The 55767-nt window shown below is 61.6% G+C and carries 55 protein-coding genes and 3 pseudogenes (1 of these 58 only partly in view); 42 read left to right on the forward strand and 16 right to left on the reverse strand.

All coding sequences use genetic code 11. From position 1 onward, the window contains the following. Nucleotides 1-522, reverse strand: partial view of an SDR family oxidoreductase gene (locus tag FN835_RS14345; RefSeq protein WP_221930432.1) — the 5' portion only. 201 nt of this gene lie to the left of the window's left edge; 522 of the gene's 723 nt are visible here — the first part of the coding sequence; it begins with the start codon at nucleotides 520-522; the stop codon falls past the left edge of the window. Between the two features lie 97 nt (nucleotides 523-619). Here FN835_RS14345 and FN835_RS14350 point away from each other — a divergent pair, with 97 nt between their 5' ends. Next, nucleotides 620-1504 (forward strand): LysR family transcriptional regulator, encoded by an 885-nt coding sequence (locus FN835_RS14350; protein ID WP_142663921.1) that lies wholly within the window; start codon nucleotides 620-622, stop codon nucleotides 1502-1504. Nucleotides 1505-2377: 873 nt separating this feature from the next. Here the strand turns inward: FN835_RS14350 and FN835_RS14355 are convergent. Both FN835_RS14355 and FN835_RS14360 read right to left on the reverse strand, forming a co-directional pair. Then, nucleotides 2378-2623, reverse strand: coding sequence for a CsbD family protein (locus tag FN835_RS14355; RefSeq protein WP_142663922.1), 246 nt, complete (start codon nucleotides 2621-2623; stop codon nucleotides 2378-2380). Nucleotides 2624-2934: 311 nt separating this feature from the next. Then, complete coding sequence (locus tag FN835_RS14360; protein ID WP_142663923.1) at nucleotides 2935-3939, reverse strand: substrate-binding domain-containing protein; 1005 nt, start codon at nucleotides 3937-3939, stop codon at nucleotides 2935-2937. A 150-nt stretch (nucleotides 3940-4089) separates the two neighbouring features. Between FN835_RS14360 and FN835_RS14365 the strand changes: the two genes are divergently transcribed. From FN835_RS14365 to FN835_RS14380, 4 genes and pseudogenes are all read left to right on the forward strand, one after another. Beyond that, nucleotides 4090-5433 carry a uracil-xanthine permease family protein gene (locus FN835_RS14365; RefSeq protein ID WP_246098749.1) on the forward strand — a complete coding sequence of 448 codons (1344 nt, stop codon included), beginning with the start codon at nucleotides 4090-4092 and terminating at the stop codon, nucleotides 5431-5433. 86 nt (nucleotides 5434-5519) lie between these two features. Further along, on the forward strand, nucleotides 5520-6827 hold the full coding sequence (locus tag FN835_RS14370) for an amidohydrolase family protein (RefSeq protein WP_142663924.1): 1308 nt from the start codon (nucleotides 5520-5522) through the stop codon (nucleotides 6825-6827). Beyond that, nucleotides 6824-7534, forward strand: coding sequence for a sulfite exporter TauE/SafE family protein (locus FN835_RS14375; RefSeq protein WP_142663925.1), 711 nt, complete (start codon nucleotides 6824-6826; stop codon nucleotides 7532-7534). The genes FN835_RS14370 and FN835_RS14375 overlap by 4 nt, the downstream gene beginning before the upstream one ends. Before the next feature lie 97 nt (nucleotides 7535-7631). Then, a pseudogene (locus FN835_RS14380) lies at nucleotides 7632-7814 on the forward strand (IS5/IS1182 family transposase); the annotation flags it as partial. Nucleotides 7815-8227: 413 nt separating this feature from the next. Here the strand turns inward: FN835_RS14380 and FN835_RS21890 are convergent. Then, a complete protein-coding gene (locus tag FN835_RS21890) occupies nucleotides 8228-8467 on the reverse strand; it encodes a Ku protein (RefSeq protein ID WP_425467473.1) in 240 nt (79 codons plus the stop codon). Nucleotides 8468-8602: 135 nt separating this feature from the next. Here FN835_RS21890 and FN835_RS14385 point away from each other — a divergent pair, with 135 nt between their 5' ends. The 6 genes from FN835_RS14385 (at nucleotide 8603) to FN835_RS14405 (ending at nucleotide 12870) form a co-directional block, all read left to right on the forward strand. Next, nucleotides 8603-9004, forward strand: a complete 402-nt coding sequence (locus FN835_RS14385) for a hypothetical protein (protein WP_142663926.1) — start codon at nucleotides 8603-8605, stop codon at nucleotides 9002-9004. A 29-nt stretch (nucleotides 9005-9033) separates the two neighbouring features. Beyond that, the gene (locus FN835_RS21270; protein WP_185958683.1) at nucleotides 9034-9189 is read left to right on the forward strand and encodes a hypothetical protein; all 156 of its coding nucleotides are present in this window, start codon (nucleotides 9034-9036) and stop codon (nucleotides 9187-9189) included. Between the two features lie 157 nt (nucleotides 9190-9346). After that, entirely contained in the window at nucleotides 9347-9778 is a 432-nt protein-coding gene (locus FN835_RS14390) for a DUF2231 domain-containing protein (protein ID WP_142663927.1), read from the forward strand. Next, nucleotides 9778-11064 (forward strand): PQQ-dependent sugar dehydrogenase, encoded by a 1287-nt coding sequence (locus FN835_RS14395; protein WP_142663928.1) that lies wholly within the window; start codon nucleotides 9778-9780, stop codon nucleotides 11062-11064. Before FN835_RS14390 ends, FN835_RS14395 begins: the two co-directional genes overlap by 1 nt. Nucleotides 11065-11161: 97 nt before the next feature. Further along, the gene (locus FN835_RS21275) at nucleotides 11162-12514 is read left to right on the forward strand and encodes a sensor histidine kinase (protein WP_185958684.1); all 1353 of its coding nucleotides are present in this window, start codon (nucleotides 11162-11164) and stop codon (nucleotides 12512-12514) included. Next, on the forward strand, nucleotides 12511-12870 hold the full coding sequence (locus FN835_RS14405; RefSeq protein ID WP_221930434.1) for a response regulator: 360 nt from the start codon (nucleotides 12511-12513) through the stop codon (nucleotides 12868-12870). Before FN835_RS21275 ends, FN835_RS14405 begins: the two co-directional genes overlap by 4 nt. Here the strand turns inward: FN835_RS14405 and budC are convergent. Next, on the reverse strand, nucleotides 12867-13628 hold the full coding sequence (gene budC / locus FN835_RS14410; RefSeq protein WP_142663929.1) for a meso-2,3-butanediol dehydrogenase: 762 nt from the start codon (nucleotides 13626-13628) through the stop codon (nucleotides 12867-12869). The two genes, FN835_RS14405 and budC, sit on opposite strands and share 4 nt — an antisense overlap. A 134-nt stretch (nucleotides 13629-13762) precedes the next feature. On the opposite strand from budC, the gene FN835_RS14415 reads away from it, so the two are divergent. The 4 genes from FN835_RS14415 to FN835_RS14430 all read left to right on the forward strand — a co-directional run bounded on the left by FN835_RS14415 (nucleotide 13763) and on the right by FN835_RS14430 (nucleotide 17785). Beyond that, complete coding sequence (locus FN835_RS14415; RefSeq protein WP_142663930.1) at nucleotides 13763-14344, forward strand: response regulator; 582 nt, start codon at nucleotides 13763-13765, stop codon at nucleotides 14342-14344. Nucleotides 14345-14942: 598 nt separating this feature from the next. Beyond that, a complete protein-coding gene (locus tag FN835_RS14420) occupies nucleotides 14943-15587 on the forward strand; it encodes a hypothetical protein (RefSeq protein ID WP_142663931.1) in 645 nt (214 codons plus the stop codon). A gap of 10 nt (nucleotides 15588-15597) precedes the next feature. Next, nucleotides 15598-16455 carry a glucose 1-dehydrogenase gene (locus FN835_RS14425; protein WP_142663932.1) on the forward strand — a complete coding sequence of 286 codons (858 nt, stop codon included), beginning with the start codon at nucleotides 15598-15600 and terminating at the stop codon, nucleotides 16453-16455. 100 nt (nucleotides 16456-16555) lie between these two features. Next, complete coding sequence (locus FN835_RS14430) at nucleotides 16556-17785, forward strand: NAD(P)/FAD-dependent oxidoreductase (RefSeq protein WP_246098750.1); 1230 nt, start codon at nucleotides 16556-16558, stop codon at nucleotides 17783-17785. Between the two features lie 213 nt (nucleotides 17786-17998). On the opposite strand, the gene FN835_RS14435 is transcribed toward FN835_RS14430, so the two are convergent. The 3 genes from FN835_RS14435 to FN835_RS21895 form a co-directional block, all read right to left on the reverse strand. Then, complete coding sequence (locus tag FN835_RS14435; RefSeq protein WP_246098751.1) at nucleotides 17999-18253, reverse strand: PRC-barrel domain containing protein; 255 nt, start codon at nucleotides 18251-18253, stop codon at nucleotides 17999-18001. A 32-nt stretch (nucleotides 18254-18285) separates the two neighbouring features. Continuing rightward, nucleotides 18286-18453, reverse strand: a complete 168-nt coding sequence (locus FN835_RS21280) for a hypothetical protein (RefSeq protein WP_185958685.1) — start codon at nucleotides 18451-18453, stop codon at nucleotides 18286-18288. A gap of 452 nt (nucleotides 18454-18905) precedes the next feature. Next, a complete protein-coding gene (locus FN835_RS21895) occupies nucleotides 18906-19400 on the reverse strand; it encodes an autoinducer binding domain-containing protein (RefSeq protein ID WP_142663934.1) in 495 nt (164 codons plus the stop codon). Here FN835_RS21895 and FN835_RS14445 point away from each other — a divergent pair. The 3 genes from FN835_RS14445 to FN835_RS14455 all read left to right on the forward strand — a co-directional run bounded on the left by FN835_RS14445 (nucleotide 19371) and on the right by FN835_RS14455 (nucleotide 22158). Further along, nucleotides 19371-19715, forward strand: a complete 345-nt coding sequence (locus tag FN835_RS14445) for a helix-turn-helix domain-containing protein (protein WP_142663935.1) — start codon at nucleotides 19371-19373, stop codon at nucleotides 19713-19715. The two genes, FN835_RS21895 and FN835_RS14445, sit on opposite strands and share 30 nt — an antisense overlap. 439 nt (nucleotides 19716-20154) lie before the next feature. Further along, the gene (locus FN835_RS14450) at nucleotides 20155-21063 is read left to right on the forward strand and encodes a glycosyltransferase family 8 protein (RefSeq protein WP_185958687.1); all 909 of its coding nucleotides are present in this window, start codon (nucleotides 20155-20157) and stop codon (nucleotides 21061-21063) included. A gap of 60 nt (nucleotides 21064-21123) precedes the next feature. Then, nucleotides 21124-22158, forward strand: a complete 1035-nt coding sequence (locus tag FN835_RS14455) for a polysaccharide pyruvyl transferase family protein (RefSeq protein ID WP_185958688.1) — start codon at nucleotides 21124-21126, stop codon at nucleotides 22156-22158. A gap of 536 nt (nucleotides 22159-22694) precedes the next feature. Here the strand turns inward: FN835_RS14455 and FN835_RS14460 are convergent. After that, nucleotides 22695-23246, reverse strand: coding sequence for a type 1 glutamine amidotransferase domain-containing protein (locus tag FN835_RS14460; protein ID WP_142663938.1), 552 nt, complete (start codon nucleotides 23244-23246; stop codon nucleotides 22695-22697). Nucleotides 23247-23464: 218 nt separating this feature from the next. On the opposite strand from FN835_RS14460, the gene FN835_RS14465 reads away from it, so the two are divergent. From FN835_RS14465 to FN835_RS14480, 4 genes are read left to right on the forward strand one after another with little or no spacing between them, the layout of a single operon-like run. After that, nucleotides 23465-25471, forward strand: coding sequence for an HAD-IIB family hydrolase (locus tag FN835_RS14465; protein ID WP_142663939.1), 2007 nt, complete (start codon nucleotides 23465-23467; stop codon nucleotides 25469-25471). Beyond that, nucleotides 25464-26600: a glycosyltransferase gene (locus tag FN835_RS14470; RefSeq protein ID WP_142663940.1), complete on the forward strand. Its 1137-nt coding sequence runs from the start codon at nucleotides 25464-25466 to the stop codon at nucleotides 26598-26600. The genes FN835_RS14465 and FN835_RS14470 overlap by 8 nt, the downstream gene beginning before the upstream one ends. A 1-nt stretch (nucleotide 26601) precedes the next feature. Continuing rightward, nucleotides 26602-27576, forward strand: coding sequence for a glycosyltransferase family 2 protein (locus FN835_RS14475; RefSeq protein ID WP_142663941.1), 975 nt, complete (start codon nucleotides 26602-26604; stop codon nucleotides 27574-27576). Continuing rightward, nucleotides 27573-28676: a glycosyltransferase gene (locus FN835_RS14480; protein WP_221930435.1), complete on the forward strand. Its 1104-nt coding sequence runs from the start codon at nucleotides 27573-27575 to the stop codon at nucleotides 28674-28676. Before FN835_RS14475 ends, FN835_RS14480 begins: the two co-directional genes overlap by 4 nt. A gap of 42 nt (nucleotides 28677-28718) precedes the next feature. Here the strand turns inward: FN835_RS14480 and FN835_RS14485 are convergent, their stop codons facing one another. Continuing rightward, complete coding sequence (locus FN835_RS14485; protein WP_142663942.1) at nucleotides 28719-28922, reverse strand: hypothetical protein; 204 nt, start codon at nucleotides 28920-28922, stop codon at nucleotides 28719-28721. A gap of 177 nt (nucleotides 28923-29099) precedes the next feature. On the opposite strand from FN835_RS14485, the gene FN835_RS14490 reads away from it, so the two are divergent. The 3 genes and pseudogenes from FN835_RS14490 (at nucleotide 29100) to FN835_RS14500 (ending at nucleotide 32112) form a co-directional block, all read left to right on the forward strand. After that, complete coding sequence (locus FN835_RS14490) at nucleotides 29100-31151, forward strand: catalase (RefSeq protein WP_142663943.1); 2052 nt, start codon at nucleotides 29100-29102, stop codon at nucleotides 31149-31151. Nucleotides 31152-31195: 44 nt separating this feature from the next. Then, nucleotides 31196-31709: pseudogene (locus FN835_RS14495) on the forward strand (IS3 family transposase); the annotation flags it as partial. Continuing rightward, nucleotides 31660-32112: a YhjD/YihY/BrkB family envelope integrity protein gene (locus tag FN835_RS14500; RefSeq protein WP_142663944.1), complete on the forward strand. Its 453-nt coding sequence runs from the start codon at nucleotides 31660-31662 to the stop codon at nucleotides 32110-32112. The pseudogene FN835_RS14495 and the gene FN835_RS14500, both read left to right, overlap by 50 nt. Before the next feature lie 622 nt (nucleotides 32113-32734). Here FN835_RS14500 and FN835_RS14505 read toward each other — a convergent pair. From FN835_RS14505 to FN835_RS14515, 3 genes are read right to left on the reverse strand one after another with little or no spacing between them, the layout of a single operon-like run. Then, entirely contained in the window at nucleotides 32735-34546 is a 1812-nt protein-coding gene (locus FN835_RS14505; RefSeq protein ID WP_142663945.1) for a response regulator, read from the reverse strand. Beyond that, complete coding sequence (locus FN835_RS14510) at nucleotides 34536-35396, reverse strand: CheR family methyltransferase (RefSeq protein ID WP_142663946.1); 861 nt, start codon at nucleotides 35394-35396, stop codon at nucleotides 34536-34538. Before FN835_RS14510 ends, FN835_RS14505 begins: the two co-directional genes overlap by 11 nt. Next, entirely contained in the window at nucleotides 35393-38461 is a 3069-nt protein-coding gene (locus tag FN835_RS14515) for a hybrid sensor histidine kinase/response regulator (RefSeq protein ID WP_142663947.1), read from the reverse strand. Before FN835_RS14515 ends, FN835_RS14510 begins: the two co-directional genes overlap by 4 nt. A gap of 229 nt (nucleotides 38462-38690) precedes the next feature. Between FN835_RS14515 and FN835_RS14520 the strand changes: the two genes are divergently transcribed. From FN835_RS14520 to FN835_RS14530, 3 genes are all read left to right on the forward strand, one after another. Beyond that, complete coding sequence (locus FN835_RS14520) at nucleotides 38691-40274, forward strand: sensor histidine kinase (RefSeq protein WP_142663948.1); 1584 nt, start codon at nucleotides 38691-38693, stop codon at nucleotides 40272-40274. A gap of 232 nt (nucleotides 40275-40506) precedes the next feature. Then, nucleotides 40507-40734 (forward strand): AbrB/MazE/SpoVT family DNA-binding domain-containing protein, encoded by a 228-nt coding sequence (locus tag FN835_RS14525; RefSeq protein ID WP_142663949.1) that lies wholly within the window; start codon nucleotides 40507-40509, stop codon nucleotides 40732-40734. Continuing rightward, entirely contained in the window at nucleotides 40724-41125 is a 402-nt protein-coding gene (locus FN835_RS14530) for a PIN domain-containing protein (RefSeq protein WP_142663950.1), read from the forward strand. The genes FN835_RS14525 and FN835_RS14530 overlap by 11 nt, the downstream gene beginning before the upstream one ends. A 64-nt stretch (nucleotides 41126-41189) precedes the next feature. Here the strand turns inward: FN835_RS14530 and FN835_RS21625 are convergent. Continuing rightward, nucleotides 41190-41426: pseudogene (locus FN835_RS21625) on the reverse strand (tRNA 2-selenouridine(34) synthase MnmH); the annotation flags it as partial. Nucleotides 41427-42107: 681 nt separating this feature from the next. Here FN835_RS21625 and FN835_RS21285 point away from each other — a divergent pair. The 11 genes from FN835_RS21285 (at nucleotide 42108) to FN835_RS14580 (ending at nucleotide 52928) form a co-directional block, all read left to right on the forward strand. After that, on the forward strand, nucleotides 42108-42266 hold the full coding sequence (locus FN835_RS21285; RefSeq protein ID WP_185958689.1) for a hypothetical protein: 159 nt from the start codon (nucleotides 42108-42110) through the stop codon (nucleotides 42264-42266). A 56-nt stretch (nucleotides 42267-42322) separates the two neighbouring features. Further along, on the forward strand, nucleotides 42323-43273 hold the full coding sequence (locus FN835_RS14535) for a hypothetical protein (RefSeq protein WP_142663951.1): 951 nt from the start codon (nucleotides 42323-42325) through the stop codon (nucleotides 43271-43273). Then, the gene (locus FN835_RS14540) at nucleotides 43273-44577 is read left to right on the forward strand and encodes an HlyD family secretion protein (RefSeq protein ID WP_142663952.1); all 1305 of its coding nucleotides are present in this window, start codon (nucleotides 43273-43275) and stop codon (nucleotides 44575-44577) included. Before FN835_RS14535 ends, FN835_RS14540 begins: the two co-directional genes overlap by 1 nt. Further along, a complete protein-coding gene (locus tag FN835_RS14545; protein WP_142663953.1) occupies nucleotides 44574-46784 on the forward strand; it encodes a peptidase domain-containing ABC transporter in 2211 nt (736 codons plus the stop codon). The genes FN835_RS14540 and FN835_RS14545 overlap by 4 nt, the downstream gene beginning before the upstream one ends. Then, nucleotides 46696-48273 (forward strand): sensor histidine kinase, encoded by a 1578-nt coding sequence (locus FN835_RS14550; RefSeq protein ID WP_142663954.1) that lies wholly within the window; start codon nucleotides 46696-46698, stop codon nucleotides 48271-48273. The genes FN835_RS14545 and FN835_RS14550 overlap by 89 nt, the downstream gene beginning before the upstream one ends. Before the next feature lie 8 nt (nucleotides 48274-48281). Further along, nucleotides 48282-48956 carry a response regulator transcription factor gene (locus FN835_RS14555; RefSeq protein WP_221930436.1) on the forward strand — a complete coding sequence of 225 codons (675 nt, stop codon included), beginning with the start codon at nucleotides 48282-48284 and terminating at the stop codon, nucleotides 48954-48956. A gap of 76 nt (nucleotides 48957-49032) precedes the next feature. Beyond that, nucleotides 49033-49530, forward strand: a complete 498-nt coding sequence (locus FN835_RS14560) for an HTTM domain-containing protein (RefSeq protein ID WP_142663956.1) — start codon at nucleotides 49033-49035, stop codon at nucleotides 49528-49530. Nucleotides 49531-49861: 331 nt separating this feature from the next. Then, the gene (locus FN835_RS14565) at nucleotides 49862-50335 is read left to right on the forward strand and encodes a carboxymuconolactone decarboxylase family protein (RefSeq protein WP_142663957.1); all 474 of its coding nucleotides are present in this window, start codon (nucleotides 49862-49864) and stop codon (nucleotides 50333-50335) included. Next, nucleotides 50325-51176: a sigma-70 family RNA polymerase sigma factor gene (locus FN835_RS14570; RefSeq protein ID WP_142663958.1), complete on the forward strand. Its 852-nt coding sequence runs from the start codon at nucleotides 50325-50327 to the stop codon at nucleotides 51174-51176. The genes FN835_RS14565 and FN835_RS14570 overlap by 11 nt, the downstream gene beginning before the upstream one ends. A gap of 532 nt (nucleotides 51177-51708) precedes the next feature. Then, nucleotides 51709-52104, forward strand: a complete 396-nt coding sequence (locus tag FN835_RS21290) for a DUF3768 domain-containing protein (protein ID WP_185958690.1) — start codon at nucleotides 51709-51711, stop codon at nucleotides 52102-52104. Nucleotides 52105-52733: 629 nt separating this feature from the next. Continuing rightward, nucleotides 52734-52928 (forward strand): DUF1127 domain-containing protein, encoded by a 195-nt coding sequence (locus tag FN835_RS14580; RefSeq protein ID WP_142663960.1) that lies wholly within the window; start codon nucleotides 52734-52736, stop codon nucleotides 52926-52928. Nucleotides 52929-53272: 344 nt separating this feature from the next. Here FN835_RS14580 and FN835_RS21295 read toward each other — a convergent pair whose 3' ends face one another. Then, nucleotides 53273-53449 carry a hypothetical protein gene (locus tag FN835_RS21295; protein ID WP_185958691.1) on the reverse strand — a complete coding sequence of 59 codons (177 nt, stop codon included), beginning with the start codon at nucleotides 53447-53449 and terminating at the stop codon, nucleotides 53273-53275. Between the two features lie 626 nt (nucleotides 53450-54075). Here FN835_RS21295 and FN835_RS21845 point away from each other — a divergent pair. From FN835_RS21845 to FN835_RS14590, 3 genes are all read left to right on the forward strand, one after another. Beyond that, nucleotides 54076-54225: a hypothetical protein gene (locus FN835_RS21845; RefSeq protein WP_342778598.1), complete on the forward strand. Its 150-nt coding sequence runs from the start codon at nucleotides 54076-54078 to the stop codon at nucleotides 54223-54225. Nucleotides 54226-54230: 5 nt separating this feature from the next. Next, nucleotides 54231-54386, forward strand: a complete 156-nt coding sequence (locus tag FN835_RS21850) for an H-NS histone family protein (RefSeq protein ID WP_342778599.1) — start codon at nucleotides 54231-54233, stop codon at nucleotides 54384-54386. Nucleotides 54387-54539: 153 nt separating this feature from the next. Continuing rightward, nucleotides 54540-54746 (forward strand): cold-shock protein, encoded by a 207-nt coding sequence (locus FN835_RS14590; protein ID WP_142663961.1) that lies wholly within the window; start codon nucleotides 54540-54542, stop codon nucleotides 54744-54746. A gap of 101 nt (nucleotides 54747-54847) precedes the next feature. On the opposite strand, the gene FN835_RS14595 is transcribed toward FN835_RS14590, so the two are convergent. Then, on the reverse strand, nucleotides 54848-55354 hold the full coding sequence (locus FN835_RS14595; protein WP_142663962.1) for a DUF892 family protein: 507 nt from the start codon (nucleotides 55352-55354) through the stop codon (nucleotides 54848-54850). Nucleotides 55355-55767 lie beyond the last annotated feature (413 nt).

Here is a 55767-nt window from a genome sequence, read left to right on the forward strand (position 1 = left end):
GATGCAGGTCACACGCAGATCCGCGTGTTCCTGCCGCAGTCCGTCCGAAATCGCGCGCACGGCATATTTCGTCGCGCAATAGACCGCAGCTGTCGGCACAACAGACAACGCACCGACCGAGCCGATATTGATGATATGCCCGGATTTACGCGCGACCATCTGGGGCAGGACTGCTGCGATGCCATGTAGCACGCCCCGGATATTAACGTCGATCATCCGGTCCCATTCCGCGACCTTCATCGACGCCATCAGCGACAGCTGCATCACGCCCGCATTGTTCACGATTGCATCGACATGACCCCATTCGGTTCGGGCAGCCTCGGCAAATGCTGCCACGTCGTCGCGATTGGTGACGTCCAGCGCGCGGAACCGCACGTTGCCGCCAAGCTCTGCCGCCAAAGCCGCCAGCCGTTCGGTGCGACGCGCGCCGATCATCAGCTTGGCGCCGGTCGCGGCCAGTTCGCGGGCGATCCCTTCGCCGATGCCGCTGGATGCTCCGGTTATTAAAATGACCTTTTCCATCTTCATCTCCTTGCTTTGCATGAGGTGAAAGATAGACGGCGCCTATTGTCGGCAGTATCCGTTTATTCCTGACCAGACTGTCCAGATAGGCTAACCAATGGATGACCTGAACCTGCTGCGGATGTTCGTCACGGTGGCCGAGGCCGGGAACTTTCGCGAGGCTGCCGACCGCCTTGGAGTCACCCGCTCGGCCGTCAGCCAGGGCGTCCGACGGTTGGAGGATAGGCATGGCACCGCGTTGTTTCATCGCACCACCCGCAGTATGCACCTGACCGAGGCCGGAGCCGCGCTGCAAGCCGCGCTGTCCGGGCCGCTCGCTGAAATTGTCGGGGCGCTTGACACGCTGGGCGATACGCCGCGGGGCACGCTGCGCATTGCCGCCACCTCGATTGCCGAGCGATTTCTGTCCGGCCCATTGATTGCCAGCTTCGTCGCGGCACATCCACAGATTGCGCTGGATGTGACGGTGACTGATGTCGAAAACGACATCGTTGCCGGCGGCTTCGATGCGGGCGTGCGCTTGGGTGAAGTCATTGCGCAGGACATGATCGCCGTGCCCTTGACCGGCCCGCAGCGGCAGGTCTGCGTGGCGACGCCCGGCTATCTTGCCACGCATGGCACGCCTGCACATCCGCGCGAGCTGATCGGTCATCGCTGCATCGGCTGGCGTCCGGACCCCGCCGTCGCGCCCTATCGCTGGGAGTTCGAAGAGGCGGGCCGCGCCTTCGACGTGGCGGTGCCGCCGCATGTGACGACGAACGACATGCAGTTGATGATCCGCACAGGCCTTGCCGGGGGTGGCATCACCTTCGGAATGGAGGAAACATTCCGGCCGTGGATCGACAGCGGCGCGTTCGTTTCGATTCTGGACGACTTTCTGCCGAAGTTTGCTGGGTTCTATCTGTTCTTTCCCAGCCGCCGGAACCTCTCTCCGAAACTGCGGGCGATGGTGGACCATGTCCGAAATTTTCGCGGGACATAGCTTGTTGCAGCGGTGGTAGTCTTACCCAAGCCAGCGGCTCTAAAAACGACGCGCCAGAGCTACCACATCCATAGAAGCCATATCAGATGTGTGGGCCGTGAATGTTCAGAAAACTCAGTCTTGTCGCATTGGTCTTGTCTGCCGCGACGGGATCGGCGCTCGCAGAGAGCAAACCGCTGTCCCCGGGCCATCTTCAAGAGGCTGCGATCATGGGGCTCAACCCGCATGTATTCAGTCGCATGGATATCGCCCAGATCGGATCTGAAACGACTTGCAGCGACCAGCGTCAACGGTTGCGCTATATTCTTCAAAAGAAGGAAAAGGCCGGAGAGGATACCTCTGATCCTTTCACCTCGAACCGATGGCTGACGTCCGGCGGGTGCATGAGGCGAGGTGGCGCGAGCATCGGAATAGGTTTTTGAAATGCGGCGTTTGCAGTTCACCCGGACGGACGAATTGGCGGTCAAGCTGAACTGGTTCGATAAGGGACAGCTATCGCGGCTGAAAGTTATCGTTCCAGCAACGGACAGCGCTGCTCCGCAATTTCCCTATTGCGGGTATTCGTTTGCAACCCAGCAGAATCCCGCATCCGCACCGCTTTGATAACTTGAAGAGCTTGGCCAGCTTATCATGGCGACGCTTATCGCTTTCTTAGGTTCCGGCCAGTTTGCGTCGCAGCCTGCTGTCGCTTGTAGAAGGCAAGCCAATCCTGCGGTTCCTTGATCGGTTACATGCTCCGATGTTTCCCGGTAAAGGTGAGCGTCGTTTTTTATCGCGCATTGCTCTCATGCGCGCCTTCTGCGCCGCTGCTCTGAAAATGAAAAGCCCCCGGCTGGAAAGCCGGGAGCAAAGAAGGATGTCGCCCTTCCACTTTTACAGGCGGTCGTCACCGCGAAGCGTGTCATCCCGCCGCGCTGCGTCCGGGTCGTCAAGGAAGAAATCGTCGATGTGCTTTTCGGCGTCTTCCTTTGCCCAGCCATAGCGCTCCTGCAGCTTGCCCGACAGCCGATCAGCATCACCCTCGATCTGGGTCATGTCGTCGTCGGTAAGCTCACCCCATTTCTGCTTCATGGAACCCTTCATCTGGTCCCATTTGCCCTTGATGATGTCGCGGTTCATGTCGTCCTCCTATGAACGCTGTAACAACAAACGGGCAGTCGGATTGAGCCGTTCCGGCGGCTGATAATGTTTAGTCGGCGGAACTAAGGGAGGGCGTCATTATTTTGCGCCAGACTGTATCCATTCATCTTCCGACGCGAAGCCGCCGGTCGAGCAACGATCTTGGTTCGCGGCGTTCGCCAACGCGGCCGTTCGTTGGATGCCGCAGGAAGGTTCGTGCGATCAGCGTGGCCATGCGGCCTAGGCGGCTTTTGCCTTATGAAATCCCACGGTAAGCTCGTGAAGGTCAGAGCAATCCAGGACGGAAAGATTCAGCTACCTCTTTTCTGGGACGATGCCCGGATGATCAGCTTTGGCAAATCGGATTTTACAGAATGCTTGTGGCCGTCGATCTGATTCAGGAGCAACTCTACTGCCTTCTCGGCGACCATGGGTAAGTACAGGTCAACTGCGGTGAGTGGAGGTTGAGACAGCTTGGCGCGGAGACCGTCGTAACGGGTGACGACACACAGCTTTTCGGGAATGGCTCGGTCGGTATCGTGTGCCGCCCGGATAGCGCCCGTTGCGAAGGCGTCGATTGAGGCAAAGACGCCATCTACCGCCGGATCGGTCCGCAGCACATCCAGCATTTGACGATAGGCCGTGTTCTCGGCATCTTCTTCCTCCAACCGGATCAGGCGGGCCTGCGTGCCATGCTGGGCGACGAACGCCGCATAGGCGTCGGCGCTTTCGATCTGGCTTGTTCGTGGCGATGTGCCGAGCAGCGCTGCGATTTGGCGGCAGCCCTGTTCGGCGAGGTGGTTCAGAAGCAAGCATGCGGTTTCGTGTGACCGGAGGTCGATAGACGGAATATCCGGCCTGCCCGGGACCGTGCCGATCGAAACAATAGCCGTCCTGCGCTGTTCGAAATGCTGGATCAACGGATCGTCCAGCATTGGCTCGACCAAGATGACACCGTCAAAGCTCGCCGTGCCGTAACTAGGCGCGGTGGGGTGGGGTGGGATGAGACACAGCGCAAGGTCGCGCGTCAGGGCCGACATTGCTGCCGATGCGGCGATCTCCATCAAAAAACCCAGCCGCGAAGGCCCCGCTGCTACCGCAAAAGGCATCGACGAGGCCAGAGCGATGACGCCGGTACGCCCGCTGCGCAATGCGCGTGCCATGCCGCTTGGATGATAGCCCAGTTGATCGGCCAGACGCTCGATGCGCTTGCAGGTTTCAGGATCGACATGACGACGGCCGCTGAAGGCGTGCGAAACTGTGGTCACCGACACGCCCGCTGCCTTGGCCAGATCAGAGATGGTCGGTTTTTTCACGCGGTCCTCATCCACAGTCCAGTCTTGTTTAGCAATCGAACCAGGATCGAACAACAAAACGATTTGCGCGAATCGGACGGCATGTTACTGGGTGCGTAGCAAAACGATTTGCACAAGCAAACGAACACCCATCCGACAGGGGATATGCACATGCACATGGAGTTGGAGCATCGCGCCGGAATAGATCCGGTCGATGAGCGTCTACCGCTCAGGAATCTCGTTCTTTACGGCCTCCAGCACGTGCTGGTCATGGCCGCCTCGCCCATTACGGCGGTCTTTCTGGTCGCGCAAACGCTGGGTTTCGAGCCCGCATTGACCGTCTCGATCATCAGCGCGACCTTCCTGGTTTGCGGTATCGGGTCGCTCCTGCAAAGTTTCGGCCCGGTGGGGCTGGGTGCCAGGCTTCCATTCATCATGGTGCCGGGGGGCGCGCCGATTGCGATTTTCCTGGCAATCGCCACCCAGACTGACATTCAGACAGCGGTTGGCGCAGTGCTTATGACGGGCGTCTTCTACTTTGTCTCGCTCCCTGTGTTTCGCCGTCTGCTGCGGTTCTTCCCGCCAATCGTAGTGGGCACGATGCTGCTTTTGGTCGCGATCAATCTTGTCAAGATCTATGGCGGCACCATCACCGGCAAGCCAGGCAGCGAAAATTTTGCCGATCCGGTGAATGTCGGGCTCGCGCTGGCAACCATCGCGCTGACTGTGATATTTTCGAGGGTCTTCACCGGGACATTGCAGCGGATATCGGTCATGCTGGGGCTGATTGCGGGGACGCTTCTCGCAGCGGTTCTTGGGCGGCTGGACACCACGGGTGTCATGCAAGGCGCGCTGATCGCAGTGCCGCAGCTGTTTCCCTTTGGGGTGCCGAAGTTCGATATTGTCGCATCCTTGCCGCTGATCATTTTTTCGATCATTTCCATGGCTGAAGCGACCGGCCAGACCATCGCCACGGCCGAGATCGTGGATCGCAAGGGGGATGCCCATACCATCGTGCCGCGCACCATCCGGGGCGATGCCGTGGCCTCGATTCTGGGCGGCCTGTTTGGCACCTCACTGATCATTACCTCGGGCGAAAATGTCGGCATAGTTCGTGCAACTGGCGTGCGGTCCCGCTATGTCACCGCGGCGGCCGGGGTGATCCTGATGGTGATCGCGCTGATCGCGCCCGTGTCCAGGCTGGCAAGTGTCCTGCCCGGCGCAGTCGTTGGCGGCACCGCGATCATTGTCTTTTCGATCATCGGCGTGATCGGCATCCATGTCCTGAGCCGCGTTGACCTGCGCGATCACGGCGCGATGTTCACCTTGGCCTCGGGCCTGGCGATGGGCCTGATGCCGATCCTGGTGCCCGGGATCTACAGCCAGTTCCCGCAATGGTCGCAGATGATCCTGGGCAACGGCTTGGCGATGGGCACGGTCACCGCCGCGCTTGTCAACGCCGTGTTCCAGATCAGGACCTCCAAGCAACATGAAACCGTGGAGAACATGCATTGACCGACTTTGGCCAAGCCTTCGCATCAACTGAAAACCTGATCGTGGCGCCGGGGCAGCTATTGCTGGCATCAGGTCCACGGACGGGAATGGCGGTCCTGTTGAAGGCGGGCCGCTTCGCCGAGATTGCCGAGGCGGCCGAACTGCGCGCACGTAATCCGGGTTCCGGATGGCTTGAACTACCCCATCACCTGATGATGCCGGGCTTCATCGACACGCATACCCATCTTACGCAATCGCTCGGCAAGTCGCTGGTCTTCGGCGAACCATCCGAGATATTCCGCCGCATCTGGGTGCCGCTTGAAGGCAGTCTGGATGAACGCATGGTCTATCTGTCCGCCAAGCTTTCAGCGCTTGAATGTCTTCGCGGTGGCTTCACGACTGCGGTCGATGCCGGCACGCGCTCGGCGGGGCATGTCGACCGCCTGGCCGACGCGGCACGCGAAACCGGGCTGCGGGTTGTCATAGCCCGTATCTGCAACGATCTCGGTGGCACGGCAGAGATCCTTGACCAAAAGAGCATCCTTGGGGCGGCCGAGGCACACCTTGCCCAATACGACAACGATCCCCTGATCCATCCGTCGCTTGCGATTTCGATCCCCGAGGCGGCGAGCGATGGAATGCTGCGTGACGTCGCGGCGATGGCGGCGCGGGCAGGGGCCATCTTCCAGACGCATGTGAACGAGCATCTGGTCGCGGTCGAGCGGTCCCTGGTGGCCTGCGGCCACCGTCCGCTGGAACATCTGGCCCATGTTGGCGCGCTTGGTCCGCAGACTTTGATCGCTCATTCCACGTTGGTCACACCGTCCGAGCTGAACATCCTGCGCGACACTGGCACAGCGGTGGCCTATAACCCTGTGGCCTCGGTCTGGAAGGGCAATGCCGTCGCGCCAGCACTGCAGATGCATGCACTTGGCATACGTTTCGGGCTTGGCACCGACGGGACCCGCGCGGACGGTTTCAGGCTGATGGATGCTGCGGAAAGTTTGCAGCGTGCCACCTATGGCCTTGCCTCCGGAGATAGTTCCTGCGGAGCGGGCTGGCTGTGGCTGGACGCGGCAACCCGCATGGCGGCAGAGGCCAGCGGGCTGGCCGCCATCACCGGTCAAATCGCGCCGGGCCTGGCCGCCGATTTTCTCTTGGTGGACCTCGACCGACCCGAGTTCCTGCCGTCGCATGATCTAAGCTGGGAGTTGGTCCGCTATGGCAACCGTGACCAGATCGACGCTGTCTTCACCTGCGGGCAGCTTCGGATGGTGAAAGGCTGGCCTGTCGATTGGGACGCCAGTGCCTTGATGGCCGAGGTCCGGGACAGGGCAGGCCCGGCAATTGCCACGGCACAGATCCAGCGCGTTCATCAGACGGCCGATAGCCTGAGCTCCATGAGGCCCGCGTGACCCTGACGATCTTCCTGACCCTGTCACTTTTGGTTGGTGGCGCTGCATTCATTCAGGGTGCCGTCGGCATCGGATTTGCGCTGATCATGGCTCCGATCCTTGGCTTCGTCGATACAACCTACCTGCCGGTCACATTGCTGGTCCTGATGCTTCCGCTCAATGCCTTGGTGGCTTGGAGAGAACGACGCGCCATCGACCGACAGGGCGCAAGCTGGATCACCGCCGGTCGTTTTTTCGGCACGTTCCTGGGCATGGCGATCCTGTTTGCGCTTTCGGTCCGACAGCTGGAAATCGCCGTAGGGCTGCTGACCATTCTTGCCGCAGGAGTCGCCCTTGTGTCGCCGCCATTCCGGGCCGGCCCGCCCGCATCCATCGGCGTGGGCCTGTTTACCGGCATCACCGAAACCGCCACCGGCATCGGCGGCCCGCCTCTGGCGCTCCTCTACCAGCACGCGCAGGGGCCGGTCCTGCGCTCGACCGTCGCGATCTGCTTTCTGGTTGGCGAAATCATCTCACTGGGGGTTTTGTTCGTGTCAGGTCATGTCACCCAGGAACAGACGCTGGCCGCCCTTTTCCTGATCCCTGCCGTTCTGATCGGCTCAGCTCTGTCGCGGATGGTTCATGCCCATATCAATGGCCCTGCGCTGCGGCTGGCCGTGTTGATTTTTTCCATCATCAGTGGCGCAGCTCTGATTTTGAAAGGGTAGGGCGCCCCGACCGAGGGTGTGTGGAAACTCTCTTTTGTGTTAGACTTTCTCGTGGTTCTGGGAGGTCGAGATGGCAGGTTTCATCAAGGGTATCGAGCGCGATCGCAACTTCACCAAAGGCAAGATCGCCAGCCGCTTGGCCCATCTCGCGGCTGGGGTCGCGCATTACATCGACGAGATGGTCCGCATCGACCAATTGGAGGAGGGCGAAGCGCGGGCCGAGCGGGTCGCACATCTGGCGCGCCGCTATGGCAGCATCCCTGCCAAACGTCAGGACGTAGATGGCGCTGAATGTCGTCGCCTATATCATGAAACGTGTCATCTCCTTGATCTGCATCCGGCGCCTGATAGCTGAAATCGCTAGCTGACGTGGTCGATGCGGATCAGCCGTGGTGACAACCATGAATACCCGCGCACGGCTAATTGACTGTTTCCACACATCTTCGGCCCATAGCGGGCGCTCGTGGCTGGCCGACGCCGCACTGCAGCACTATCCGAAGCAGTCACTCGACAGTGCGCGCAGCATTTCGAACCCATAAGCGCCAGCACGCCTGACGAACCTGCCATTCATCGGCCCCGCGCTTTCCGGTCGCAGAGCCTCTGCCGCCGGCGCGTTTGCTTACTTCAGCTTGTATCCTGCCTGTTCCACAAAAGCTCGAAGGTGCTGGCGACCGCCCAAGTAATTCATGCTGGTCATAGCCTCGACCGCGCTGCCGCTCCAGGTTTGGGGCCGCATTGCCTGTGCTCGTCCTCGCCCTTGGGATAGCCCCGTGCCTGTTTCTTATCAGCGACGGGCCTGCTGGTGACGCCGTCGACATAGCGGCGTTGGGCCCGGTTGCCGGTCGCCGCGTTCAGCGTGGGAAAGCGCAGCTTCTCGGTCTCGGTCGTGGCCGGCTGCATCGCCATCGGACACGTGACCAGCGACAGCTTCAGATAGCCTTTTCAGATTACGCGCGGTGCCATGGGAAATAAGCCCACCTTTGGAACATCGCCGTTCTGTGACTGTTTGTGCCCTGATGCGCTTCCTGCATCGCAAGGGAGGATAAGATCATGAACAGGACTTCGTTAATGGCCGCGATACTTGGCATCGGCATTATATCGGCTGGTGTTGCATCTGCTGATTGCGCCGCCGATCTGGCCGCGCTGGAAGGCGGCAACGGCGCTGACGGGATTTCCAAGGACGGCTCGCTAGCCCCCTTGCAGCAAGCCGATGGATCATCCGTCACCGATGGAATCTCCAAGGATGGCACGACAGCTCCGTTGGAGGATGCGGGCGGCGATTCCGGTCAGGCTATGTCGGGCCAAGACGTTCAGGCACAGCAGGACGGCCAGCCGACGGCTGCCGGTCAGGCACAGGCTGAAAGCGGACCCGACGCACGAGCAGCCGCCCTGAAGGATGCCCGCACCGCATTGGACGCGGGGGACGAGGCGGCCTGCATGGAAGCCGTCGCCAAGGCCAAGGCATCCTGAACGCCACCTTCATCGAAAGGAGTCTGCGGATGACACGTGTAAAAGCGACTAAAAAGGACAATCCGGCAACGGACCCCAAACGCGAAAACAGTCAGGGCAAGCACGATGGCGTGCCCCATGACCCCCAAGAATTCGAAGTGATGAACCCAGCCCGGCAGGAAAAGCCCGAAAAGAACGATCGGTGACGAAGTTGCAGAACCTGTAAGGCTCCGAAGCCGCGACCTTCGGGACTGCTCAGGCGAACACACATAACGCCCGTCAATCGATCGACAGCGCTATGTGCGCAGGCACGCTTTGCCCATAGCCCCATCCGCCGTGCCGTAAAAGCCAGAAGGATAATCCGTGCACCCGTCCATATCCCATCGGGCGATCCGACCCATCCACCCACTTCACGCAATCCTGCTGGCCTTTCCGTTCCCGCTGTTCCTGGGGGCACTGGTCAGCGACATCGCGTATTTCCGCAGTTACGAGATTCAGTGGTCGAATTTTGCCCAATGGCTGAATGCGGGCGGCTTGTTTGCTGGCGGCTTTGCTTTGACGGCCGCGCTGATCCATCTTTTTCGCACCCGCCGCTATGGGCTGTCGCGACCGGGCCTGTATCTGTTGACGCTGCTTGCTGCATGGATCACCGGTCTGATCAACGCATTTGCCTATTCGCAGGATGCTTGGGCGATCATGCCTGAGGCCTTGTGGTGGTCCGCCATATCGACGGCGCTTGCGCTGATTGCGTCATGGCTGGGCTATTCCGGCACCCATCTGTCCGAGGAAATCTGATGCGCGCCCTGATCCTGATCGGCCTTGTCGCCGCAATCCCCGCTTTCGCACAAAATGCCCCCGGCACACGCTATGGTGCGAACCCTGACCTGCCTACGCCACGTCAAGGCCTGCTGCCGGATATGAAGATTCCGCGCCCGGCATTGTGGCGTGACGCATTGCCCACGGTGCCGCAGGAATACACGATTTCAGCCATCGCGACTGGGCTGAAGATTCCGCGCCAGACGCTAATTCTGCCGAACGGGGACATCCTGGTTGCCGAGGGCAAGGGTGCCAGCGCACCCGCTATGCGACCCAAGGATCTAATCGCCGGGCTGATCAAGGCAATGGGCAAAAGCCCCGAGTCGGGCGGCGACCGCCTGACCCTGCTGCGCGATGCGGATGGCGACGGAACCTATGAATTGCAGACCGTCTTTGCTGATGGGTTGAATTCGCCCTATGGCTTGGCGTTCATCGACGGGGCGATCTATGTCGCGAACCAGAACAGCTTGGTGCGCTTCGATTATTCCGAGGGCCAGACCAAGGCCAGCAGCGCGCCCGAAACGCTGACCGAATTGCCCGCTGCGCTGAACCACCACTGGACCAAGGCCATGACCGCCAGCGCCGATGGACGGTTTCTTTACGTCGGCATCGGTTCGAACAGCAACATCACCGAACGCGGCATGGCTGCCGAGGAAGACCGCGCCATGATCTGGCAGATCGACGTGGCGACTGGCGCACACCGGCCTTACGCCACCGGCATCCGCAATCCCACGGCCCTAACGATCCAGCCCGGAACGGACCAGCTATGGGCGGTCGCTAATGAACGCGATGAGATCGGGCCGGATCTGGTGCCGGACTATCTGACCTCGGTGCAGGAGGGCGCGTTCTATGGCTGGCCCTACAGCTACTGGGGGCAGAACGTCGATACCCGCGTCCAGCCGCAGGATCCCGAAAAGGTCGCCTCGGCAATTGCGCCGGATTATGCGCTGGGGTCGCATGTCGCAGCCCTTGGCGTCGATTTCTCGGTTCTCGAGATGGGACAGCAGTTTGCCGAGGGTGTATTTGTCGGTCTGCATGGCAGTTGGAACCGCAGCGAACCCGTGGGCTACAAGGTGGTCTTCGTGCCGTTCCGCAATGGTCGCCCGTCGGGTGAGCCGGTCGATTTCGTGTCGGGCTTTCTGCAGGAAGACGGCAATACGCGGGGCCGCCCGGTAGGGGTCAGTGTCGATCCGCGCGGCGCGCTGATCGTGGCGGATGATCTGTCGAACACGGTCTGGAGGATCGTGCCCCAGACCGACCAATAATGCCTTCCCCCTTCTTCTGCGCCGCCCGTGGTCATTGCGTGAAAACCAAGGATAGTCTGAAATGCCAAAGGACGCGTTGCAGCAACGGAACACGGAATTGGGTAATTATGACATGTCGGCCCATGTGCTGGCCTATGATTGGGCCGCTACGCCGCTGGGGCCGATGCAGGACTGGTCGCCGCGCCGCCTTGCGCTGGTCGACACGGTGCTGTCGCATGGCTTTCCCATGATCGCGCTGCTGGGCCCCGATCTGGTTCAGGTTTACAATGACGGCTATGCGCAGATTCTGGGTGGCAAGCATCCCGGCGGGCTGGGCCAGCCCACGCAGACCTGCTGGCCCGAGGTCTGGCATATCAACGGCCCGATCTATGCCCGCGTCATGCAAGGCGATGTGATCACGCGAGAGGATGGGCTTTATCCCTTGGCCCGGTCCGGGCAATTGAAGGATGCATGGTTCACCCTGACTTATAGCCCGATCCGCGATGATCTTGGCGCGGTGGACGGCGTATTGGTGACGATGATCGAAACCACGGCCCGCATCTTGGCCGAACGCCAGCGGGACGAGACGCTGGCCCAGTTGCAAGAGGCCGAACAGCGTCAGCGTTTCCTGCTGGAACTCAGCGACCGGCTGCGTCTGTCGGATGACCCCGAAGGCACCGCGACGCGGATGATCGCGGCGCATTTCGGCGCCAGCGACGTCCGCTTCGTCAAGGATCCGCAGCCAATCGAAGGGGTCCTGACCGTCGGCGGCTTGCAGGCCCGCAAGCAAGGTTGGACCGCGCCCGAAATTGCTCTGCTGGAGCAGGCCGCCGAGCGCGCTTTGGCCGCGATCGAAAAGGCCCGCGCCGAGGCTGCGCTGCGTGATGCGCTGGATTACCAAAAGCTGCTGTTGGCCGAATTGCAGCATCGCGTGCGCAACAGTCTGGGCATCATCGGGCTGATCGCGGAACGCAGCGGCGACAGTGCCCCCGATGCGGCTGGTTATCGCGCGACCTTCCTTGGTCGTCTTGGGGCATTCGCGCGCGTGCAGGCAGCGGTGACGCGCAACCCCGATCAAGGGTTGGACCTGCGCGGCATCCTGCTGGACGAGCTGGACGCGTTCCCGCCAAAGGGCCTGCATCTCGATGGCAAGCCTGTGCTGCTGAAGCCACGCGCCGCCGAGCGTCTGACGCTGGCATTCCACGAACTGGCGACAAATGCCGCGAAATACGGCGCGCTGCGCGACGAAGCTGGCCGCCTTTCTGTGTCTTGGAGCGTTGACGCGGATGGCCTAACAATCATCTGGCGCGAAACCGGCGTTCCGGACGTGACGACGCCCACCCGGCTGGGCTTCGGGTCCGAGATCATCCAGCAGGCGCTGGCCTATGATCTGGGGGCCAGCACGCGGATGGATTACGAAGCGGACGGGCTTTGCTGCCATATCCGCCTGCCCACACGGCAATTGGCGTGATGGACGCCCCGGCCCTTGCCGACAGGTCGGTGCTGGTGCTTGAGGATGAATATTTCATCGCGCGCCAGATATGCGACTTGCTGACGGCAGCGGGTGGTCGGGTGATCGGGCCTTTTTCCAGCGTGGCTGACGCGCTGGCCGCGCTGCCCGCGGACTGCGCGGTGCTGGACATTAACCTTCATGGGGAAATGCAATTCCAGCTGGCCGACCGGCTGGAGGAGCAGGGCGTGCCCTTCGTGTTTTCCAGCGGCTATGACCGGGCGGTGCTGCCGCAGCGACATGCCCACCGGCCGTTCTGCCTGAAACCGATGCTGTCGGCGCAGCTAATCGGAATGCTGCGCACCGCGCTGCGCTAGGCCTGCCGGGGCTGCCCGTTCGACGCCATCAACCCGCCATCCACCGGCAGCACAACCCCGGTGACGAAGCCTGCATCCTCGCTGGCAAGAAAGGCGATGACCGCGGCAACTTCCGCAGGCTCGCCAGGGCGGCCCAGGGCGATCCTATCGCGGAACTTGTCCAGCATGTCGGGGTGGTCAAAGACGTCCCGCGTCAGCGGCGTCCGGGTCAGTGTCGGGGCCACGGCGTTCACCCGCACGCCCTTGGCCCCGCAATCCAAAGCCAAAGCGCGGGTGAAATTGGCAATACCGCCCTTGGCCAGATTATAGACGGACATGCCCCAATCGCCCGCCAGCCCCGAAACGGAATCGGTGTTGATGATGCACCCCTTGGTCCGCACCAAATAGGGCAGCGCGGCCCGGATGCAGAAAAACGTGCCATCGACCAAGGTGGCCATGATACGGCGATAATCGCTGGTTTTGATCTCCGTCAGGTCGCCCTGCACGACCGTGCCCGCGTTGTTCACCAGCACGTCGATGCGGTCGTAGCGGTCCAGCGTCGCGGCGATCATCGTCTCGACCGCGTCTTCATCTCCAACATCCGCAGGGTGGACCAGACAGTGTGGACCGCAGTCATGCGCCACCTTCTCAAGATCGGCGCGAGTGCGGGCGACCAGCACGACATGCGCCCCTTCGCCCGCAAAACGGCGCGCTGTTTCGGCGCCAATGCCGGAACCTGCGCCGGTGACGATGACGACCTTGTTGTGAAAGCGGGACATGTGACCTCCGGGGGCTGATGCAGGCCGAGCGATGGGCCGGACAAACCTGCGGGTCGGGCTAATGTTCCCCCGAAACATGACGCGGCTCCGAAACTGGTATATGCTGAGCTCGACAGTCCAAGACGGAGGCGACGATGGAACATCACGCAACGGATGTGCGGATGCGTATTCTCGTGCTGGAAGATGACTATCTGCTGGCCCGTCGAATTGGCAGCGAAATCAGCGAGATGGGGGATAAAGTGCTGGGGCCGTTCCCAGATGTGGAAACCGCAATGGATCACGCCCAGGACGCGGATGCTGCCATTCTGGACATCCGTGTCGGCGAAGGGCTGTCCTATGCAGTCGCCGATCGGATGATCGCGCGGGACAAGCCGTTCCTGTTCTATACTGGCCATGAACGGACGCTGCTGCCGTTGCATCTTCGGGATTCGTCCATTTACTCGAAACCTTGGCCGACGCAGGCGCTGATCCACGATCTGCGGGTTCAGGGCCGTATCCGGTCGTCGCTGTCGGTGACGGCGCTGTTGCCGCTGCTGCGTGAACGGGCACGGCAGTTGATGCAGGGCCGGGATGCCGCCGACCGTCTGCTGGAGGCGACGCTCGAAACTGCGCTGGAACAGGTGGGCGATCGGGCGACCGAGCAGCACGCCGATGACTGGCTGCTGAGCCTGCTGCATCGCGAATATCGGCGCGCGGGCAAGGGTTACATGAATTGATCGCTCGCAATCATGCGAGGTATCGCTTCTGGGCGATTTCAGCGTTCGTCCGGATTCTGGGCGCAGGGAAATGTATTGACGACTTTAGTCGGGCCGGGCACGGAATGGTGACATGATGAATGATGCTGGAAAGATGCGCGATCAGGACATTGAGCGGACATTGTCGAGACTGCGCGAACAGGCCCTTGACGAACCGATCCCTGCCCGGATCAGAGATTTGGCCATGCAGCTGGACCATGTCTTGGCGCAGGCATCGCGGGACCACTGCGACACCGCGGACTGATGATCCTGAACCCGGACCGATTCAGGATGTTCCCCCTATGTAGCCTCCGCGGGGGATAGGCGAAATGTCACACGATGCTCTGCATCATATATTGCGTTGCGCGTCTGTTCGCGGGCCTTGTGCCGGAACCTGAACGATGCCGAGGATCTGGTGCAGGAAACTTTCCTGTCCCGCGTGCTGAAACGCCACATCGGAACGGTGAAAAGCCTTGAGAACCGTGCCCTTGGCATCCTGCGGGACGTGCTAGAGCATGCATTCTATCTAGCTGGAACATTATGTCCCCCTTGCCGGTTCACGCAGGCAGGAGGACCAGTAATGCGACACACGGTTTCTCGCACCCTGTTGATCGGCAGCTCCGCGGGCTTCGTCTCGGCGCTCGCCTTGGCTTTGGTTGCCCTGACGCAGGGACTGTCGCCAGCTGCGCCGTTGAAAGCCACCGCGCATGTGGTCCTTGGACCGGATGCGGTATCGGGCAGTGCGGCGGCCTTGGTCATCGGCGGAGTCATCCATGTTGTGTCGGCTTGTTTCTGGGCCGTCATCGCCGTCCTGCTGATGCGACCGATCCAGCGGACTGGCCGGCCGCAATTGTGGCTGACCGGGCTGGTCACGGCGATGATTGCCGCCGCCGTGGATTACCTGCTTATGCCCGCGCGCCTCACGCCGGGCTGGGAACTGGCGCTGCCGATCTGGGGCATCGCGCTTGGCTTTGCGGGCTTGGGCCTTGGTCTGTCGCTGGGCCTGTTGGTCAGCCGCGCCTTGCCGCCAGCGCAGACCACCAAGCCCGTAGTTCGGGATTGGGAACAAGCGGCCCCGACCGCGCCCATGCCGGTGACAGCCCCGGACCGGCTCCGGAGGCCGGGTTTGAACGTCATCGACCAGCGCCAGCAACGCATTGATCCCGCGAATGAAGTCACCAAGGATCCCAACTGCGATACGGGCGGCCCAGCCTCGGGACGCTGAAAGGAACAATATGACCGATTATCCGAAACCGCCATTTCCCGCGCAAAGCCAATCCCTGCCCGGCAGTTTCTGCAAGATGGACCCCGTGCCCGATCATGGCGAGGAAAGCTGGCAGGGTCGCGGTCGGCTACAAGGCAAGGTCGCGCTAATCACTGGTGGCGATAGCGGTATCGGGCGCGCAACGGCCATCGCCTATGCCCGCGAAGGGGCGGAGGTGGGGCTGGCCTATCTTTCGGAAAACGCCGACGCCGAAGATACCGCCGCATGGCTCCGCAAGGCGGGCCGCGAATGCCTGACGATCGCCGGCGATCTGGCCGATCCTGCGCATTGCCGCGATTTGGTGGCCCAGGTCGTGGGCCGGTTCGGCAGGCTGGACATTCTGGTGAACAATGCAGCCCGGCAGATTCTGTTCGACCGGATCGAGGACATCCCGGACGATGAATGGCGCCATACCTTTGCCGTCAATATCGATGCGATGTTCTATCTGGCCAAGGCGGCGGTGGCGCATATGCCGAAAGGGGGCGCGATCATCAACACCGCCTCGATCAATTCGGACAAACCGAACCCGAAGCTGCTGACCTATGCCACGACCAAGGGCGCGATCCAGAACTTTACTGCGGGGCTGGCGCAGATGCTTGCCCCCAGGGGCATTCGCGTGAACGCCGTCGCCCCCGGCCCGGTGTGGACGCCGCTGATCCCCGCCAGCATGTCGTCCGACGAGGTGCGGAAATTCGGCGAGAACTATCCGATGGGCCGACCCGCGCAGCCCGCTGAATTGGCCTCGGCCTATGTCATGCTGGCGGAACCCGCCTCTAGCTATGTGTCAGGTGCGACCATCGCTGTCACTGGCGGCATGCCGATGATCTGACCGGAACATCCGTCTTCCATTGGGGTTATCCACCAGCGGCAAAACGGGGACTATGACAGATGCGCTTTCGGATCACCTTGACGAGCGGCGGAGTCTGAACTTGGACGCCAAAGCCACGCGCACCCGCAAGCGACGCCTGCACGAGGATATGCCCTTTTGGGCGGCGACCCCTCATATCAGTGCGCCCTGCATTCCGCAGTCTTCGGCGCGATCATGGGACGTCATCGTGGTCGGCAGCGGGATCAGCGGCGCGCTGATGGCCGAGGCGCTGACGCGGCGCAAGCAGCGCGTCTTGATCCTGGACCGGCGCGAACCGGTGCGTGGGTCAAGTCTGGCTTCGACCGCCATGATCCAGCACGAAATCGACGTGCCGTTGCACCAGCTCGCCCGCCAGATCGGCGATGCGCAGGCGGCGCGGGCGTGGCAACGCTCCGTCAGGGCGGTCCGCGACCTGCTGCGTCTGGCTGACCGGCTGGGCATTGATTGCGACATGCAGGCCAAGCAGGCGCTGTATCTTTGCGGCGACCGGATGGGCAACCGCGCCATGCAGGCCGAGTTGGAGGCACGACAGGCCGCAGGCATTGCCGGTGAATATCTGGCGCAAACCGAACTTGCGTCGCAATTCGGTATTGATCGCACGGGGGCGATCCTGTCGCAGGCGTCCGCCTCAGCCAATCCGGCGCAACTGACGGCGGGGCTGCTGGGCGTGGCGGTGCAGCGCGGGGCGGAAATCGCATCGCCCGTCGAAATCACCGATCTGGCCGAATTGCAGGGCGGCGTCGCCTTGGCGACGCGGGCGGGCGGGGTGCTGACGGCGGGACAGGCGGTGTTTAGCACCGGCTATGAATTTCTGCCGCTGATGCAAAGCCCGTCGCACCGGATCACCTCGACCTGGGCCCTGTCCAGCCATCCCGGCACGGCGCGGCCCGGCTGGCTGGACGACATGCTGGTCTGGGAGGCTGCCGACCCTTATCTGTACTTCCGCACCGCGCGCGACGGGCGCATCATCGCGGGTGGCGAAGACAGCGATGCCCCGGACGCCTATCGCGACCCCGCCCGGATGCGGGCCAGCGCCCGATGCATCGCGGCCAAACTGCGCAAGCTTTGCGGCATCGAAATCGGTCCGCCTGCATATATTTGGGCCGCGCCGTTCGGAAATACGAGCGACGGTCTGCCGATCATCGATCGAGTGCCCGACATGCGCCGGGTCCATGCCGTGATGGGGTTTGGCGGCAATGGCATCACATTTTCCATGATCGCCGCGCAGATCGTCGCGGCACGCCTAGCAGGACGCCGCGATCCAGACGAGGAACTATTCGCCTTTCGCTAGGGTTTTTCTGGAGCGTCCTGAATAGCTACAGCTTACGCGCGGTCGGAGCAACTGCGTCACCAGCGCGCATCCGCAAATGCCACAGAGTGTAGATATGTACGGAACGGTTCAGCGGTTTTCAGAAACGCAAGCCGCTCAAACTGTGAAATTGCGTCCATGGGAGTGACCAGGCGAAGTTAGACAAATGCTGAGCAGATTCCTCAGCTTCGCGCTTTATTCTTTGTCCTCGTGCCTCGGCATGTTTTTCAGCTCCTCTTTGGTCCAGTTCGTAACGGCATGGACTTCTGCCGCCTCGTCTTGCATGAACGCCATATCGAGCGCGGGTATCGCCACTGGGTGAGTTCCTATGCCCAGAAAGCCGCCGACTTCGATTACGACAAGCACGCCGGCGCCGGCGCCGTGCAAATGTAACACGGTGCCGACGGTGTTATGCTCCGTGTCATATCGTCGCGCCGTCCAGGCTCTCACGGGTCAGCTGATCTTCGGCCAACCGGGTATGCCTAATCTGGTCCATCTGTGTCTCCTCTCAGCCGCGCTTCCGATGGCACCGGTTTGTCGTCGCCACGCTCAGGGCATTCGCGTTCATCTTCCATGCCGGCAGGGCAGGTCGCGGGTTCTTGCTGCGGCTGGTTGGAAATGCGCTGCGCGTTGTCTTTGGGCGTGGACATGGCGGAGTTCCTTGGTTGCTCAACGACAACCCTGCCGCAGCGAGCTTGTTCCGCGCTCAACCTGTCGCGCACTGTTCTTTTGGATCCCTGTCAAAATCAAAGAAGAAAACCGCCTTCGCCGAGAGTTTGCGAATTTCCCGACTGACTTTTGCATAAGCGTTGCGCCCTACGCCTCCGGTGGGAACAAATCGCCCCCTGTATGATTGGACGTCGTTGCTTATCTGGCTGCTACCGTGATCCGGTCCCTCGATTGCGACCAGGCGGCATAATGATCTGCAGCACCGGAACGGTGCACGGCGCGCGAGAATACCTTACCGGGAAGGGCGCCGCCATGCAAACCGCTCCGGACCGAATTGGATGGACACAATTTCGCAGATGCGGACCCTTCGCCAACAAACGCATTTTGATCCATAGGTGGTCGGCTTAATCACATGATCGGCTGCATAACTCGGCTAGGATAAGCTGCGTGACCGGGCGGCATGGACCAAGTCCGAGATCCTATCAGCACCGAGTCTCTTGCGGGCAGAAGTCAGGCGCGCGTGTAAGGCCGTAATTGAGATGCCGAGTTCATGTGCGGCGATGGCAGATGTCCTGCCCTCGGCGATCAACCTGATCGCGTGTTTTGTAGCGATGCAGGCGGGTGAGAGATATGAACGCGAGCCCGTCGGAGAAGATTCCTCCGGTATCGAGACCGGCAGCTCATCCCAATGGATCACTCCGGTATGCGTGTAGCCCCAAGCCAGGGTGGGATCACGGAGTAAATACGACATCCGCCTATACCGCAGCCGCCATTTGCAGGGGTAGGTATTGAAAATCTTGTCCGCCCCACGGGCGCGAATGCGTAAGCCGATGAAGTATCCCCCGGAGCGACGCGATTTTCGCCGGTTCAGCTGGTTCATCTGACCCGGCTGCTGTGGATGTCGACCGTGATCGATGGACAAATCCATCGGCAATGGTTGGTCAACAGCGCCACCCTTCGCGTTAGCGCAAGTATCGCCCACATGCTGTGCGAACTCTATACGCGCTTAACAGCAGTCGGCGCGGCCTACGATTACAAAATACCTGAGTCTGTCACCCAGAGAGATTTCGCAGGCGCGTTAAGTTATACGGCAATTCATATCAATCGCGGTGTGCGCGATCTTCGTGATGCCGAACTGGTTGAGTGGGGCAGAGATCAAATCCACATCCTTGATTGGTCAGGTCTGGCAAAGCTTGCACAGTTCAACCGCTCCTATCTAGACATTCGCAAGGCTCGCCGCTGATAGCGACACATGTCGGGCTGGCGCGTGCGCTTGAACCAATTTCCAGTTCCAAAACATACTGGAGCTGAGGCGGCCGTCATCGATAGAGCTTCGTCCCCGAACCTGTGATGCTAAATCCCAGAAGCCGCCATTCGCGCGGGATAGGCAGACCGCAACTGCACCATAGCCGCACCGGCCCATTACGGCCATTGACCACCACTCATGCTGCTTGCCGCATTCCCTGAAGCTGCCGCTCAACACGCGGCGCAGCAATTTGAGCCGATAAGCTTCCGCGTGGGCGGACAAGGCCGTCATTCGCGGCAATGGCAGCCTTATCGCTGTTGGGAGGGGGAGAACAGCGGACCGACGGCGCCGCAGCGGCTAGTCTTGTCCTCTTAAGATCGATAAGAATTAGTGGGGTAGACCATCACATTTTGCATAAACGGAAAGGATCCCTCCCTTGCCGGGTACGCCAAGGACGGTCAAGATAGCCTATGTCACCGATCGCAGCTTCCTGAAGCCGACGCTTTTGTCCATGTGGAGCCTGCTGCAGCACCTGCAGGAGTCGGCAGAGCTGCACATCTGGGGCGATGGTCTAGAGCCTCAAGACTGGGCGGATGTTAAGGCAGTTGCCGCCGAGCACGCAGGGCTCACATTATTTTGTAAGGATATGGGCAGCGGATATCTCGAAGGAGCGCACGGACCGACCGATTACATCTCCGCGGCGACGATGGGACGTCTCTTCATCCCCCGGCTGATCAATGGCTATGTCCTCTACATCGACGGGGATACGTTGGTGACAGGCGATGTCGGACCCTTGTTCAGAGTTGATCTGGATGGTGCCTATGCAGGGGTGGTGCGCGACTACCACATCACACACTGGCTATCAGAGCCAGAAGAGATGACAGCGGATCGAGATGCGCGGCTGGCGGAGATCCAGCAGTTCATGAACCCGGCGCGTGTCGAGGACTACTTCAACGCTGGGGTCCTTCTTCTCAACTGTGACACGCTTCGGGCGCATCCCGCCTTGATGGCGCGCATGGAGGATGTCGCTGCGGCCTCGGCCTGTACGCATGGAGACCAAGATCACCTGAATGCCCTTTTCGGGACCGATGTGATGCAGCTCGATCCGGCGTGGAACGCCTCTTGGGGACGTATTCGCCGACAAAGAGGCTTGCTAGCCCAATTAGGGCTGAAAATCGAGGGATATGTCCCCGGCAGCCCAGTGATCTTGCATTATCACGGACCCAAAAAACCTTGGCGGGACCGCCGGTGGGATGTCTGGTCGTCTCGCGGCCGGGCAACGCTGCTGTATCAGCGTGCCATGCACCGCTTCGTGCGGCAGTATCCGCATCTGAAGCCACTGTGATCACCGATGAGATGGACTGAAAGCTGCCACCAATCAGATAAGACTTGGAGTTCTGCTGACATGACCAAGTACCAAATCCACGCGGCCACAGTCACACCACGGGCGCTTTTGGTGGGACATTTCTCGACCGCCGGCGATGTGGAGGTTCTGCGACAAACAGAACGCCAGCTGCAAGCACTGGGTATGGCTTACGACGTTACGCCCTATACCGACGCGCGCCAGTCGGTCGACGGCTCCTGGCTGAACAGGTTTACCCTTGACCCCACACGCTACTCACACCTGATCGTAATCTGCGGTCCGTTCACCCCGGCGATGGCAGTCCAGCACGAAAGCATCTTTGGCCGCTTTAAACACTGCGTTCATATCGGGGTGAACCTGACGATGGTCGAACCGCTCGCATCGTTTAATCCGTTCGAGGTCCTGCTTGAACGGGACAGCGACAGGATGGTGCGCGCTGACCTGAGCTTCCGCGAGGAGCCATCCCGCGTTCCGGTCATCGGGCTCTGCCTGACCGGGTACCAGCGAGAGTATGGTGATCGGCACAGAGGCGAACTGGCCGAACAGAAGCTGCGGCGGCTGATCGAGAGCTCGGGGACTGCGTTCATCGAAATGGATACCTCAGTGCCCGCCGCAACCAACCGTTTTGGCCTATCGAACGCGGCGCAGTTCGAATCCATCTGCGGTCGGCTTGACGTCATGCTGACCACAAGGCTGCACGGCATGGTGCTTTCCCTAAAGAACGGCATCCCAACGATCGCGATCGACCCCGTAGCCGGCGGCGACAAGGTAACCCGTCAGGCGCATAAGCTAGGATGGCGCGAGGTCTTTGATCCGGATCAGGTCAGCGACGAAGATTTGCGAGCGGCATTGGAGCGGTGCCTGTCGGATGCAGGACGTGCCAGCGCGCGCTTGGTTCGAGACAGGGCTCTCGCGTCACTGGAGGGTTTCGACGAAGAGTTTGCTGCAGCGTTGCAAGTCCAGTCTACCCCCGGATTGCGCAATGAACTGATACCCAAGCTTGGAAAAATTGCTGAACTGCGAAAGCGGTTCAAGACATGGAAGAGGCGCAGACGTGCTCAGAATCGCAGAGCATAAGGTACTCGTTTGCAAGGCGATTTCTCCTGCTGGACAGATTCCGAACGGCCGCTATTGGTCACCGGTTCGTGCGACGCCTGCAGTCTCTGTGGTTCTCGTAAGTGTCGGAGGCGCGCCGAAGGCTGGTCTGGTAATCGGCGCGGTTCGCATGCCCGGCGCGCGCCGATGCGGGCGCTAGCGCGGCGAATACGGGGGGCGGCGGGACCGTGCCTCGATGACGACACCGCACGCTTGATCGGCGACATCAATCAAGACCGGCAGTACCCGCTCGGCAAACTGTTCCTTGCTTGCGTCAGGTTGCATGGCCGACCAAAGTTTCACGCTCAGGCCAGTAGCCGCAGATTGACTTCGCCATCCCAACAGCGGTGCACAGCCTTGTGCAAATGCGTCAGCGGTACGGTTCCTTCATCTGCCGCGACGGATTGACGGGTTCGCGCGCACTGCCGCAATGCTTCGGCACACAGCACCTAGATCGGCTCAAGCCCCAGGTTGCTGGCCATGTTCCCATGCATCGCCGGCGAGGGTCCGACGCGACCTTAGCGAGGATGCGCGCCTTCCTGCACCTCCTCAATGATCTTGGCACAGAAAGCGTCCAGATCGTCCGGGCTGCGCGAGGTGATCAGGCCCCGGTCCGTCACCACCTCGCTGTCGGACCAGTGCCCGCCCGCGTTCTCCAGATCCCGTCTGATGGACTTGAACGATGTGACTTTGCGGTCGCGGATGAGGTCCGCCTCGACCAGCAACCAGGGGCCGTGGCAGATCGCCGCGACAACCTTGCCGTCGTCATGGAAGCGGCGCACCAGCTCGACAGCGCGGGTTTCGATGCGCAGCTTGTCGGGGTTGATCTGGCCGCCCGGCAAGACGATTGCGTCATAGGCGGCGGCGTCGACGTCACTCAGGTCCATGTCCACCGTGACCTCCTGACCCCAGTCGCCCTCCTGCCAGCCGCGGATCGACGTGCCGCCAGGGGACGCGACCTCGACGGTCGCGCCCGCCTCGCGCAGTCGGTCGCGGGGAACCTCAAGTTCGGATTGCTCGAATCCATCGGTGGCAAGGATCAGAATCCGGGCGTCGGTAATGCGGGGCATGGCGTCCTCCAGTGGTTGCAACTCGCGGGCTCAACAAAAAAGGGCCGCCGATGTTCCGCAAGCATCGTTGACGCAAACCGGGCCCGGGCCAGCCTCCGGGTCCGTATGATTTATATTTATGCGCGCCGGTGTTCAGGAACCCATGCGACCCGCGACAGGTTCGCCATCACGTCCCCCGAAGCGGGACAGGTTCACATGACAAGGTGAAGGGGTAGCGGATGCGTATCATGCATGTCGCTCTCGGCGGCTGCCTGAAGGCGCCGCCGATCGAATATGGCGTGACCGAAGATACCGGCGGGCACATTGCCTATGTCCTAGGCGCGGCGGCAGCGCAATCCGCCCTGCCGGGAAATTTCGTCGAAATCGTCACCCGCGCCTTCGATGGCCTGGATCCCGTCCACAGCCGCCCGGTCGAGCCGATTTCGCCGCGCTGCCGTATCTTGCGGCTGGCCACGGACAATCGTGCTTATCTGGCCAAGGAAGCGCTTGAGGCCGAACTGCCGGCGTTGGAACGCGCCTTCGTGGCGCTGTTGGACCGGATGCCGCAGCGGCCCGACGTGATCCACGCACATTTTGCCGATGCCGCCCGGCTGGCGATGACCGCGCAGCGGTATTTCGCAATTCCCTGGCTCTACACCCCGCATTCTCTGGGGATGATGAAGGCACTGGACCCGCACAGCCCGCGCATCCGCGCCGAGGCGCGGGCCATCCGCCGGGCCTCGGCCATCATCGTCTCCTCCCGCGACGAGGCCGAACACCAGATCGCAGCCTACGGGGATGCTGGCGCAGGCCGAGTCCATCGCGTCAATCCGGGCGTGACAATGGGGGACGATCCGGGCATAGCACCGGCGCGCCGCCTGATTGCGCCGTTCCTGTGCCATCCGGAAAAGCCTATCCTGCTGGCGGTTGCGCGCCCGGTGCGCAAGAAGAACCTGATCACACTGATCGACGCTTTTGCCGGTTCGCCGCAATTGCGGCAGGGCACGAACCTGGTGATCTTGCCCGGCCAACGCGACGGGATGCTGGATGACGGTGCGGCGCATGGCGGGGTCGTGGCACGGCTGTTCGACGCCATCGACCGCGCCGATCTTTGGGGGCAGGTTGCGCTGCCGCGCCGCCATGACGCGACCGCCCTGCGCTCGTTTTACGCGCTGGCGGCGCGCGGCGGGGCCTTCGTCAACCCTGCGCTTCACGAGCCCTTCGGCCTGACCCTGATTGAGGCCGCTCAGGCGGGCGTTCCGGTGGTCGCCACCCGTAATGGCGGGCCGGTCGATATCCTGAACACGATCCGCGCCGGCGCGCTTGTCGATCCCGGCGATCCTGCCGCGATCGCCGATGCCTGCCTTGCCATGCTGCGCCAGTCCCCCGCGGTAACTGCCCGGGCGCAACTACTGGCCCAACGCCATTTCGACTGGTCGGTCTGGGCCACACAGGTGGGCCGGATCATTCATGCGCTGAAGGCCCCGATCGTCGCCGCCCCACATCCGACGACGATCTTGGCAAGCGACATCGACGCGACCCTGACGGGCTGCACAAAAGCCGCTGCGCGATTTGGCGAATGGCACGGCAACCGGCCAAGGCGGCTGCTGTTCGCGGTGGCGACCGGACGCTCGCTGTCCGAAGCGCGGCGAGTGCTGGGTGCCTGGCAACTGCCGATCCCGGATCTGTTCATCACCTCGGTCGGGACCGAGATCTGGCGCCACGCCGCGCCAGGGTGCCTAACGCTTTGCGGCGACTATGCGGCCCTACTGGATCGGGACTGGAACCGTGCCAGCATCCTCGACCGGCTGTCCCGTAAATCCTTGACCTGGCAAGCCGGCCACGAGCAGCGCCGATGGAAGCTGAGTCTGTTCGGGACCGCTGCCAATGCGATCGAACTGCGCGACCTGCTGGCCGAGGCGGGCCTTCAGGCCAAGGTCATCGCTTCACATGGAAGGTTCATCGACATCCTGCCCCCCAATGCGGGCAAGGGTGCCGCCCTGCGCTTCGAGGCACAGCGGCATGACCTGAGCATGGCCGATTGCATCGCGGCGGGCGACAGCGGCAACGATGCCGACATGCTGCTGGCCGCGGGTCTGGCGATCCTGCCTGCAAATGCCTATCCCGAGCTTGAGAAACTGGCCGGGCGCCGGATCCTGCGCAGCCGTCTATACTATGCCGATGCGGTCCTGGACGGGCTGCGCCATCGTGGCGTGTTGAACAGACCGCAGGCGGCCAATGCGTGACCTTGCCCCGCCCCCCCAGCCCTTCGGCTACTTCGTACATCACCAGGGCTGCGGTCACGCCGAACGCTGCGCCGCGCTGGTGAACGCCTTGCCCGCCTCGCGCCGGGTGACGGTGTTTTGCGCCCGTCCGGACATCCTGCCGCAGCTGCCTTCGAATGCACAGATTGTCACGCTGCCCTCGCTGTTCGAGCGTCAGGGAGACGAGACGGACATGGACCACCTGCCGACCCCCGCAACGCTGCATTGCGCGCCGCTGGGCTGGCCCGGCATTCGCCGGGCTATGGGCATTCTGGCTGCGTGGTTCGCAGATGCCGATCCAGCCCTGATCATCTGCGACGTCTCGGCTGAGATTGCGCAGTTTGCGCGCATCTGCGCCGTGCCGCATGTGAAGGTGCTTCAGCATGGCGACCGCAGTGATCCGGGACACCGCGCTGCTTATGACGGCGCGGTAGGCCTGCTGGCACCGTTTGCCGAGGCCTTGGCACAGCCCGAATGGGATGCCGCCATGCGCGCGAAGACGCATTTCGCGGGTGGGCTGGGTCTTAACTTCGCCCTACCCCGGAGGGCCGAAGCCCGCGCGCGACTGGGCATTGCACCCGATGCACAGGTGGCGCTGGTACTGTCGGGTGGCGGCGGCGACGGGCTTGCCGTCGCACCCCTTGGTATCGCCGCACGAACGTTTCCCCAATGGCGCTGGCTGACTATCGGCAAGATCCAGGACGACTGGCACGCGACAGCGGGCGGCAACCTTTGCCATCGCGGCTGGGTCGACAACCCGCAGGACTATTTGGCAGCGGCCAATCTGGTCGTTTCCTCGGCGGGAAACACTACCTGTGCACAGGTGCTGGCCGCAGCGCGGCCGTGGATCGTGGTGCCGGAATGGCGCTATTTCGACGAGCAGGTGGAAAAGGCCCGCGCTCTGTCGCGGGCTGGCGCCGCGCTGCATCTGCTCGCACTGCCCGCCAGCGCCCACCGATGGCAAGAAGCCGTCGAAGCGGCCTTGGCCGGGCACGACCCGTCGGCACAGGCCCGATTGCTGTCCCCGGACCCGGCCAAAGGCGCGGCGTGCTGGCTGGAAGCTTTGGCACAGCGGCTTTGGCAAGCAAGATCCCTGAAACAGGAGGCATGACATGACCCGTATCTCGGCCCTGACCATCGCAAGCGGGCGCGCGGCGCATCTGGCCAATCTGGTGCGGGGGTTGCAGGCGCAGACCCGCCGCCCCGATGAGCTTGTTATCGCGGTCATGCAGGAAGACGACTATGCCGACCTGCCGCCCACCGATTTCCCCATCCGTCAGTTGCATGTCTCCGGGACCGAACTGCCGCTGGCCGCAGCCCGCAACATGGCCGCGGATGCCGCGACGGGCGATAGTCTGATCTTTATCGATGTGGACTGCATCCCGGACCCCGGCTTCGTCCAGGATTATCTGGACCGGATGGCGGGCCAGCGTGGCCTGTTCATGGGCGAGGTGCTGTATCTGCCGGGCGGGGCCGCGCGCGATGGGTTGGATTTCGATCGCTTCGCCGCCCTGGCCGTGCGCCATTCGGACCGCGCCGCGCCACCCAAGACGGACCTTGCTGCCTGCCCGGATTATCGTTGCTTCTGGTCGCTGAACTTTGCGATGCATCGCCGCTGCTGGCAGGACAGCCCACGCTTCGACACTCGCTTCACCGGCTATGGCGGCGAGGATACCGATTTCGGCAAGACCCTTCAGGAACGCGGCGTGCCGATCTGGTGGATCCGCGGCGGCCGGGTCTATCACCAGTATCACCCCCATTGCATGCCGCCAGTGCATCACCTGCACTCGGTCGTCAGGAATGCCGAGATCTTCGCCCAGAAATGGGGCCATCGCACGATGGAGCACTGGCTTTATGCCTTCCAGCTGATGGGCCTGATCAGCAACGGCCCGGAGGGCATCCGGATCCTGCGCGCGCCTGACGAACGGGACTTTGCTCTTTGCCGTCAGCAAGCGCACATGCCTTACGCAAATACACGGCGCGTGCTGGACAGGCTGCACGGCATTTCCCCTGAGCAGACGGGCGCAGCGCGCGATCAGGAGGTCCGCCATGCGCAAGGTGCCCTGCTGCATCCGGCCGTGCCGTGAAACGCCTGCGCATCGCGGTCATCGCGCATCTGCGCCACCCGATCGCTCGCCCCTTTGCGGGCGGTATGGAGGCGCATAGCTGGCACCTCGTGCGGGGCTTGCAGGCGCGCGGCCATGAGGTGACCCTGTTTGCCGCGGGCGACAGTGATCCTTCCTTGCCGCTGCGCCCGGTGCTGCCGCGTCATTACGATGCCGATTATCCATGGCACGATTTTCGCGGGACCGAGCTGCTCAATGCTGCGTTGACCCATTGGCACGGTTCCATGATGCAGGACATCCTATCGGGCGGCTTCGACATCGTGCACAATAATGGCCTTCATCCCTTGCCCCTGCACACCGCCGCGCGCAACCGGCTGGCCATGCTGACGTCGTTGCACGTCCCCGCCTTTCACAGCCTGCAGAAAGCTGTCCGGGAATGCATCGCGCCTTGGTCGCATGTCACTGCCTGCACCGCGCGGCATCTGGCCAGCTACTGGTCGGAGCCACCCCCCCAGGCGCATATCGTCGCGAACGGGATCGACCTCGCCGACTGGCCCTTTCGTCCCCATGGCAATGGCGAAGCGGTCTGGGCCGGTCGGATCACGCCCAACAAGGGCACGCATCTGGCCATCGCCGCGGCCCGTCGAACCGGCATGGCCCTGACCCTGTTCGGCGCGATCGAGGATTGGGGTTACTTCCGGGACCATATCCGCCCTGTCCTGAAGGGCCCTGTCCGCTACGGCGGGCACCTGACCAGCCGCGATCTTGCGGCGCAGATCGGCAAGGGCTCGGTCGCGCTCTTCACGCCGCTTTGGGACGAGCCCTTCGGCTTGGCCGCCATCGAAGCCATGGCCTGCGGCCTGCCCGTGGCCGCAATCCGCAACGGCGCGGTGCCCGAGGTGATCGGCGCCGCAGGATGCTATGTAGCGGCGGATGAGACTGCTCTTGCCACGTCGATCGACAGCGCCGTCACCATCCCGCGCCTGGTGCCGCGCGCAAGAGTCGAGCGGCTGTTCACGCTTGATCGCATGCTGAGGAACTATGAGGCGCTCTATCAATGCGCGATAGACGGACAGGGCAGCTGGTCCAGATCGAATGCCGATCTATCAAGCGCGCTCTGATGGTTGCACAGGTAATCTAGTCGGCTGCCGGACTGGCCGCCTTTATTCTGCCGGTGCCTGGCCTTCGACGCGCCCGCCATCGGGGGCAGTCACGCTGGCCGGATCCTCTTGCTGTTCATCGGCGTGCCAGAACTGCCGCATGACAAAGAAGCCCACCACAAGAACCGCCAGGACGATGACGGTTCGGACAAGCCCCTGACCCGCACCACGCGGTGGCCTGCTCGGCTGGAGATCGGGATTTTGCAAGCTGCCTCTCCTTCTTAACGTTCGGACAGCCGCATTGCCGGGAGGCCGTTCCCTTGCCTTGCCACAAAGGCGGCCCGGACTGACAAATGTATATCTGGGAACGATGCCGATTTGCGCTTGGTTGACCCGGCAGGCGGGGGTTCCCGCGCAGTCCACCCAGACGCATGAGGCAAACAGATGGCCGAGAAGATTTCCGACCTTCCCCGCGGCAATGGCGGCGAAACCCAGCAGACGGATACGTCGCAGAAGCTGACCACGAACCATGGCTTGCCGGTATCGGACAACCAGAACAGCCTGAAAGCCGGCGCACGCGGCCCGACGCTGCTGGAAGATTTCGTGCTGCGCGAAAAGATCTTTCATTTCGACCATGAGCGCATCCCGGAACGCATCGTCCATGCCCGCGGCTCGGCGGCACATGGCTATTTCGAATGCACTGACCCGATCCCGGAACTGAGCCGCGCCAAGCTTTTTGCCAAGAAGGGCAAGAAAACCGAGGTCTTTGTGCGCTTTTCCACCGTGGCGGGCGGTGCAGGTTCGGTCGACACACCGCGCGATGTGCGCGGCTTTGCCACGAAATTCTATACCGACGAAGGCAATTGGGATCTGGTCGGCAACAACATCCCAGTGTTCTTCATCCAGGACGCCATCAAGTTCCCCGACTTGATCCATTCTGTGAAGATGGAGGCGGATCGCGGTTTTCCGCAGGCTGCATCCGCCCATGACACGTTCTGGGACTTCGTCTCGTTGATGCCGGAAACCATGCATACCGTGATGTGGGCGATGTCGGATCGTGGCATCCCGCGCAGCTACCGGATGATGGACGGGTTCGGGGTCAACACCTTCAAGCTGGTCAATGCCGAGGGCAGTACCGTCTTCGTCAAGTTCCACTGGCGTCCCCGTCTGGGCATTCAGTCGTTGATCTGGGACGAGAGTGCCAAGTTGCAGGGGGCAGATAACGATTTTCACCGTCGCGACCTGTGGGACGCCATCGAGGCGGGCGACTTTCCTGAGTGGGATTTCGCGATACAGGTGATCGATCAGGCCACGGCCGACAGCCTGCCGCACGACATTCTGGACGCGACCAAGATCGTCCCCGAGGAAATTGTGCCCCTGCGCGTCATCGGTCGGATGGTGCTGGACCGCAATCCTTCAAACCACTTTGCGGAGAATGAACAGGTCGCGTTCCTGCCCTCGAACATCGTGCCGGGCATCGATTTTTCGGATGATCCGCTGTTGCAGGGGCGGCTGTTTTCCTATCTCGACACGCAGAAATCGCGTCTGGGCACGACCAATTTCCACCAGATCCCGATCAACGCCCCACGCTGTCCCTTTGCCAATATGCAGCGCGACGGCATGATGCAGACGCAAGTTCCCGAAGGCCGGGCGAATTACGAACCCAACAGCCTTCCCGAGGCAGGCGAGGATGGTGGCCCCCGCGCCATGTCCTCGGGCTTTCGCACCGCGCCTCAGGATACCCAGGGCGAAAAGCTGCGCATCCGGCCTGAAAGCTTCGCAGACCATTACAGCCAGCCGCGCATGTATTGGATGTCTCTGACCGAGAACGAACAGGCGCACCTGGCCTCGGCCATCGTCTTCGAACTGTCCAAGGTGGGCCTGAACCATATCCGCCTGCGCATGCTGTCGAACCTTCGCAACGTGGACCAAGGGCTGGCGCAGCGTGTGGCGGACGGGTTGGCGATGACGCTGCCCCCGGCCTCGACCCCGGCGGCGACACCCATCGACATGGATACCTCGGACGCGCTGTCGATCCAGAAACGCTGGCAGCCCACCCTGCAGGGCCGCAAGGTCGGAATCTTGTTCGATGAAGGATCGGACCAAGCCACGATCACGGGGCTGACCGAACAGATCCAGAAATTCGGCGGCACGGCATTCACTGTCGCGCCGAAAGTCGGCGGCATCAAGCTGTCGGAAGGCGCGATGTCGGCGGACGGACAACTTGCCGGATCACCGTCTTGGATGTTCGACGCCGTCGCGCTGGTTCTGACCGAGGATGCCGCCGCACGACTGGCGCAGGACAGCGCCGCGATCGGCTTTGTTCAGGACGCATACGCCCATTTGAAGGCGATTGGACATGTCCCCGAGGCCAAGGCCCTGCTGGACCGCGCAGGCGTGCAGGCCGATGACGGAACCGTGCCGCTGACGGATTTGGCCAAGGCCGCACAGCAACGCTATTGGGACCGCGAGGCCAAGGTGCGGCAACTGGCCTGAGCGTGAACCGCCTGCCGCTTGTCCAACTGGACGCAAGGACCTAAGGCGCGCGCCGCGTCTGGCGTGATGTTCTCGAGGAGGGGCTGGCCTGCGGGCTTCCACCCTGATCGAACGCTTGATGCAGCTCAATGCCCTACGGGCCCGGCTCAGGCGCCGCGTAACACCGAAGGAAGATGGGGAACGCTCAGTCATCGCCGACACCATTCTGGACCGTGACTTTCAAGCCGACCAGCCAAGCCAGAAGTGGCAGGCCGATTTTACCTATATCTGGACCGCTGAAGGCTGGCTTTACGTCGCTGTTGTGCTTGACCTGTTTTCCCGCCGGCGGTAGGCTGGTACATAAAGGCAGATCGAGATGCCTTACTGGTTATGGATGCGCTGATGATGGCCGTCTGGCGGCGCAGCAAAGCCGATGCCCTGCTTCATCATTCGGACCAAGGATCGCAATACACAAGCGAGCGGTTTCAATGGCTTCTGGCTGGCAATGGTATTACCTGCTCGATGAGCCGTGCGGGTAACGTCTGGGATAATTCGGCAATGGAGAGCTTTTTCAACGCTGGCGGTACTCTATCGTTTCGGTCCGTCGCGCAGGTCCGCGAAATGGCGCTGGCTTAGTCTCGGCGCAACACTGGCGACTGTCTTGTGGATCGCCGCCTCGTTGGGTTTTTCGGCCTATGCGGCCAATTTTGGTAGTTATACCGAAACCTATGGCACCTTGGCCGGGGTCATCATCCTGCTGACTTGGCTGTGGCTTTCGGCCTATGTCATCCTTGCCGGGGCCGAACTGAACGCGGAGATTGAGCAGCAGACCACTCGCGACACCACGACCGGCATCGCCAAGCCCATGGGACAGCGCGGTGCGGTGAAGGCCGACACACCGCCGCCCAATTTGCAGCCACGCCAGCCATTGCCACAAGTTTCTGCTCGTAGGTGGCAAGCGCGGCAGCCGGATCATGGGTGATCAGCAGCACTGCCCCGCCGCGATGGGTACGGGCAAGCGGCCCCGCCAGCATCTCGTCGCGCAGGTCCGGATCGAGGCCTGCCGTCGGCTCGTCCGCGATCAGCAGGGCGGGGCCGCGAGCGGTGGCGATAACCAGCAGCGCGCCGCGCCATCCCGCCCGCAAGCTGATGCAGATACAGCCGCGACATCGCGGGACCGCAGATGCCGACCGTCGACGCCACCTGCCGCCGGATCCGCGCAAGCGGGTCCAGATGGCTGATTTGCTGCGGCATGAGGGATCGCATGGCCCAGCTCGATTTCCGAAAGGTTCGCGCTGATGATACCGCGTGCCACCAGCGACAGGCTCATTGTGATACCGCCAGCCAGCGCGGACCAGAAAAGTGCAAAAAAAACTCACGCAACGCGCTCGCCTTCGCAGCGCAGCTGCTCGTGCACTGTCGCGGCCTTTGAGCGCATCCGCGCGTCCAAATCATCAGCGGAGATGGTTATGGCATCTTCAGGGGTTGCTTCAGTGGGACAGAACCCCAGAGCCGTCGGCCTTGTTCATGGGGTTTTACCGCCTTTGCGGCCCACAGCTTGGACCTGATGAGGCATTTTTGCCTGGCTCCGGGCCTTCCGCGCGCTAACCCGTCCGGGTGCAGATCAGGGTATTCAGAACGGGGATCAGCGAATCCGTGCGAAATGGTTTCTCGACGATGGGCGTATCGGTGAATTCCTGTGGCAACTGGTCCCTGCCATAGCCCGACACAAAACAGAACGGGATGCCGCGCCCGCGCAAGGCGGCGGCGACTTCATCCACGCGCTCGCCGCCCAGATTGCCGTCCAAAAGCGCGATATCGATCTGGGCCGTCTGAACATGCGCCAAGGCCTGACGCACCGAGCGCGCGACGTTGATCGCCCCGACTCCGGCGTTTTGCAGCTCTTGTCGGATATCCATCGCCACCAACGGCTCGTCCTCGATCACCAAAACTCGCGATCCGGCGATGCTGCCGACGGGAAGCGGAGCAGCAGCAGCAACCTCCTCTGCGCCGCTGGCTCGGGGCGGATGTTTCAGATCGGCGATCGGCAGGCTGAATTTCCACACGACTCCGGTGGGCAACCATTCGACAACAGCGCCTTCGTCCTCAACCGCGCCGGCGGCGATCAATGCGCTGCCGAAGCCGGTTTTTCCGGGCGCGGTGACGCTTGGGCCGCCCTGTTCCTGCCAAATCAGCCTGACCCAGTCCCCTTGCACCTGCCATGTCAGGCTGATGCGTCCGTCGGGGGCGGACAAGGCGCCGTATTTCGTCGCGTTCGTGCCCAGTTCATGCAGGCAAAGCGCCATGCGCAGCGCGCCTTCGGGCGAAAGCTGCACCGCAGGACCGTTGCGGTCCAGACGCTGCGGATCCAATGTGCCAAGCCGGATCTGTTCATCGACAAGCTGATCCAAAGACGCGCTTTCCCACGTCATGTCCGATAAAAGCGCATGGGCGCGGGCTAGCGCCTGCAGCCGACCGTCAAAGCTGGAGGCGAAACCAGCCAGATCGCCGCTTTGGCGCAGGGTTTGGCGCGCGATGGCCTGCACATTGGCCAGCGTGTTCTTGACGCGGTGGTTCAGTTCTCCGACCAAAAGCATGCGCAGCTTTTCGGCCCGCCGCCGTTCAGTCACGTCAAGCAGTTGCAAGGACAGCGAGACCTGCCCCGTCGCGCCATGTAGGACCGAGCCATAAACCTCGCAGCACAGGTCCTGACCCGCGATATCGGTCAGTTCGAACTCGGCCCGGTGCTGCGGTTCGGCCCGGCCGATGCTGATCCAGTCCAACAGCACTTGGATCGCGGCGGCGGGCAGCCAGCTTTGTCCGGACAGCGATCGCCCGGTGATCTGGCTGGCCGACAGCCCGAACAAACGCTCAGCCCCTTTCGACCAGCTTTCGACGCGCAAAGACGGGTCGAGCTCGATCAATGCGACCGGGGAATTGTCGGCATGTGCTTTCAGCTGGCGGATCGCCCGGTCGCGATGGTCGGCCAGCATGCGCAACTCGTCGCGCTGGCGCTGCAACTGACTGGCCTGTCTGCCGATGCGGAAAAAGATCTCGGCCTTTGATTTGAGAATGACCGGGTTTAGCGGCTTGAAGATAAAGTCGACGGCTCCGGCCTCATATCCGCGAAAGCGGCGCTGTTCGTCCCGGTCTGCGGCGGTCAGGAAAATGATGGGAATATCGCGCGTGCGTTCCGCGCCCCGCATCAGTTCAGCCAGTTCGAACCCGTCGATATCGGGCATCTGCACATCCAGCAGCGCCAGCGCATAGGGATGGATCAGCATCAGCTCCAACGCCTGTTGCGCCGACTGGGCCAGATCGACGATCAGCCCATTGCGTCGCAGCACGGCCTCGACCGCCAGCAGGTTTTCGTGGATATCGTCCACGATCAGCACCCTGATCGGATCATTCTGCATCATAGGCTCCTGTCAAACTGGTGCGCCGCCAGATGCGTTCTTCGTCGTTGAAACTGGCATAGCATTCCGAACGCTCGGAGAAGCGCAGGGTTTCATGTTGCCCCAGACCCAGAAATCCGCCGCGCACCAGCGAGTCTGAAAACAGCCGAAAGGCGCGGTTCTGCAACGTTTGGTCGAAATAGATCAGCACGTTGCGGCAGGAAATCAGGTGAACCTCGGAAAAGACCTCATCCGTCGCAAGGTCGTGTTCGGAAAAGACGACACGATTTTTCAGGCTGCGGTCGAAGACGGCCCGACCATAGGCGGCGGTGTAATGGTCGCTGAGCGATCCTCGGCCACCCGCAAGCTGATAATTCCGGGAAAATTCCTGCATGTGTTCGATATCCCAGACACCCGCCTGCGCACGGGCAAGGGCACGGCGGTTGATCTCTGTCGCGTAAAGAACAGTGCGGTCAAGCAGGCCCTCTTCTCGCAGCAGGATCGCCAGCGAATACAGTTCTTCGCCATTGGCGCAGCCCGCCACCCAGACCTTGACCGAGGCGAAGGTGCGCAGATGCGGCACCACCTGTTCGCGTAGCACCCGGTAATATTCGGGGTCGCGAAAGAACGCGCTGACCTGCACGGTCATGGCGTCGATCACCTCGGCCAGAACCTGCGGTTCATGCAGCAGACGCCGCTGCGCATCCGATGTGGTATCGCAGTCCAGCCGCTGTCGCACGACCTCGACGCGCCGCCGCAACGAGGCGCGGGAATACGATCGGAAGTCATAGTGATACCGCCGGTGCAGCGCCTCAAGAAACAGGTCCAGCTCGATGTCTTCCATGGCATCAGCCCGTATCGGCGCGGTCATCGCGGCATCCAGACGCGGGTCAGCGACAATAGCTTGCCCACCTCAATCGGCTTGGCCAGATAATCGTTCGCCCCAGCCTCCAGGCATTGCTGCTGGTCATCTGCCATCGCCTTGGCGGTCAGCATGATGATCGGCAAGGACCGCCAGCGGTCGATCTTGCGGATTTCGCGCGTCGCCGTCAGACCGTCCATTTCCGGCATCATCACATCCATCAGCACCAGATCGACCGGGGCACCACCGCCATCCGCGGCGCGGCCCAGCACCTCCAGCGCCTCGCGCCCGTTGCGCGCCACCTGCAACCTGACACCATGCGGTTCAAAGATACCGGTCAGAGCATAGACATTGCGGATGTCATCCTCGACGATCAGGATATTGCGCCCATCCAGCAGGTTGTCGCGCGACAGCGATGTGGCCAGCATTTCGCGCTGGCGCGGCGGCAGGTCCGAGACCACCTGATGCAGGAATAGGGTCACTTCGTCGATCAGCCGCTCGGGCGATTTTGCGCCTTTGATGATAATGGATTTAGAATAGCGGCGCAGGCGCAATTCTTCGTCCGCATCCATTTCGCGGGCGGTATAGATGATGACGGGGGGAAAGGGCGTATCGTTGCCGGCATCCAGCTGTGCCAGAACGTCAAACCCCGAGGCATCTGGCAGCGTCATATCCAGTACGATGCAGTCAAAGCTGCTGTCACGACAGGCCGCAACCGCCTGTGCAGCGGTCGAGGCCCCGACCGTCTGCACGACGTCAGTGCCCAGCAGCGCCTGCAGGCCCTGAAGCTGGGCGGGGTCATCCTCGACGATCAGAACGCGGCGCACCGGACGCGATCCCCGGTCACCCAGATTGCGGATCACATTGCTCAACACCTGACGTTCGACCGGCTTCAACAGATAGCCTGTCGCGCCTTGGCTTAACGCCTCGCGGGTAAAATCTGTAGCCGACACGACATGCACCGGAATATGGCGGGTCGCAATGTCGCGCTTCAGCCGGTCCAGCACTGACAGGCCGGTATGGTCGGGCAGACCCATGTCCAGAATGATGGCTTGCGGGGCAAAGTGATGCGCCGCCCATACAGCACCATCCGCCGTTCCCACCACCACGGCGCGGAAATCCAGCTCATGCGCAATTTCGACCATCAGCCGAGCAAAGGCAGGATCGTCTTCGGCAATTAGAATGACGGGATCGCCGGGCTGGATGCGGTCCCGGTCATCTGTGACGCCCGCAAGCCCCGCCAGCGGTGCGGTCAACGCGGTCTGGGGCAGGGGCGCAGCGGGGGCAGGCGACGGGTGCAGGGGCAGGGCGGATGCGGATTCGGCGCTCGTCAAAGGCAGGTGCAGCGTGAAGGTGCTGCCCCGTCCCGGCGCGCTGTCCAGCGTGATGTGACCGCCCAGCAAATCGGCCAACTCGCGCGAAATGGAAAGCCCCAGCCCCGTGCCGCCATATTTGCGCGAAATAGTGCCATCGGCCTGCCTGAACGCGTCAAAGACGGCGGATTGTTCGGATGTTGCGATGCCGATGCCGGTATCGCGTACGGAAAACGCGATTTCGGCTGCCGTCGCAGTCACGCCCAAGGTCACGCGGCCCCGTTCGGTGAATTTCAGCGCATTGGACAGAAAGTTTCGCAGAATCTGCTCAAGTCGCTGTGGGTCTGTCTGCAATTCGGGCAGGTCGGGCTGCTGATCGACCTGCAGCGCAAGGCCTTTTTCGCGCGCCTGAATTTCGAATTTCCGCAGCAGGCGGCTGGCGATCAACGCGGGCGAAACGGTTTCGCGCACCACGTCAAGCCGTCCCGCCTCGATCTTGGCAAGATCAAGGATGTCGTTGATCAGCGCCAACAGATCCTGTCCCGAGGCCTCGATGGTTTCGGCCCAGCGAACCTGTTCGTCGCTGAGGTTGCCGCCCCGGTTTTCTGCCATCAGCCGCGCCATGATCAGCAGTGCGTTCAGGGGCGTGCGTAATTCATGCGACATATTGGCGACGAATTCCGATTTATAGCGGCTTTCGCGGGCCAGTGCTTCGGATTGGCCCATCAGCTCGCGCCGCGAGCGCGCCAGTGCATCGCGCTGTTCCTCAAGCTGCTGCGTCTGGCTTTCCAGCGCGGCGTTTTGCTGCTCAAGCTCGCTTTGCTGGTTGGAGAGGCGACGCTCGCTGTCCTGCAGGGCGCGGGTCTGTTCGGCCAGTTCCTCATTGCTTGCGGCCAGTTCTTCGGTATGGCTGCGCAGCTCTTCGGCCTGTTTCTGGGTTTCCTCAAGCAATTCGCGCAGATGTTCGCGGTATTGCGCGGATTTCAGGGCGATGCCGATCTTGTCGCGCAGGCTGTCAAGCAATTGCAGCGTGGCCTCATTCGGCGCGTGATCCAGCCCGAATTCGACAATACCATTCCTGTTCGTGCCGTCGCTGATGGGGACCAGAACCGAACATGCGCTGCTGCCCCGCATTAAGCCGCTGCTCCAAGCCAGAGCGGTGTCGGGACATGCCGTCAGCACCAGCACCCTGTCCTGATCCAGCGCGCGGCGCAAATGGTCCTGCGACATGGTCTGGGCCACCTGTGCCGGATCGACCCCCCAAGTCGCCAGACGTCGCAAGCCATGCCCGTCGCGATGATACAGCACCGCCGCCCGGGCGTTCAGCAATTCCGAAACAATGCGTGTTGCATTTTCGGCCACTTCGGCCAGTGACTGTTCGCCCTGTAGCACCCGCGCAGTTTCGACCTGTCCGCGATTGACCCAGGCCGCCTGCCCAAGCGTTTTCCGGCTGCGGATCAAGATGCTGCCGACCCCGCCCAGCATCAGCATGACGACGGAAACAAGGCTGCGGTTTACGATGGCGATATGCGGCGATACGCCATCCTTGGCCAGAAAAAAGCCCGCGGCAGTGGCAAGGACCAGCACACAGGCCACGACCGGCGGAATGACGGGGCGTGAGGTCGCGAATGACATCAACAGCGGCAAAAGATAGAAAAGCCAAATCGCGGTACCAAGGGGGAAGGCTGTGTCCAGCACGAACACTATCGCAGCCAGCGCGACGACAAGAACAAGCGGCGCATCCCGTGAAATCGACTTCATTTCCCTCAATCCGCCTGCTGGCCGTTCTGATCGGCCTTTATTTTGATGCTGTATGTGCGCGTTCTAACGCATGGGGCAAGGACGAGTTCCGCGCCATCCGGAAAATGCCGATGCTGCGGTGTTTCTGCCTGTCCGGATGGGCTGTAACGACCAGGATTGCCGCATACCGGCCCCTTGTGCCGGGCGGGTATTGCGGGCATGTCTGACGGATAACATCCGAGGACCGGCCTTGTCGAAAAGAATTCAGATCCTGGATATGCTGGGTATACTCGACACCGCGCCCGAGCCCGAATTCGACAATATCGCGCTGGTGGCAAAAGCCCTGTGCGACACGCCCGTCGCCCTGATTTCGCTGGTGCACGAACAACGGCAATGGTTCAAATCGCGCATCGGCTTTGCCCCTCAGGAAACGCCGCTTGAGCAATCGGTCTGTGTCCATGCCCTGTCCTACGACGATCTGCTGATCATCCCGGACCTGACCCACGACCCGCGCACGCGTGACAATACGCTGGTGACTGGGCAGCCAGGAATTCGGTTCTATGCCGGGGCCCCCATTCTGATCGACGGCATTGCCATCGGGTCACTGTGCACGATCGATCTGGAGCCACGACCGCAAGGACTTACGCCCGCTCAGGCGCAGGGGCTGCGTGCATTGGCCCAGCAGGTGGCCAGCCAGATCCTGACCCGCAATCGCGAACGGCTGCTGCTGGCGGCGGCCGTGGACAAGAACAGCTCGCTGGATCACGCGCTGCGGCGGTCGGCGGCCCTGTCGCGCATGGTCGATGTGTTGCAGCTGACCGATGACGTTGCGGCGCTGCTGCGGCATGGATCAGAGATCCTGTCCTCGGTCATCCCATCGACGCGTGCGGGCTTTGGCGTTGTCGACATAGCCCGCGAACAGGTCGATATGCAGCCTGAATGGTGTGCCGAGGGGACGGTCTCAGTCGCGGGGGTGCATCACTTTCGCGACTATGGCAGTTTTCTGGACGATTTGCAGCGCGGCGAGGTGGTCATCATCACCGATGTCGAAAAAGACCCGCGAACGCAGGATCAGGCCGCGGCTCTCATGGGCATCGGAATCCGGTTGCTGATCAATGTCCCAGTGATTCAGGCAGGCCAGTTCACCGCCGTGGGCTTTGTGCACAGCGACCAGCGTCTTGACCTTTTGGACGAGGATATCTCGTTCATCCGGACGATAGCAGACCGGATGCAGGCAGCGATCCAGCACAAGCGCAATCTGGAAGCCCGCGAGTTGCTGAACCGCGAATTGTTGCACCGGGTCAAAAACACCTTGTCCGTGGTGACTGCGGTGGCACGGCAAACCTTGCACAACACGGACGGCGCGCTGGACCGGTTCATCCAGCGTCTGCGGGCCATTGCCGACGCCAACGACCTCCTGACGCAGCGCGAATGGGCTTCGGGCGATTTGGGCGCCTTGGTGCGTAAGGCCATGGCGATCAATCTGGATGCCGACCGGATCGTGATCGCCGGACCCGAGGTGGCGCTGAAGTCGCAAAGCGCGATCATGGTTTCGATGGTGATGCATGAACTGCTGACCAATTCGATGAAATACGGCGCGCTAAGCACCGCCAATGGCACAGTGTCGATCACGTGGCTTGTTCAGACCGACCCAGAGCCGACCTTGCATCTGACATGGAGCGAAACCGGCGGGCCGGCTGTCAGCCCCCCTTTGCGCAAGGGTTTTGGATCAAACCTGATCGAGTTGGGGCTGGTCGGAATCGGCAATGCGCATGTCGATTACGCAGTGACTGGCCTTACGGTCAGCTTCAGCGCCGAGCTACGCGATCTGTAAGCGTGATCCGGCATTTTCATCGTTTGGGCGCATCGGGTATCCGATCAGCCCTGCCGTAGTGTAGTTGGACGTCATCCTGCTGTCGTGCCGATATCTTGGCCTTTACGTGCTGACCTTGCTTGTCGCGGCTCTCCATCGGTGTGGGGCGCGGCGCTAAGCAACTCCGCAACTTGATGCTCAGCAGCCCGAATGATATACATTATTAGATAGTATATCCTCTGGGGATCCGAACATGCATGTTGCAAAATGGGGAAATTCGCTCGCCGTCAGACTGCCTGCCGACTTGGTCCGCGAACTGGGTTTGAAGGCAGGCGACGAAATCCGGCTTGAGCGCGCAAACGGCGGTTTGGCTGTTCGCCGTCAACCTTCTGCTTCTGAGATTCTCGCCGACTTGGCGCGGTTCCGCGGTCGCTTACCCGCTTCGGAAAGGCTGCAACGCGAAGACGCGAATGCCCGCTAATTTCTTAGATACGAATGTCGTACTTTACATGCTCGACGATGGCCCAAAAGCCGAGGTTGCTGCAGGGCTGCTAGCAAACGGGAATATTATCAGCACACAAGTCCTGAACGAGGCTCTGGTTAATTGCATCCGCAAGGCTGAAATGACGTGGCAAGAGGCAGGCAGCTTTCTGGCCGGGTTGCGCGAGCTTTGCCATGTCGTCGATCTGACGACACACGTCCACGATGTCGGACGCGCTTTGGGTGAGCGATACGGTTTCTCTGTCTACGACGCGATGATAGTCGCAGCGGCGCTGACCCACAGCTGCGACACGCTCTACTCCGAAGACATGCATGACGGCATGCTGGTGGAAGGGCGGCTTCGGATCATTAACCCATTTCGCGTTGAATGAGTTCTCATGAGGACAGCGATCACGTCAGGCCAGACGTCGGACTATCTCGGCTTTGATCTGGCCCTTCCAGATGTTTCGCGGCATTGCGAGACATGAGCGCCGTGTCGATCTTGCGGGCGGAAAACGGCGCAACCTGCTTATAAATCGTGCCGACGCGCACACGTTCGGAATCGTCCAGCACAGGCAGGCTGATCCCGCCCGGCTAGTGGTCGTCGGCATATTCCGAAGGCGCACGCAAATCGATGATATCGTCGAACCGATGCGTCGAAAGCTCGGTCAGTAATGAAAGCGTGAGGGGCATGCTACCGATCGGTAGAGCAAGCTTGCAAGCCTAGGAAGGCCTCACCCCTTTAAGCTTATAGGCTTGATATAAAAGAATAATTTAAATGTCTGCTTTCGAACTCAGCAGATCTCGAATAGTATTCGCAGGTCGGAGCGAGGGCGCGCATTGATCCGCATAGCTGCCAGTTTCAACTTCCTCGATGAACTCTTGCCGTCAGCCTCAATCCCGAACGGGCTGACAGCTCAGCGAAGCTCCATGACTTGCCCGCCTCACGCCCGATTGCTCAGCGTGCTTCACAATGCTTGCAAGCCCTTTTCCTCGACCAGATCGAACCAGGCTCGCTCCCGCTGATCGGCCTCAGGGACGACTTCAAGCAACCGGGTCACGTCTCGGTGGAAATCAACAAGCCTATTCGATCCGGCTTTGAAATGAGCTGCATTCCTACCGGCTGCATTCTTCCACGTCTCCTTAGCAGCTTTGCGTCTCGTCGGGACTGCATCGCCCGACCATCAAGCAACTCTGGAATCAAGGGTCGCTCGTCTTCAACTGGGCTCAAAAGTTAATGCCCGGATAGAGCAAGATTAGAATTCGCGAAGAAACCAGGCTGTTTCGGCATCGGTCATTGGCCTCTCGACTATGTTCCGGTTTCGTGAGTGGGCAAGGCAGAAAGCCTGCTTGGAAACTCATAGGAGAGAACCGATGCGTGATCTGAAAGAACTGGAACTGGAACAGGTTTACGGTGCTGGCGGCAAAGGTCGTCCGAAGAAGAAAGCACAGCCGAAGCGCCGCCCGAAGAATGGCAGCAACAGCAACAGCGGCGCGTCGCGCAGCAATGGTCGCAGCCGCAGTAACAGCTGATAGGCGCATTCTTCCCGGGGCCAAAGCCGGCCTCGGGAAGCTTTTCGGAGAGACCCATGCCGTTCGAGTTCGCCGATCCCATGCCGCAGCTACAGGCAGATAGCGCCGCCAAAGATGAGCTGTGGTTGCTGGGTCAGCCGCCGCTCAGCGATTATCTGGCTGTGGTCACCCGCGACACCGTTGGCACCGCACCGCGCCGCGCGGATATTATCGCTGAATGGCGCAAGGCGAACGACCATCTGGGCGACCTTGAGAAGCGCGAGGCGGGACTGGCCGACCGCATCCGCTGCAGGAAACTGCCCAAGGACGTGCGCCCGCTTGCGCAGGAGTTGCGGCAACAGGATATCTTTCGCGACACATTCGACCGCGTTGAGACTTCCATCGAGATGGTCGAACTGGACCGGATCGTCGCCAGTCAGCGCCACGTCACGCTGCCCTTTGTGCAATCGTTGGCGGCAAGGCTGGACCCTGCAATGTCCGGTGGGGATCTGTTCCGCTTTTGCCAGCCGCTGGAACGGCGTGATGCGGCGGTGGAATGCCGCAAAGTGGGACGCGACCGCTATGCCTTCGTGTCGGATTCCAACGATCTGCGCTATCATGAAACGATGCTGCTGCGCGCCGATCAGGTCAGCGGCCTGCACAAGACCGGCCCGGTTGCAGGCGTGGTCGGCATCATTGTCGGGCATGGCTCGAACTTTCTCAGCGGGATCCGCTGGGGCAAGCGGATCGTGCTGCATAACGGCTATCATCGTGCGACGGCGCTTCGCATGGCCGGGTTCACCCATGCGCCCATCATCGTGCAGACCGTCTCACGCCGCGATGAACTGGATACGGTCGCGGCCAGCGCCGTAGTCGATGATCCGGCTTTTTACTTCCGCGCCAACCGTCCGCCGATGCTAAAGGATTTCTTTGACGAGCGGCTTAGTGTCGTGCTGCCCGTGCGCCGCAAGCGCAAGATGATCGAGGTCAGCTATACGATCACCGAGATCGACATAGACGACTTGTGATGCGCGACTCGCCCCTGTTTCGTCCTGAAGCGTTGGCCGAGCAGCAGGATCGCTGGCTGGGCACGGTCCTGCTGGTGCCGCGTCTGTCGCAAAGCGTGATGACCTTGTTTGCCGGGTTGATCGTGGCCGGGGTCATCGCTCTGATTGCATTTGGCGAATACACCCGTAAGGTCCGGCTTTCCGGCTGGCTGTCACCTCAGCAGGGGTTGCTGCAAGTGGTCGCCCCGCAGAAAGGCGTTCTGGCGCAGGTCACCGTCCGCGAGGGGCAAGAGGTCGAGCGGGGCGACGTTCTGGCCGTGCTGTCGGGCGAACATCGCAGTGGCAGCGGAGAAACCCGGCAAGAGGTTCTGCGCGCACTTGGCGCGCGGCGCGACAGTCTGTCTGCGGAACGGGATAGTCACCGCGGGCTGTTCTCGCGTCAGGCGGAATCGCAGACCGCGCGATTGGCAGTCATAGAGGCCGAAGCTGCCAGCCTTGATGCGGAATTTGCGTTGCAGCGCGGACGCGTGGCTTTGGCCGAACGGGCGGCTGCGCGACTGCGCGATCTGCGCGAAAGGGGTTTGGCGACGCTTGACGATCTGCATCGGGCCGAGGAATCCGCATCTGATCAGGCCCTGTCCCTGCAAGTGCTTGAACGAACCCGCGCGACCGTGAACCGTATGCGGGTGGAGCTGGAAAGCGAAATCGCCGAGCGGCCGCTGCGCGAAGAGCTGCAACTGGCCGAGAATGACCGCGCCATCGCCCAGATCGATCAGGAATTGGCCGAGGCCGAGGCCGCGCGTGAAACGGTCGTCACCGCTTCGCGCCCCGGCACCATTACCGCCTTGCGTGCCACACCCGGCGACGCGGTCGAGCCATCGGCGGCGCTGATGACGCTGATCCCGGCGGAAACTGTGTTGCAGGCGCAGATCTATGGCCGAAGCCGCGATATCGGTTTCGTGGAGCCGGGTCAGCAGGTGCTGGTCCGCTATGACGCCTATCCGCACCAGAAATTCGGCCAGTATCGCGGCACCGTCCGCGACGTGTCGCGTGCGACCGTCGGCCCGGGCGAGTTGGCCGAGGCATCGGGCATTCTGGCCACGCTGGCCAATCTGGGTGAGGCCGGCCAACCCGCTTACCGCATCACGGTCGATCTGGATGCCCAAAGCGCGACGGCCTATGGCCGCGCCGTTCGCCTGCAACCCGGCATGACACTGCAGGCCGATGTTCAGATCGAAACGCGCAAGCTGTGGCAATGGGTGATGGACCCGTTGTATTCGCTGCGTGGTAGCGCGGAAACCAAGCCCGCCCAAGGCGCATCATGAGCGTGACATCAAACCTGCAACTGGGCATCACCCGCAAGCTTCCCGTGATCCTGCAGACCGAGGCAGCCGAATGTGGCCTTGCATCGCTGGCCATGGTGGCGGGATTTCATCGCCGCGCGACCGATCCGGCGGAATTGCGGCGACGCTTTGGCTTTTCGCTGAAGGGTGCGACGCTGAAGGATGTCATCACCGTCGCCGACCATATCGGCCTGGCATCGCGTCCGTTGCGGCTGGAACTGGACGAACTGCACCTGCTGCGCACGCCCGCGATCCTGCACTGGGATCTGAACCACTTTGTCGTGCTGAAATCGGTGGGGCGCGGCCATATCACCATTCACGACCCCGCCGACGGCGTCCGGCGCCTGCCGATGGCCGAGGTTTCGCGCCATTTCACCGGCGTGGCACTGGAACTGACGCCGACGGGCGGGTTTGAACCTGCCGAGGCGCCGCCACGTATCCGTCTGCTTGCATTGCTGGGTCAGATCACCGGGCTGCGCCGCGCGCTTGGACATCTGCTGATGTTGGCGCTGGTGATCGAGGTCTTTGCCCTGATCGCGCCGCTGTTTCTAAGCATGACGATAGACAATGCCATCGTGTCCGCGGATCGCAGCTTGCTGGTCACGCTGGCCATGTCCTTTGGCTTGCTGCTACTGCTGCAAACCGGCGTGACGGCGCTGCGTGGCTGGATGCTGATCACCCTTGGCGCGTCATTGAAGGTGCAGGCGCGCACGAACCTGTTCAGCCACCTGCTGAACCTGCCCGCGACCTATTTCGAAACGCGGCACGTCGCCGATATCATGTCGCGATTTGAATCGCAGGACACCATCTTGCAGACGCTGACCCGCGATCTGGTGGTGGCGATCCTTGACGGGCTGACCTGCGTGCTGACATTGGTCCTGATGTTCGTGCTGGCCCCCATGCTGGCGCTGGTCGCCCTGGTTGGCGCCGTGCTTTACGGGCTGCTACGCTGGGCATCTTATGCCCCGCTGCGTCAGGCCTCGTCCGAGGCGATCATCTGGCAGGCCCGCCGCGACAGCCATTTTCTGGAAAGCCTGCGCGGGATGAAGACCATCAAGCTGATGGGCGGGCAAAACGACCGCCGCGCGCGATGGCTGAACCTGCTGATCGAGACCGTGAACCGCCAGTTGATCACTCAAAGGCTGGATCTGCTGTTCAAGACTGCCAACATGCTTCTGCTTGGTCTGTTGGCCATCGGCATCGTCTATCTGGCGGCGCGCATGATCTTGTCGAACACGTTCTCGGTCGGTCTGCTGGTCGCGTTTCTGGCCTATAAAGATCTGTTCCTGCGCCGGGTCAGCGGCCTGATCGACACCGTCGTTGATCTGCGGATGCTTGGCCTGCATGCCGAGCGTCTGGCCGATATCGCCCTGACCGCGCCGGAACCGCGCAGCGATCCGCGCCCGGCCAAGCCCATCGCCCCCGTCGCGATCGAACTGCGCGACGTTTCCTTTCGGTATAGCCCCAACGACCCGCTGATCCTGCGCAACATCTCGACCCGGATCGACGCTGGCGAATGGGTCTCGCTCGTCGGGCCATCGGGATGCGGCAAGACCACGTTGCTGAAACTGATGGCGGGCCTTTTGGAGCCGACCGAAGGCAGGATCCTGATCGACGGCGAACCGATGGCCCGGCTTGGCCCCGAACGCTGGCGCAGCATGATCGGCGTCGTGATGCAGGACGACACCTTGTTCGCAGGATCGATCGCTGACAACATCGCATTTTTCGCAGCCAATCCCGATCAGGAACGCATTGAGGAATGTGCCCGGCTGGCAGCGGTTCATGGCGACATCACCGCAATGCCCATGGGTTACGGCACGCTGATCGGCGATATGGGCACGGTGCTGTCGGGTGGTCAAAAGCAGCGCATCCTGCTGGCTCGTGCCATCTATCGCGCGCCGGGTTTGCTGCTGCTGGACGAAGCGACCAGCCATCTGGACGTCGCGCGCGAAACTGCGGTCAATACTGCCCTTGCCCGGTTGGCGCCCACCCGTATCGTCATCGCACACCGACCGGAAACCATCCGTGCCTCTCGTCGTATCATTACGCTTGGCCAGGGACGGATCCAGCACGACCAGATCCAGGAAAGACCGCAAGCCCATGACGATCCGCCTGAAAATCATCAGCTTCCAGATTCTGGTCACCACGATGCTGCTCAGCGTGGCGGCCGTGACATGGCATTACGTTGACAGGATCGACTATTACTTCGACCGTAACCGTCTTGCGGGTGAGCAGTTGGACAGCGTTATCCGCATGTCAGCGGCCATGAACCGCTACTCGGAAAATGTGGCGGAGCTGCTGCTGATGGGCCGGACTGAATTGAATGATTTCAACGAGGCCCGCGACAGTCTGGAGAGCAGTCTTGATCGACTGGACACGCTGATTCGCGACGAAATGGAAATCATCACATCGCCCGAGGATCGCGAGAGCGAGCAGATCGAACTGGAACGCGTCGCGGTGATGCGGTCACTCTATGAGGATATCGACAGGCGCACACAATATTTGCTGATGCTGCGCGATCAGGGGCGTCTGGACGAGGCGATCCAGATATTCCGCGAGGAAATCGAAGACAGTCTGGACACCACGCTTGAAGTTCACATCAACGACGCCATCACCGACGAGGAGGCCGAATTGCGGCTGTATCAAAGCCGCACGAACCGCTTGGAACGAGAGCTGGAATGGATCATCAGCATCGTGACGGCCTCTGCTTTCATCATCTCGGCCATTGGTGCGCTGCTGCTGGCACGATCCTTGACCCGACCCATCGCGGCGCTTGAGGCCGCAACCCGCGAGATAGGCGATGGCAATCTGGCGCATCGACTTGATTATCGCGTGGGTGACGAATTCGGCAGCCTCGCCGCACAGATCAACAATGCCGCCAGCCGGCTCGAAGCGCAGCGGTCATCCTTGCTGGAAATTCAGGCGGGGCTGGAAAACGAGGTCTCGCGCCGCACGGGGCAGTTGGAGGAGGCGAACCACCGCCTGCAGAAGCTGGACCATATGCGGATGCTGTTTCTGGCCGATATCGGCCACGAATTGCGCACCCCCCTGACGGTTCTGCGCGGTGAGGCGGAAATCGCCCTGCGGGGAGGCTGTCGCACGGTCGAGGAACATCGCGACACGCTGGACCGCATTGTGCATCTGAGTGCGCAGATGACCCGGCTGGTCGAGGATCTGCTGTTTCTGGCCCGTGCCGAGGTCGATGCGATCCGCTTTGATATGCAGCCGCTGGATCTGCGCGACTTGTTGGAAATTGCTATGTCCGATGCTGCCGTTCTGGCGAAAGACAGCGGCGTGCAGCTTGAAGCCCAAGTTGTGCAAGAGCGCATCCTGGTCAACGCCGATGCGGGACGGCTGACGCAGGCCATGTTGATTGCGCTGGACAATGCCATCAAATATGCCGATCCCGACTCGACGGTGCATGTGGCGCTGACCACCATGCAAAACAATGCTCTGTTCGTCGTCAGAAACCTCGGCCCTGAAATCCCAGCGGCAGAATTGCCGTTTGTCTTCAGCCGCTTTTATCGTGCCCGCCAAACGATGTCGGGCGCACAATCGGGCAGCGGGCTGGGTCTGTCGATTGCGAAATGGATCGTCGAGGGCCATGGCGGCCGTGTCGCGATTTCAAGCGGCGATCACATGACCGAATTGCGTATCCAAGTTCCTGTATCATCATGAGTCCACCGTTGGCCAAAATCCTGCTCGTCGAAGACGACCCCCGCATCGCCAGTTTCGTCAACCGAGGCCTGAAGGCCGAGGGGCACACATTGGACATCGCCGGCGATGGTGCCAGCGCGATGGCGATGATGCGCAAATCCGACTATCCGCTGGTGATCCTCGACCGAATGTTGCCAGATTTCGATGGTGTGACGATCTGCCGTCAGATGCGGACCGAGGCGATCGCATCGCGTGTGCTGATGCTGACCGCGCGCGACGATCTGGGTGACAAGATCGAGGGGTTGAACGCGGGCGCCGACGATTACCTGACCAAGCCCTTTGCGTTTGACGAACTAGTCGCACGGGTCGAGGCGTTGCTGCGCCGTGCCCCCGATATCCGCTTCGATCCGGTATTGCAGGTGGACAATCTGGTGCTGGATCCAACGACACGTCAGGTCACCCGAGGCGGCCGAAACATTGACCTGACGCCAAAGGAGTTCGCGCTGCTACGCTATCTGATGGAGCATAGCGGTGCGGTGCTCAGCCGGACCCAGATCCTGAACAACAATTGGGGTTACGGCTTCGATACCGGTTCGAAAATCGTCGATGTTTATATCCGTTATCTGCGCGCCAAGATCGACGACACCGCAGAGACACCTTTGATCCACACCGTGCGCGGCGCGGGCTATCGCATCGGAAACTGACCGGTTTGGCGATAACGCAGGAATAACCCGCAGGAGTGATGCGTATCCATCAGGCAAGCCCTGAAAGGACACGACCATGCTCGCCCATCCTGTGACAAAGGCTACGGCTCGACCAGGCTTTGCCCATGCGCTGGCCTCGTTCCGCATCTGCTTTGGAGTGCTGGTGATGTGGGAATGCTGGCGGTTTATCCGTGAAGACCGGGTTTGGCGCAACTGGATCGCGCCGGATGCCTACATTTCCCATCCTGGCCCCGCGTGGGTCAGCCCCTTGCCCGAAGCTTGGCTGGAACTGGCTTGGCTTGGGATGGGCGTGGCCGGGCTATTCGTAATGCTGGCCCTGTTCTACCGAGCTGCAATCATCGCTTTGGTGCTGATCGTTGGCTATTTCCTCTTGCTGGATGCGACCGAGCCTATGAACCGTCTCCGTCTAATCCTGTTCTTTGCGCCGATACTGGGTGTCCTGCCAACTGCACAGATCTTGTCGCTGGATGCCAAAGGACCCACCAAGTCGATCCGCCCATCTTCTAAACGGCATTCTTCAAATGCTTCCGACAACATCACCGTGCCGCATTGATCTGAGCGTAATCAGCTTGGTTAAACCGCCTTGCGAGCGACATTCGGAGTAGAGCTCGGCCTCGTCCGAGGCTGGTGCTCAGATCGGCTGCGGATAGCACGGCGCCGCAGTGCCGGCTACAAGTGGGATATAGCGGACTCTGTTGGTCCTTCTGATCCAGAACTACAGACGCTTCGTCAGAGACCTGATTTGGTCACCGATCACACATCGGCGCCAATCAATGAAAGATCGCCATAATTGTATCGGCTATCCGTGAGTTTTTTTGCCGGCTCATGTCACATCCGGCTTTCCGGCCTCGTCATATCGGTGTCAGATGCAAAAGGAGACCGCCATGACACCCCGCATGACCGATCACATGAAGCGCGCCAAGGCCGGGTTCGAGCCGATGTTCGCCGTCGAGACCGCCATTCAGGGCAGCACGCTGGAGCCGATGCTGATCCATCTGGTCAAGCTGCGCGCCAGCCAGATCAACGGCTGCGCCTTCTGCCTGCAGATGCATGTGGCCGAGGCGCTGAAGGACGGCGAAACGCCGTTGCGCCTGCACATGCTGCCCGCTTGGCGCGAAAGTGGCCTTTATTCCGAACGCGAACGCGCAGCACTGGCCTGGACCGAGGCGCTGACCCTGCTGCCCCAGACCGCCGCGCCCGATGCGGATTGGAACGCTGTCGAGGCTGCGTTCGACGCCGATGAACGTGCGTGGCTGACTCTGTCGATCGCCGCGATCAACCTGTGGAACCGCGTGCAGGCCGGCTTGCGCGTTCCGCACGCGACCACCCTGCCGACAGTGCAGGCGCATGCAGCCTGATCCGGGCGCCATCTTCGAGGAGCAGCGGCCCCGGCTGCTGCGCCTTGCCTATCGCATGCTGGGCAGCCATGCCGAAGCCGAGGACATGGTGCAGGAAGCTTTCCTGCGCTGGCACAAGGCAGAAGGCGTCGAGGTTCCCGCGGCCTGGTTGACCCGCACCGTCTCGCGCCTCTGCCTCGATCAGATGAAATCGGCGCGGACCCGGCGCGAAACCTATCCAGGCACCTGGCTGCCAGAGCCGCTGATCGAGGTCGAGGACGACGCCCTGCGCCCTGACAACCTGACGCTGTCGCTGATGATGGCGCTGGAGCGGCTCTCGCCGCTGGAGCGCGCGGCCTTTCTGCTGCACGATGTCTTTGGCCAGCCGCTGGACGAGGTGGCGCAGATCGTCGATCGCAGCCCTGCCGCCACACGCCAGCTGGCCAGCCGTGCGCGCGCGCATGTGCAGGTCGACCGGCCTCGCTACGAGGTGACCCGCGACACCGGCGATGCCCTTGCACGCGCCTTTTTCGACGCGTGCCGGTCGGGTGATGCGACGGTGCTTGGCGCCATGCTGGCCGAAGGTGCGACACTGCATTCCGATGGCGGCGGCAAGGTGTCGTCCTATCCGAACGTGATTGAGGGCGCCGAAAACCTCGTGCGGCTGTTCCTTGGCCTTCAGCGCAAATTCGGCGAGCAGATGCAGTTCCTGGGTGCCACGATCATCGACGGCCTGCCAGGGTTTGTCAGCCGCGTCGATGGCAACCTGCAGACGACCGCTCTGGAAATCGCCGACGGTCGCATCACGGCGCTCTATATCACGCGCAATCCCGACAAGCTGTCGGGCGTCATCCGCCACTAACCTGCCCCCCTCCCGGAACAGGACGCTTCTGGGCTGTCCATTCCCCATGTTCGGAGACAGTCATGAAATCCGCTCTTTTGCTGAACGCAAGTCCCATGGGCGACAAGGCCCGCGCCAGCCAGCGTTCACGGGACTTGGTGAACATAGAGAGCCGCGCTTTGCGCGTCCCGTGTCACAGCAAATGCCGTTGCCGTGGATCGACCGGGCATGGGCCCGGCTCACCCCGGCGCCGCAGTCTTTTCCGATCACATGTCGTCCGCCTCGCATCCGCCGTCCGGTCGGATCAATGGGCGAGCGCCGCGCAGGCGCGTCGTCTGCGGCCGGGCCCGTGTCCTCGCTTTGCTGCGGGCCGCGCCAGCCCGGCCTCCGACCCATGACCGCCCGGCCTGCCGCCACGGGCAGGGCGGTGCCCTTCCCGTTCTGCCCTCTGGAAAACACCGGGGTTTTCCAGAGGGCAGACGGAAAGGCCTCGGCCCAAGCGGACGAGGGGCACCGGGGCCCAGTGCCGTGCCCAGATTGGAAAGGATATTTAATGTCAGAGCTTCAAGCTGCCTTCGGATCGGATTCCGCCACCACGGCCCGCATTGCCGCGCAAAATGACAGTTTTCGTCGCCCGCTTGGCTGTGCCGCCATGTGGGAGGGCCAGCTTTTGCGCGGACGCGCCGTCAGCACACCGGGTTTCCGCGAATTTACGGAGACCGAGCAGAGCGCGCTTATCCGGGGCGTCATCGGGTTCGAGGCCTTTGACGAAGGCAATGACCCATGGGGTCTGCATGACTTCGGCATCGTGGCCGCAGGCGATGCGCGCATCTTCTGGAAGATGGATCTTTACGATCCCGATTACTGTTTCTGCGTCGATCACGAAGCCGCCGCCCATCCCAGGCAAGTGCGCCGGGTGCTGACGCTTTATCTGCCCTTGGAACACTGATCCCGGCATCGGCCCGCCTGTCTCCCGTATCGGGCAGGGCCGACCCGCCGCTGCGCGCGCCACCACCGCCCCGCGCGGCCATTGGCAAGCCGATCCATTCCGCAAGAAATTCTGAACCTGCGCCGGGCCTAGGCCTGGGTGCTGATCAGGAAGGGTGGCCTCTCCGCCAAGATTGCCCGTCGCTTCCCGAGGCAACACGCGATCCATTGACCGCCTCGGTGCCGCCCCACGGGGCGGGAACTCAGAAACTTAAGCGAGATCGCCGGAGCGATCAACCGACCACTCCAGCTTGAGGGCAGAGCCTATCCAAGGCTTCGCAACGCTTGCCGCGACCCCCTGGGATGGCGTCCGATCCGTGCCGGGGGCCGCTCCGTGAAGTGTCAGAACGGATTGGCAGGGATTATCGCGGGCGGGTGCCAAACGCGACCCGGCTCAGGAAAGGCAGCTGGAAATACCAGAGGGCAGTGTCTGGCAGTCCGCAGTTGCTCTGGTTTGTGCTCACGCTGCGGCGCAGGGAATGCATAGCGGCTTTGCCAGTTTTCGCAGTGCTCGTCGGCGATTGCCCAAACTATATCCGTCTTGTCCGAAACATGCCCGTTGAATGGGCGAGATGAAAACAAGGTGTTGATATGTCCGTCGTCGAACTGAGCCGTTACAAAGCTGCTGCTGGTTTTGGTCTGGTTTTTGAGCGTATTGCTGCGATGGTCATCGCCTGGAACGAAGCCCGCATCACGCGCCGCGAATTGAGCCTGCTGACCGATCGCGAACTTACCGATATCGGTGTGAGCCGTGGCGATATTGAACGTATCGCCCGCGGCGCCTGAGCGCTGTCTCGCCAAGGGCACTACACCGCGATTACATAACCCCGCTGCCAGGCAGCGGGGTTTTTTGTTGGTGGGGGATAGTTTCGGCACATGCTTGAGGCGAGATCCCCTGCGTTGCTTTTATCAGCTGCTGTCGCTTCCCCCAGAAGGAGGAGCATTGACATTGACGATATGAGCCGAGGACAGCAGCGCTTCGAGATAGGTAATACGGTTCCTGAGCATCATCACGAGCGCAACAGAGTCCGAGGACGCAGATGTGGGAATAAGATGGATATTCATTTACACAGAATTCTGCATAAGCTCGAAGCTGCTCGTTCTACGTTGAAATTTCGTTTCTGAGGTATTCAGTTCAGGTTTGCATCGGGTGCGCGAATGGCAACCGCGGGTTCGGCAGCGAGTGTTTCGTATAGCGCCCGGTAATCTTTGTGATGCGAGTAGATCCGCAATGCTTCGAGAATGCGTTCCCAGTCGTCGGCGGCAATGGCCGGACGAAACTCAGCAAATTTTGTCGATACTTTCATCAGTCCCCCTTCATGCAGGAGGGGAATGCTTCGATCCGACGAGAAGTTCCGGTCTCACGAGGATCGATGCAAGAATGAGCTTGATGCACCCTGAGATGATGTGCACCGAACCTTGGCCGAGCCCAAGACATCACGGACCGTTGGGTTTGATCGCCGATCAGCTGAAGCTCAGTTGGTCTATCAGGATCATCCTGTCGTGGCTTTCCCGGCCCGATCACTGCTGACCTTTGGGCATACGCCTCACCTATCGAGCGGAAGTCCCTCGGCCCCGTGTCAGATAGTGCTGGCAGGTCGTCAAAAGACAATCTGGCGGCACCTTCCAGCGCCGCCCGATTGATGAACCAAAAAAACAGGATACGCTTTAAAACAGAAACGAAGCACTCATAACCACTGGATGCGGTTCTAAGGCATCGCGGCCCAATCAGAAAGCTGACCTTTTGGTCAATTGACGTCCGTCCTCCTGGGCTTATCGGCGACAATCCGCAAGTTTGCGTGAAACCGACCAAAAGAAACAGGGTGCATTTTCAGGAAAGCATTGCGGCAGGCGCGGGTTCTATTTACCACAATGCACATTCGGACTGCCGTTCCGACCGGAATACCAACCGCGATATAGGGACATGCCAGGTATGGATATCGATCTCGACGCTCTGAGCCTTAAGGAGTTGAAGGCGCTGAAGACCCAGGTGGATCGCGCCGTCGACGGTTTCGAGGCCAAGCAGAAGCAGAAGGCGCTGGACGCGCTCAAGGCCGCCGCCCAGAACATGGCTTCAGCCTGAAGGATTTGCTGGACGACAAGAGCATCAAAGGTGCGCCGGTTGCCGCAAAATACGCGCATCCGGAAAATCCCGATCAGACCTGGACTGGCCGCGGCCGCAAACCGCGCTGGGTGCAGGACGCACTTGATGAGGACAAGAAGCTGGAAGATCTCGCAATCTGATTTGCGAGTTTTGTAATAAGCATGATAGGTCGCGCTGAAAGCGCGGCCTTTTTCATGTCGCGCGCAAACATTTGCTGCATCGTGCATTCGGTATTTGTCTCGGTACCGGATTCATGCAAGGCAGGTGTCGGAATTTGCCAGATGGAGAATGATATGGCGACCGGCACGGTAAAATGGTTCAACAGCGACAAAGGTTACGGCTTCATCCAGCCCGATGCCGGCGGCGGCGATGTCTTCGTACATATCTCTGCTGTGGAACGCGCCGGACTGCGTGGCCTGTCCGATGGGCAGAAGATTTCCTACGAGGTCGAGCGTGCCCGCAACGGCAAGGACAGTGCAGTCGATCTCAAGGCGCTTTGAGGCCGTTATTTCGCAGCATTTGCCTCTCTGCGCGATCCGGAAACCAAAAGGCCGCCCATCGGGCGGCCTTTTCGATGCAAGGGCCCACCGGGGATCCCGGGCTATTCGGCAGGCTCCATGGCGGCTGCGTTGATCTTACCCTCGGCAAGTCTGGTCATGCGCTGATCACCCTCCCAGGTGTGGTCAAGCTCTTGCTGCAGGCGTGCCCCCTGATCATCCCGGCCGAGCCGGTTGGCAAAGCTGCGCACGCAACCATACCCCGCGATCGCATAATGGGCCATGTGCTGGTATTGCGTGATGATCGCCGCATCCCGAACATCGCCATCTGCAAAATCTGCGTCGAGCGCATGCTTGCGCGCCTCGGCAACGATGCCCTCCATGCCTTTGCAATGTTTGCCGCCGGGATCAATGCCGTTTTCGGCGCAGATGATCGCAAGTGTTTCCAGACCGCGCGAGATGCCGTTCTGCCCGGCGATCAGCGCGTCCGCCAGTTCGGAACTGGTCGCCACCTCGCGCAACTCGACCGTGACTGCCAGAGACTGGCCCAAAGCGGAGTGCAGATCTTTCAGCTCGTCCTGATACAGATCCTGAAGGTTCTTGATGGTCATCATCTTCTCCTTTTCGGTTCTCGTTCAGCCTTCTCAACGTGCCCGGTCCGGGCCTGTTCCGCTGTGATCTGACCCGGACATGCTAAGGCGCTGCCCGTGGGGTGAATTTTGCAGCCCGCGCCGGACGCGGGCCGGGTCCATCAAATGCCGTCGCCGGGGATCGACCGGGCAGGGGGCCCGGCTCACCCCGGCGCCGCAGTCTTTTCCGATCACATGTCGTCCGCCTCGCATCCGCCGTCCGGTCGGATCAAGGGGCAAGCGCCACGCAGGCGCGTCGTCTGCGGCCGGGCCCGTGTCCTCGCTTTGCTGCGGGCCGCACCAGCCCGGCCTCCGACCCATGACCGCCCGGCCTGCGGCCACGGGCAGGGCGGTGCCCTCCCCGTTCTGCCCTCCGGAAAACACCGGGGTTTTCC

The organism is Paracoccus laeviglucosivorans (assembly GCF_900182695.1).
GTDB classification, from domain to species: domain Bacteria; phylum Pseudomonadota; class Alphaproteobacteria; order Rhodobacterales; family Rhodobacteraceae; genus Paracoccus; species Paracoccus laeviglucosivorans.

Coding starts and splice junctions, on each gene's coding strand:
- FN835_RS14350 (WP_142663921.1), top strand. CDS start 620: ATGGATGACCTGAACCTGCTGCGGATGTTCGTCACGGTGGCCGAGGCC.
- FN835_RS14355 (WP_142663922.1), bottom strand. CDS start 2,623: ATGAACCGCGACATCATCAAGGGCAAATGGGACCAGATGAAGGGTTCC.
- FN835_RS14365 (WP_246098749.1), top strand. CDS start 4,090: ATGCACATGGAGTTGGAGCATCGCGCCGGAATAGATCCGGTCGATGAG.
- FN835_RS14370 (WP_142663924.1), top strand. CDS start 5,520: ATGGCGGTCCTGTTGAAGGCGGGCCGCTTCGCCGAGATTGCCGAGGCG.
- FN835_RS14385 (WP_142663926.1), top strand. CDS start 8,603: ATGGCCGCGATACTTGGCATCGGCATTATATCGGCTGGTGTTGCATCT.
- FN835_RS21270 (WP_185958683.1), top strand. CDS start 9,034: ATGACACGTGTAAAAGCGACTAAAAAGGACAATCCGGCAACGGACCCC.
- FN835_RS14395 (WP_142663928.1), top strand. CDS start 9,778: ATGCGCGCCCTGATCCTGATCGGCCTTGTCGCCGCAATCCCCGCTTTC.
- budC (WP_142663929.1), bottom strand. CDS start 13,628: ATGTCCCGCTTTCACAACAAGGTCGTCATCGTCACCGGCGCAGGTTCC.
- FN835_RS14415 (WP_142663930.1), top strand. CDS start 13,763: ATGGAACATCACGCAACGGATGTGCGGATGCGTATTCTCGTGCTGGAA.
- FN835_RS14420 (WP_142663931.1), top strand. CDS start 14,943: ATGCGACACACGGTTTCTCGCACCCTGTTGATCGGCAGCTCCGCGGGC.
- FN835_RS14425 (WP_142663932.1), top strand. CDS start 15,598: ATGACCGATTATCCGAAACCGCCATTTCCCGCGCAAAGCCAATCCCTG.
- FN835_RS21280 (WP_185958685.1), bottom strand. CDS start 18,453: ATGTCCACGCCCAAAGACAACGCGCAGCGCATTTCCAACCAGCCGCAG.
- FN835_RS14445 (WP_142663935.1), top strand. CDS start 19,371: ATGTCGACCGTGATCGATGGACAAATCCATCGGCAATGGTTGGTCAAC.
- FN835_RS21895 (WP_142663934.1), bottom strand. CDS start 19,400: ATGGATTTGTCCATCGATCACGGTCGACATCCACAGCAGCCGGGTCAG.
- FN835_RS14455 (WP_185958688.1), top strand. CDS start 21,124: ATGACCAAGTACCAAATCCACGCGGCCACAGTCACACCACGGGCGCTT.
- FN835_RS14460 (WP_142663938.1), bottom strand. CDS start 23,246: ATGCCCCGCATTACCGACGCCCGGATTCTGATCCTTGCCACCGATGGA.
- FN835_RS14465 (WP_142663939.1), top strand. CDS start 23,465: ATGCGTATCATGCATGTCGCTCTCGGCGGCTGCCTGAAGGCGCCGCCG.
- FN835_RS14470 (WP_142663940.1), top strand. CDS start 25,464: ATGCGTGACCTTGCCCCGCCCCCCCAGCCCTTCGGCTACTTCGTACAT.
- FN835_RS14475 (WP_142663941.1), top strand. CDS start 26,602: ATGACCCGTATCTCGGCCCTGACCATCGCAAGCGGGCGCGCGGCGCAT.
- FN835_RS14490 (WP_142663943.1), top strand. CDS start 29,100: ATGGCCGAGAAGATTTCCGACCTTCCCCGCGGCAATGGCGGCGAAACC.
- FN835_RS14505 (WP_142663945.1), bottom strand. CDS start 34,546: ATGCAGAATGATCCGATCAGGGTGCTGATCGTGGACGATATCCACGAA.
- FN835_RS14510 (WP_142663946.1), bottom strand. CDS start 35,396: ATGACCGCGCCGATACGGGCTGATGCCATGGAAGACATCGAGCTGGAC.
- FN835_RS14515 (WP_142663947.1), bottom strand. CDS start 38,461: ATGAAGTCGATTTCACGGGATGCGCCGCTTGTTCTTGTCGTCGCGCTG.
- FN835_RS14525 (WP_142663949.1), top strand. CDS start 40,507: ATGCATGTTGCAAAATGGGGAAATTCGCTCGCCGTCAGACTGCCTGCC.
- FN835_RS14530 (WP_142663950.1), top strand. CDS start 40,724: ATGCCCGCTAATTTCTTAGATACGAATGTCGTACTTTACATGCTCGAC.
- FN835_RS21285 (WP_185958689.1), top strand. CDS start 42,108: ATGCGTGATCTGAAAGAACTGGAACTGGAACAGGTTTACGGTGCTGGC.
- FN835_RS14535 (WP_142663951.1), top strand. CDS start 42,323: ATGCCGTTCGAGTTCGCCGATCCCATGCCGCAGCTACAGGCAGATAGC.
- FN835_RS14540 (WP_142663952.1), top strand. CDS start 43,273: ATGCGCGACTCGCCCCTGTTTCGTCCTGAAGCGTTGGCCGAGCAGCAG.
- FN835_RS14545 (WP_142663953.1), top strand. CDS start 44,574: ATGAGCGTGACATCAAACCTGCAACTGGGCATCACCCGCAAGCTTCCC.
- FN835_RS14550 (WP_142663954.1), top strand. CDS start 46,696: ATGACGATCCGCCTGAAAATCATCAGCTTCCAGATTCTGGTCACCACG.
- FN835_RS14560 (WP_142663956.1), top strand. CDS start 49,033: ATGCTCGCCCATCCTGTGACAAAGGCTACGGCTCGACCAGGCTTTGCC.
- FN835_RS14565 (WP_142663957.1), top strand. CDS start 49,862: ATGACACCCCGCATGACCGATCACATGAAGCGCGCCAAGGCCGGGTTC.
- FN835_RS14570 (WP_142663958.1), top strand. CDS start 50,325: ATGCAGCCTGATCCGGGCGCCATCTTCGAGGAGCAGCGGCCCCGGCTG.
- FN835_RS21290 (WP_185958690.1), top strand. CDS start 51,709: ATGTCAGAGCTTCAAGCTGCCTTCGGATCGGATTCCGCCACCACGGCC.
- FN835_RS14580 (WP_142663960.1), top strand. CDS start 52,734: ATGTCCGTCGTCGAACTGAGCCGTTACAAAGCTGCTGCTGGTTTTGGT.
- FN835_RS21295 (WP_185958691.1), bottom strand. CDS start 53,449: ATGAAAGTATCGACAAAATTTGCTGAGTTTCGTCCGGCCATTGCCGCC.
- FN835_RS21845 (WP_342778598.1), top strand. CDS start 54,076: ATGGATATCGATCTCGACGCTCTGAGCCTTAAGGAGTTGAAGGCGCTG.
- FN835_RS14590 (WP_142663961.1), top strand. CDS start 54,540: ATGGCGACCGGCACGGTAAAATGGTTCAACAGCGACAAAGGTTACGGC.
- FN835_RS14595 (WP_142663962.1), bottom strand. CDS start 55,354: ATGACCATCAAGAACCTTCAGGATCTGTATCAGGACGAGCTGAAAGAT.